This is a genomic window from Neobacillus soli NBRC 102451, assembly GCF_001591665.1.
Taxonomy (GTDB): Bacteria; Bacillota; Bacilli; order Bacillales; family Cytobacillaceae; genus Neobacillus; species Neobacillus soli.
The window spans coordinates 1-57,671 of record NZ_BCVI01000019.1 but is presented as its reverse complement, the minus strand read 5'-3'; the positions used below and the strand labels follow the sequence as shown (position 1 = coordinate 57,671).

58 protein-coding genes and 1 other annotated feature (1 of these 59 running past the window's edge) are annotated in these 57,671 nt (G+C 39.7%); of the genes, 37 read left to right on the top strand and 21 right to left on the bottom strand.

Annotated features, from left to right (window positions below; genetic code table 11):
- Both BSO02S_RS07895 and BSO02S_RS07890 read left to right on the top strand, forming a co-directional pair.
- Positions 1-149, top strand: the 3' portion of a protein-coding gene (locus BSO02S_RS07895; RefSeq protein ID WP_066065014.1) for an ABC transporter permease subunit. Its footprint begins 727 nt before the window's first position; only the last 149 of its 876 coding nucleotides appear in the window; the start codon falls outside the window, past its left edge; its stop codon occupies positions 147-149.
- Positions 146-1,141, top strand: coding sequence for a hypothetical protein (locus BSO02S_RS07890; RefSeq protein ID WP_066065011.1), 996 nt, complete (start codon positions 146-148; stop codon positions 1,139-1,141). Before BSO02S_RS07895 ends, BSO02S_RS07890 begins: the two co-directional genes overlap by 4 nt.
- Before the next feature lie 95 nt (positions 1,142-1,236).
- Here BSO02S_RS07890 and BSO02S_RS07885 read toward each other — a convergent pair whose 3' ends face one another.
- A complete protein-coding gene (locus BSO02S_RS07885) occupies positions 1,237-2,031 on the bottom strand; it encodes a TIGR00266 family protein (RefSeq protein ID WP_066065006.1) in 795 nt (264 codons plus the stop codon).
- Between the two features lie 335 nt (positions 2,032-2,366).
- Between BSO02S_RS07885 and BSO02S_RS07880 the strand changes: the two genes are divergently transcribed.
- The 5 genes from BSO02S_RS07880 (at position 2,367) to BSO02S_RS07860 (ending at position 9,605) form a co-directional block, all read left to right on the top strand.
- Entirely contained in the window at positions 2,367-4,115 is a 1,749-nt protein-coding gene (locus tag BSO02S_RS07880; protein WP_066065003.1) for a SulP family inorganic anion transporter, read from the top strand.
- Positions 4,116-4,137: 22 nt separating this feature from the next.
- Positions 4,138-4,488 carry an ArsR/SmtB family transcription factor gene (locus BSO02S_RS07875; protein WP_066065000.1) on the top strand — a complete coding sequence of 117 codons (351 nt, stop codon included), beginning with the start codon at positions 4,138-4,140 and terminating at the stop codon, positions 4,486-4,488.
- 472 nt (positions 4,489-4,960) lie between these two features.
- Entirely contained in the window at positions 4,961-5,161 is a 201-nt protein-coding gene (locus tag BSO02S_RS07870) for a cold-shock protein (protein ID WP_007083969.1), read from the top strand.
- A 167-nt stretch (positions 5,162-5,328) separates the two neighbouring features.
- Positions 5,329-6,474 carry an exonuclease SbcCD subunit D gene (locus BSO02S_RS07865; protein WP_066064996.1) on the top strand — a complete coding sequence of 382 codons (1,146 nt, stop codon included), beginning with the start codon at positions 5,329-5,331 and terminating at the stop codon, positions 6,472-6,474.
- The gene (locus BSO02S_RS07860; protein ID WP_066064993.1) at positions 6,471-9,605 is read left to right on the top strand and encodes an AAA family ATPase; all 3,135 of its coding nucleotides are present in this window, start codon (positions 6,471-6,473) and stop codon (positions 9,603-9,605) included. The genes BSO02S_RS07865 and BSO02S_RS07860 overlap by 4 nt, the downstream gene beginning before the upstream one ends.
- Positions 9,606-10,161: 556 nt before the next feature.
- Here BSO02S_RS07860 and BSO02S_RS07855 read toward each other — a convergent pair.
- Positions 10,162-11,814: an FAD-binding dehydrogenase gene (locus BSO02S_RS07855; protein ID WP_066064991.1), complete on the bottom strand. Its 1,653-nt coding sequence runs from the start codon at positions 11,812-11,814 to the stop codon at positions 10,162-10,164.
- 274 nt (positions 11,815-12,088) lie between these two features.
- Here BSO02S_RS07855 and BSO02S_RS07850 point away from each other — a divergent pair, with 274 nt between their 5' ends.
- The 5 genes from BSO02S_RS07850 (at position 12,089) to BSO02S_RS07830 (ending at position 15,474) form a co-directional block, all read left to right on the top strand.
- A complete protein-coding gene (locus BSO02S_RS07850; RefSeq protein ID WP_174524232.1) occupies positions 12,089-12,418 on the top strand; it encodes a PadR family transcriptional regulator in 330 nt (109 codons plus the stop codon).
- Positions 12,415-13,623 carry a DUF2812 domain-containing protein gene (locus tag BSO02S_RS07845; RefSeq protein ID WP_066064986.1) on the top strand — a complete coding sequence of 403 codons (1,209 nt, stop codon included), beginning with the start codon at positions 12,415-12,417 and terminating at the stop codon, positions 13,621-13,623. The genes BSO02S_RS07850 and BSO02S_RS07845 overlap by 4 nt, the downstream gene beginning before the upstream one ends.
- Before the next feature lie 127 nt (positions 13,624-13,750).
- Complete coding sequence (locus BSO02S_RS07840) at positions 13,751-14,323, top strand: nucleotidyltransferase family protein (protein WP_066065245.1); 573 nt, start codon at positions 13,751-13,753, stop codon at positions 14,321-14,323.
- A 59-nt stretch (positions 14,324-14,382) separates the two neighbouring features.
- Positions 14,383-14,967 (top strand): uracil-DNA glycosylase, encoded by a 585-nt coding sequence (locus BSO02S_RS07835; RefSeq protein ID WP_066065242.1) that lies wholly within the window; start codon positions 14,383-14,385, stop codon positions 14,965-14,967.
- A gap of 96 nt (positions 14,968-15,063) precedes the next feature.
- Positions 15,064-15,474, top strand: coding sequence for a vWA domain-containing protein (locus BSO02S_RS07830; protein ID WP_066064982.1), 411 nt, complete (start codon positions 15,064-15,066; stop codon positions 15,472-15,474).
- A 59-nt stretch (positions 15,475-15,533) separates the two neighbouring features.
- Here BSO02S_RS07830 and BSO02S_RS07825 read toward each other — a convergent pair whose 3' ends face one another.
- Positions 15,534-16,211, bottom strand: a complete 678-nt coding sequence (locus tag BSO02S_RS07825) for a hypothetical protein (protein WP_066064978.1) — start codon at positions 16,209-16,211, stop codon at positions 15,534-15,536.
- Between the two features lie 132 nt (positions 16,212-16,343).
- Here BSO02S_RS07825 and BSO02S_RS07820 point away from each other — a divergent pair, with 132 nt between their 5' ends.
- Complete coding sequence (locus BSO02S_RS07820; RefSeq protein ID WP_066064975.1) at positions 16,344-16,808, top strand: GNAT family N-acetyltransferase; 465 nt, start codon at positions 16,344-16,346, stop codon at positions 16,806-16,808.
- Positions 16,805-17,263: a hypothetical protein gene (locus BSO02S_RS07815; protein ID WP_066064971.1), complete on the top strand. Its 459-nt coding sequence runs from the start codon at positions 16,805-16,807 to the stop codon at positions 17,261-17,263. The genes BSO02S_RS07820 and BSO02S_RS07815 overlap by 4 nt, the downstream gene beginning before the upstream one ends.
- A gap of 43 nt (positions 17,264-17,306) precedes the next feature.
- On the opposite strand, the gene BSO02S_RS07810 is transcribed toward BSO02S_RS07815, so the two are convergent.
- On the bottom strand, positions 17,307-17,789 hold the full coding sequence (locus tag BSO02S_RS07810; protein ID WP_066064968.1) for a GNAT family N-acetyltransferase: 483 nt from the start codon (positions 17,787-17,789) through the stop codon (positions 17,307-17,309).
- A gap of 146 nt (positions 17,790-17,935) precedes the next feature.
- Here BSO02S_RS07810 and BSO02S_RS07805 point away from each other — a divergent pair, with 146 nt between their 5' ends.
- Positions 17,936-18,919, top strand: coding sequence for a hypothetical protein (locus tag BSO02S_RS07805; RefSeq protein ID WP_066064965.1), 984 nt, complete (start codon positions 17,936-17,938; stop codon positions 18,917-18,919).
- Between the two features lie 534 nt (positions 18,920-19,453).
- Here BSO02S_RS07805 and BSO02S_RS07800 read toward each other — a convergent pair.
- The gene (locus tag BSO02S_RS07800) at positions 19,454-19,873 is read right to left on the bottom strand and encodes a hypothetical protein (RefSeq protein WP_066064962.1); all 420 of its coding nucleotides are present in this window, start codon (positions 19,871-19,873) and stop codon (positions 19,454-19,456) included.
- Between the two features lie 175 nt (positions 19,874-20,048).
- On the opposite strand from BSO02S_RS07800, the gene selB reads away from it, so the two are divergent.
- The gene (gene selB, locus BSO02S_RS07795; protein WP_084374940.1) at positions 20,049-21,932 is read left to right on the top strand and encodes a selenocysteine-specific translation elongation factor; all 1,884 of its coding nucleotides are present in this window, start codon (positions 20,049-20,051) and stop codon (positions 21,930-21,932) included.
- A 55-nt stretch (positions 21,933-21,987) separates the two neighbouring features.
- Here the strand turns inward: selB and BSO02S_RS07790 are convergent, their stop codons facing one another.
- Positions 21,988-23,505 carry a TerD family protein gene (locus BSO02S_RS07790; protein ID WP_066064961.1) on the bottom strand — a complete coding sequence of 506 codons (1,518 nt, stop codon included), beginning with the start codon at positions 23,503-23,505 and terminating at the stop codon, positions 21,988-21,990.
- 301 nt (positions 23,506-23,806) lie between these two features.
- Here BSO02S_RS07790 and BSO02S_RS07785 point away from each other — a divergent pair, with 301 nt between their 5' ends.
- Positions 23,807-24,250 carry a hypothetical protein gene (locus BSO02S_RS07785; RefSeq protein ID WP_142303732.1) on the top strand — a complete coding sequence of 148 codons (444 nt, stop codon included), beginning with the start codon at positions 23,807-23,809 and terminating at the stop codon, positions 24,248-24,250.
- A 71-nt stretch (positions 24,251-24,321) separates the two neighbouring features.
- On the opposite strand, the gene BSO02S_RS07780 is transcribed toward BSO02S_RS07785, so the two are convergent.
- Positions 24,322-25,785 (bottom strand): alanine/glycine:cation symporter family protein, encoded by a 1,464-nt coding sequence (locus BSO02S_RS07780; protein ID WP_066064955.1) that lies wholly within the window; start codon positions 25,783-25,785, stop codon positions 24,322-24,324.
- A 325-nt stretch (positions 25,786-26,110) separates the two neighbouring features.
- Between BSO02S_RS07780 and BSO02S_RS07775 the strand changes: the two genes are divergently transcribed.
- From BSO02S_RS07775 to BSO02S_RS07750, 6 genes are all read left to right on the top strand, one after another.
- Positions 26,111-27,091, top strand: a complete 981-nt coding sequence (locus tag BSO02S_RS07775) for an efflux RND transporter periplasmic adaptor subunit (RefSeq protein ID WP_066064952.1) — start codon at positions 26,111-26,113, stop codon at positions 27,089-27,091.
- On the top strand, positions 27,091-27,801 hold the full coding sequence (locus BSO02S_RS07770; protein WP_066064947.1) for an ABC transporter ATP-binding protein: 711 nt from the start codon (positions 27,091-27,093) through the stop codon (positions 27,799-27,801). Before BSO02S_RS07775 ends, BSO02S_RS07770 begins: the two co-directional genes overlap by 1 nt.
- On the top strand, positions 27,779-28,945 hold the full coding sequence (locus BSO02S_RS07765) for an ABC transporter permease (protein WP_084374939.1): 1,167 nt from the start codon (positions 27,779-27,781) through the stop codon (positions 28,943-28,945). Before BSO02S_RS07770 ends, BSO02S_RS07765 begins: the two co-directional genes overlap by 23 nt.
- Positions 28,946-29,034: 89 nt before the next feature.
- Complete coding sequence (locus BSO02S_RS07760) at positions 29,035-29,706, top strand: response regulator transcription factor (RefSeq protein ID WP_066064944.1); 672 nt, start codon at positions 29,035-29,037, stop codon at positions 29,704-29,706.
- 9 nt (positions 29,707-29,715) lie between these two features.
- Positions 29,716-30,978 carry a sensor histidine kinase gene (locus BSO02S_RS07755; protein ID WP_066064943.1) on the top strand — a complete coding sequence of 421 codons (1,263 nt, stop codon included), beginning with the start codon at positions 29,716-29,718 and terminating at the stop codon, positions 30,976-30,978.
- A 114-nt stretch (positions 30,979-31,092) separates the two neighbouring features.
- Complete coding sequence (locus BSO02S_RS07750; RefSeq protein WP_066064940.1) at positions 31,093-31,653, top strand: PepSY-associated TM helix domain-containing protein; 561 nt, start codon at positions 31,093-31,095, stop codon at positions 31,651-31,653.
- A 79-nt stretch (positions 31,654-31,732) separates the two neighbouring features.
- Here the strand turns inward: BSO02S_RS07750 and BSO02S_RS07745 are convergent, their stop codons facing one another.
- Positions 31,733-32,626 (bottom strand): cupredoxin domain-containing protein, encoded by an 894-nt coding sequence (locus BSO02S_RS07745; protein WP_066064938.1) that lies wholly within the window; start codon positions 32,624-32,626, stop codon positions 31,733-31,735.
- Between the two features lie 160 nt (positions 32,627-32,786).
- Positions 32,787-32,918, bottom strand: coding sequence for a hypothetical protein (locus BSO02S_RS28260; RefSeq protein ID WP_268875991.1), 132 nt, complete (start codon positions 32,916-32,918; stop codon positions 32,787-32,789).
- A gap of 157 nt (positions 32,919-33,075) precedes the next feature.
- Positions 33,076-33,290: a binding site (T-box leader), on the top strand.
- Positions 33,291-33,516: 226 nt separating this feature from the next.
- Between BSO02S_RS28260 and proS the strand changes: the two genes are divergently transcribed.
- Entirely contained in the window at positions 33,517-34,947 is a 1,431-nt protein-coding gene (gene proS / locus BSO02S_RS07740) for a proline--tRNA ligase (protein ID WP_066064935.1), read from the top strand.
- 472 nt (positions 34,948-35,419) lie between these two features.
- Here the strand turns inward: proS and BSO02S_RS07735 are convergent, their stop codons facing one another.
- Positions 35,420-36,004 (bottom strand): YdcF family protein, encoded by a 585-nt coding sequence (locus tag BSO02S_RS07735; RefSeq protein WP_066064931.1) that lies wholly within the window; start codon positions 36,002-36,004, stop codon positions 35,420-35,422.
- Between the two features lie 182 nt (positions 36,005-36,186).
- On the bottom strand, positions 36,187-37,038 hold the full coding sequence (locus BSO02S_RS07730) for a DegV family protein (protein WP_066064929.1): 852 nt from the start codon (positions 37,036-37,038) through the stop codon (positions 36,187-36,189).
- 269 nt (positions 37,039-37,307) lie between these two features.
- Between BSO02S_RS07730 and hmpA the strand changes: the two genes are divergently transcribed.
- The 6 genes from hmpA to BSO02S_RS07700 all read left to right on the top strand — a co-directional run bounded on the left by hmpA (position 37,308) and on the right by BSO02S_RS07700 (position 42,670).
- Entirely contained in the window at positions 37,308-38,522 is a 1,215-nt protein-coding gene (hmpA, locus tag BSO02S_RS07725; RefSeq protein ID WP_066064926.1) for an NO-inducible flavohemoprotein, read from the top strand.
- 131 nt (positions 38,523-38,653) lie between these two features.
- Positions 38,654-39,343, top strand: coding sequence for a DedA family protein (locus BSO02S_RS07720; RefSeq protein WP_084374938.1), 690 nt, complete (start codon positions 38,654-38,656; stop codon positions 39,341-39,343).
- A gap of 151 nt (positions 39,344-39,494) precedes the next feature.
- Positions 39,495-40,271 (top strand): SGNH/GDSL hydrolase family protein, encoded by a 777-nt coding sequence (locus tag BSO02S_RS07715; protein WP_066064921.1) that lies wholly within the window; start codon positions 39,495-39,497, stop codon positions 40,269-40,271.
- Between the two features lie 12 nt (positions 40,272-40,283).
- Positions 40,284-41,198: an ABC transporter ATP-binding protein gene (locus BSO02S_RS07710; protein WP_066064918.1), complete on the top strand. Its 915-nt coding sequence runs from the start codon at positions 40,284-40,286 to the stop codon at positions 41,196-41,198.
- Positions 41,191-42,171, top strand: coding sequence for an ABC transporter permease (locus BSO02S_RS07705; RefSeq protein WP_066064915.1), 981 nt, complete (start codon positions 41,191-41,193; stop codon positions 42,169-42,171). The genes BSO02S_RS07710 and BSO02S_RS07705 overlap by 8 nt, the downstream gene beginning before the upstream one ends.
- Before the next feature lie 130 nt (positions 42,172-42,301).
- Positions 42,302-42,670 (top strand): VOC family protein, encoded by a 369-nt coding sequence (locus tag BSO02S_RS07700; RefSeq protein ID WP_066064913.1) that lies wholly within the window; start codon positions 42,302-42,304, stop codon positions 42,668-42,670.
- A 112-nt stretch (positions 42,671-42,782) separates the two neighbouring features.
- On the opposite strand, the gene BSO02S_RS07695 is transcribed toward BSO02S_RS07700, so the two are convergent.
- Positions 42,783-44,006, bottom strand: a complete 1,224-nt coding sequence (locus BSO02S_RS07695; RefSeq protein ID WP_066064910.1) for an NAD(P)/FAD-dependent oxidoreductase — start codon at positions 44,004-44,006, stop codon at positions 42,783-42,785.
- Positions 44,007-44,291: 285 nt separating this feature from the next.
- Here BSO02S_RS07695 and BSO02S_RS07690 point away from each other — a divergent pair, with 285 nt between their 5' ends.
- Entirely contained in the window at positions 44,292-44,849 is a 558-nt protein-coding gene (locus BSO02S_RS07690) for a hypothetical protein (RefSeq protein ID WP_066064907.1), read from the top strand.
- 42 nt (positions 44,850-44,891) lie between these two features.
- Entirely contained in the window at positions 44,892-45,017 is a 126-nt protein-coding gene (locus BSO02S_RS28255; RefSeq protein WP_268875990.1) for a hypothetical protein, read from the top strand.
- Between the two features lie 48 nt (positions 45,018-45,065).
- On the opposite strand, the gene BSO02S_RS07685 is transcribed toward BSO02S_RS28255, so the two are convergent.
- The 8 genes from BSO02S_RS07685 to BSO02S_RS07650 all read right to left on the bottom strand — a co-directional run bounded on the left by BSO02S_RS07685 (position 45,066) and on the right by BSO02S_RS07650 (position 51,539).
- The gene (locus BSO02S_RS07685; protein ID WP_066064905.1) at positions 45,066-45,281 is read right to left on the bottom strand and encodes a twin-arginine translocase TatA/TatE family subunit; all 216 of its coding nucleotides are present in this window, start codon (positions 45,279-45,281) and stop codon (positions 45,066-45,068) included.
- A gap of 79 nt (positions 45,282-45,360) precedes the next feature.
- On the bottom strand, positions 45,361-45,954 hold the full coding sequence (locus tag BSO02S_RS07680) for a hypothetical protein (protein ID WP_066064900.1): 594 nt from the start codon (positions 45,952-45,954) through the stop codon (positions 45,361-45,363).
- A 96-nt stretch (positions 45,955-46,050) separates the two neighbouring features.
- A complete protein-coding gene (gene dltD / locus BSO02S_RS07675) occupies positions 46,051-47,253 on the bottom strand; it encodes a D-alanyl-lipoteichoic acid biosynthesis protein DltD (protein ID WP_066064897.1) in 1,203 nt (400 codons plus the stop codon).
- Complete coding sequence (gene dltC / locus BSO02S_RS07670; RefSeq protein ID WP_066064894.1) at positions 47,250-47,486, bottom strand: D-alanine--poly(phosphoribitol) ligase subunit 2; 237 nt, start codon at positions 47,484-47,486, stop codon at positions 47,250-47,252. Before dltC ends, dltD begins: the two co-directional genes overlap by 4 nt.
- A gap of 5 nt (positions 47,487-47,491) precedes the next feature.
- Positions 47,492-48,658: a D-alanyl-lipoteichoic acid biosynthesis protein DltB gene (gene dltB / locus BSO02S_RS07665; RefSeq protein WP_066064891.1), complete on the bottom strand. Its 1,167-nt coding sequence runs from the start codon at positions 48,656-48,658 to the stop codon at positions 47,492-47,494.
- The gene (dltA, locus tag BSO02S_RS07660; RefSeq protein ID WP_066064888.1) at positions 48,655-50,172 is read right to left on the bottom strand and encodes a D-alanine--poly(phosphoribitol) ligase subunit DltA; all 1,518 of its coding nucleotides are present in this window, start codon (positions 50,170-50,172) and stop codon (positions 48,655-48,657) included. The genes dltB and dltA overlap by 4 nt, the downstream gene beginning before the upstream one ends.
- Positions 50,173-50,190: 18 nt before the next feature.
- On the bottom strand, positions 50,191-50,340 hold the full coding sequence (gene dltX, locus BSO02S_RS07655; protein WP_066064885.1) for a teichoic acid D-Ala incorporation-associated protein DltX: 150 nt from the start codon (positions 50,338-50,340) through the stop codon (positions 50,191-50,193).
- A gap of 149 nt (positions 50,341-50,489) precedes the next feature.
- Positions 50,490-51,539, bottom strand: a complete 1,050-nt coding sequence (locus BSO02S_RS07650; RefSeq protein ID WP_066064882.1) for a M42 family metallopeptidase — start codon at positions 51,537-51,539, stop codon at positions 50,490-50,492.
- Between the two features lie 242 nt (positions 51,540-51,781).
- Between BSO02S_RS07650 and BSO02S_RS07645 the strand changes: the two genes are divergently transcribed.
- Entirely contained in the window at positions 51,782-52,090 is a 309-nt protein-coding gene (locus BSO02S_RS07645; protein WP_066064879.1) for a hypothetical protein, read from the top strand.
- A gap of 109 nt (positions 52,091-52,199) precedes the next feature.
- Here BSO02S_RS07645 and corA read toward each other — a convergent pair whose 3' ends face one another.
- Entirely contained in the window at positions 52,200-53,150 is a 951-nt protein-coding gene (gene corA / locus BSO02S_RS07640; RefSeq protein WP_066064876.1) for a magnesium/cobalt transporter CorA, read from the bottom strand.
- A 179-nt stretch (positions 53,151-53,329) separates the two neighbouring features.
- On the opposite strand from corA, the gene BSO02S_RS07635 reads away from it, so the two are divergent.
- From BSO02S_RS07635 to BSO02S_RS07620, 4 genes are read left to right on the top strand one after another with little or no spacing between them, the layout of a single operon-like run.
- Positions 53,330-54,673 (top strand): spore germination protein, encoded by a 1,344-nt coding sequence (locus BSO02S_RS07635; protein ID WP_066064872.1) that lies wholly within the window; start codon positions 53,330-53,332, stop codon positions 54,671-54,673.
- A 14-nt stretch (positions 54,674-54,687) separates the two neighbouring features.
- On the top strand, positions 54,688-55,761 hold the full coding sequence (locus BSO02S_RS07630; protein ID WP_066064869.1) for a GerAB/ArcD/ProY family transporter: 1,074 nt from the start codon (positions 54,688-54,690) through the stop codon (positions 55,759-55,761).
- Positions 55,758-56,858 (top strand): Ger(x)C family spore germination protein, encoded by a 1,101-nt coding sequence (locus BSO02S_RS07625; RefSeq protein WP_066064866.1) that lies wholly within the window; start codon positions 55,758-55,760, stop codon positions 56,856-56,858. The genes BSO02S_RS07630 and BSO02S_RS07625 overlap by 4 nt, the downstream gene beginning before the upstream one ends.
- 11 nt (positions 56,859-56,869) lie before the next feature.
- On the top strand, positions 56,870-57,571 hold the full coding sequence (locus BSO02S_RS07620; RefSeq protein ID WP_235846885.1) for a DUF421 domain-containing protein: 702 nt from the start codon (positions 56,870-56,872) through the stop codon (positions 57,569-57,571).
- Positions 57,572-57,671: the final 100 nt, after the last annotated feature.

Below are 57,671 nucleotides of genomic sequence, written 5' to 3'. Positions count from 1 at the left end.
AGCAATTTCTAAAAATCATTTTTATGGGAGAAGATTTCGCTTCGCTTACTGTATGTTTACTTATGTTAACCCTCCCATTATTAATGATTGAAACCGTAGGATGGCTGATTTCTAAGCTTATAAAAGGGAAAGAGGAAGTGAGTATATGAGAAAGTATAAAAAAACCATCATAGGGTCCAGTTTACTTCTTTTCCTCTTATTGTTGAGTATTTTTTATCCCTATTTCGGACCGAAAGATTATAATCATCAGGTACTACTTAAAAATGAACAAGGTGATATCCTTGGCAGGGCTCCGTTTCCTCCTTCAGGAAATCATTGGCTGGGAACCAATAGAAACGGGGAGGATATGCACTGGCTATTACTATACGGAGCAAAGTTTACGTTAATAACGGCATTTGGAGTTGCCTTATTAAGAGTCCTTTTTGGAGGCATCTTTGGGGTCTTTCTATCGCTATGGGCGCCATTTTTAAAAAGTTATGTTAAAGACTTTTTTCTACCCTTTCGATACATCCCGTCCATCCTGATTGGTTTTATATTAATGCTGCCAATCGTTGGAGGTTTTAGTGATGCTTCCATTTCTTCAATCGTATTCTATCAAATTTTCATTCTTGTTTTTATCGGCTTTCCTTCGGTTACACTATTTGCTTCAGATGTAACAGATGAATTATTAAAAACATCCTTTGTGCAAAGCTCTTACTTGATGGGTGCGAGCAAATTCCATATTGCAAGAAAACAATTGATGCCCTATTTCCGTTCTTACGGTATTTTATTTACCGTCCAGCAGATTATTAGTACGCTCCACATTACGATGCAGCTTGGCCTGTTTGGAATGTTTCTTGGCGGGCGCAATCGGGCAGGGGTGTTTGGATATGATGATCCACCACCTAAGCCGGCAACCTTATCCAATGAATGGGCAGGTTTAATTGGGCAGAATTTTAGCGAATTTACCCTTGCCCCCTGGTCGATCTTGAGTCCCGTGGTAGGGTTTTTTGTGGTAATTGTAATTGTGAATATGATCAAGAAAGAATTAGAAGATAATTTACATGGATTTGTAGTCGGAAAAAAGAGGAACGAGGATTCGGTAGTTAAATCCAATTCTTATGTTAATCGGGGGTTATTTGAATTTGTCCATAAGCTTTAGTTTGTTGAATGAATTTCATTCTGACATCACAATAAAAAGCAGGAGCCTAAAACAGCTTCTGCTTCTTAATTGTTCAACTATAAAAGATAACCCGATTAGTCCCCACTAAACATATCAAAAATTCCTCTAGCAACGCTGCCTTCGTCCTTTGCTCCGCCCCGCGATGGTGCAGCAGCAAAGACCCGGCTCGCCAGCCTGCTGAATGGAAGCGATTGGATCCACACAGACCCAGGGCCTCGCAACGTAGCGAAAAACAAGCCTTCTCCTCCGAACATGGCTGTTTTTATCCCTTTGACAAACTCAATATTATAATTAACATTGCTTGTCATGGCGACCAAACAGCCTGTATCAACAAGTAAGGTTTGACCTGGAAGGAGTTCTTTCCTCGTAATGGTTCCCCCGGCGTGAACGAAGCACATCCCGTCTCCTTCAAGCTTTTGCATGATAAATCCTTCGCCGCCGAAGAAGCCGACCCCGAGTTTCTTTTGGAATTCAATGCCAATGGAAACCCCTTTTGCCGCAGCTAAGAAGGCATCTTTTTGACAGATGATTTTTCCGCCAACTTGGGTTAAATCCATCGGAATAATTTTTCCAGGGTAAGGAGAGGCAAACGAAACACGTTTCTTACCGATTCCGTTATTCGTAAATGTGGTCATGAATAAGCTTTCACCAGTAATAACCCGCTTACCGGCACTTAACAATTTGCCCATTATTCCGCTGCCAGCACTATTACCACTGCCATCACCAAAAATGGTCTCCATATGTATGTCGTAGTCCATCATCATGAAACTTCCTGCTTCGGCAATAACTGTCTCTTTCGGATCTAGTTCGACTTCAACAAACTGCATGTCGTCTCCATAAATTTTAAAATCGATTTCGTGGTTATTCATCGCAATCCCTCCACTTTATAAAAAATTTCCGCCTATCCTTATTATAAAAAATTCAGGGAAAAGGTGCTATTTTTAATAAAATAAAAATAAAAAAGACGTCTGTATATATACAGACGTCTCCTGCGTATTGAGGCGAAAAACCACCATCCACATAGTGCTCCAATAAAGGAATGTTTCTCGACTTACACAACTCAGCTCATCGCTTGGTTATTATAACACGATAATAGAAGAAAAAACAAGTGAATTTTTTTGAATAAAACCCTTGATTATTATTCATAATTATCCTATATTCAAATAATCAGATATAGAAAAATAAATAGATAAGAAGGGTGTATATGTTTATTGATAAAAGATTCCATAATTATTCCTTAAGGAGCGTACCTAAGGACCTCCTGTCAGGATTGATTGTCGGTGTAATCGCGATTCCGCTTGGGATGGCGTTTGCGATTGCTTCAGGAGTGAAGCCAGAGTATGGAATCTATACGACCATTGTTGCCGGGATTCTCATTTCTTTATTCGGTGGATCAAAGTACCAAATTGGCGGTCCAACCGGAGCGTTTATTCCGATTTTGTTCGGGATTGTGATAACGTACGGCTATGAAAATCTCTTGATCGCTGGATTTCTGGCGGGAATTATTTTGACACTTATGGGTATTTTTAAACTTGGTTCGCTCATTAAATGGATTCCAAGACCGGTAACCATTGGGTTTACTGCGGGGATTGCTGTGACCATCTTTGCGGGGCAAATAGCTAGTTTCCTAGGTTTGACGGGAATTAAAAAGCACGAGGAATTTATTCTTAATATCAAGGAAATTATTGTGAATCTCAATTCGACTAATATTTATAGTCTCATTACCGCTGGAATTTGTTTCATCACAGTGATCTTAACTCCGAAGGTGGCTCCAAAAGTCCCAGGCCCACTTATCGGATTAATGTTATCAACACTTGCTGCCACCATATTTTACCCAGGTCATGTGGCAACAATCGGCACGGCTTATGGGGAAATTTCGAGCACTTTACCACAGCTTTATATACCAAATATAAACCTGGATATCATTATTAAACTTTTGAAACCAGCCTTCGTTATTGCCATGCTCGGTGGAATTGAATCTCTTCTTTCTGCAGTAGTGGCAGATGGGATGACAAATAGTCGACACAACAGTAATAAGGAGCTGATTGGTCAAGGAATTGCCAACATGATTACCCCATTATTTGGCGGGATTCCGGCGACAGGTGCATTAGCCCGTACAGCAACGAATATAAAAAATGGAGCAGTTTCACCTTTTTCTGGTATCATTCATGGCGTAGTTGTCCTGCTTGTCCTGCTCTTCTTTGCTCCAAAAGCTTCGTATATACCGCTGGCAAGTATGGCACCAATCTTGATGGTCGTTGCCTGGAATATGAGCGAACGAAAGGTATTTGCTCATATTTTAAAAACCAGATCGACGGATTCTCTCGTATTAGCAGTTACGTTCTTTTTAACGGTTTTTATCAACTTAACAACGGCAGTTGAAGTTGGTTTAGTCCTGTCAGCCATCTTGTTTGTAAAACGGATGAGTGATGTGACGAAGACCTCGAAGGCCTTGCCTAATCCGGAACACCGGCAGGGAAAAGTGGAGACGGGGATGGTCACGGATACACATGATTGTCCGCAAATTAGTATTTTTAATGTGGAAGGTCCGTTGTTTTTCGGTGCCGCGCAAACATTTGAAAAGACAATTATGAGCACGATTAACTATCGTCCAAGGATTCTATTATTGCGGATGAGTAAGGTACCGCTAATGGATATGACCGGCGAAGCGATTCTTACGAGCATTGTGAACCATTTTTCAAAAAATGGTATAGTAATGATATCAGGATTGAATGTGCAACCCGAAAGTGTTCTTAAAAAGACAGGTTTATATGAAACCATCGGTCGGGAACATTTTTTTGAACATACAGGAGACGCCATACACTATGGACTTACACAGATTAACAAAAATAAATGCCTTGGTTGTAAGCATTTTGCCTTTAGGGAATGTAAAAAACTGTCTGCCGCTGAGGCGGTGGATGGAGGCAAGGCAAAATTAACTGCAACCTTTTAGATAAAACAAGGAAGTGAACGATTTGAATTTAGAAATGCAGCAATTTAAGGCGGATTTCTTCAAAGCATTAGCACATCCATTGAGAATCCGCATTTTGGAGCTGCTGGCAGAAGGGGATAAGAATGTTAACGAAATTCAAACCCTTGTCGGCAGTGAAGGGTCGGCAGTGTCACAGCAATTAACCATTTTACGAGCGAAAAATATTGTCTCAGGAACGAAGGAGGGAAATAAGGTTATTTACACTTTGAAGGACCAGATGATTATTGAACTATTGGCCGTAGCACGGCAAATTTTTAATAATCATCTGGTTGATACAATAACGATACTGGATAAGTTCAAAGAGGACGAGGAACCAGCCATGCCGAAGAATTAAATTCTTCGGTTTTTTCTATATTTACGATGAAATACAAGTTATTTCCAAACTTTGGAATTTATCATTTTTTTGTAATAATTATGACGGTTTTTCACTAAAAAATAGATTAATATGAATGTAGAAATTACTAGATATAGATTAGTGAAAGACATCCGTAAAGGAGTAAAATGCCGGTTTGGAAAAATCGGTCGGAATATCGCTTTGCCTTCGAATTCCCAAGGTAATAATATTGAAAAATAGGTTAGGGGAATGTAGAAATTTGTAGGTTTATGTCATTCGTTCATATATTGACATTTTGGCTAAAAATATGGTAAATTTTAATTAGCCGTTGCACGAGATAAGGTTTTATGCTTGAAGCTTGTTCAAAGTTTTAACCGATGTTTGGATAAGGAAATGAAGGTATATCTATCACGTTGTAATTTGGTGAATTTACACATGGCTTGTCTGTAAGCCAATAGGAGGATTTTTTTACATGAAAAACGGTAAAGTAAAATGGTTTAACTCAGAAAAAGGTTTTGGATTCATCGAAGCTGAGGACGGTAACGACGTATTCGTTCATTATTCTGCCATCCAAACAGAAGGTTTCAAAACTTTAGAAGAAGGTCAAGAAGTATCTTTCGAAGTAGTTGAAGGAGCTCGTGGACCACAAGCTGCTAACGTAACTAAAAAATAATCTTGTAATCTACTATAACAGCCCGGACATTTGTGCCGGGCTGTTTTTTGTTGTTTTAAAATGGATAAAATACCCGTTGTTCCAGTAATCTGCTATCATTTCCAAGCTCATTATCAATGATATTTTGCTATAATGGTAGTAATGAACAAAAAAACAGGGGTGAGCAGATGAAATTTATCCATACCGCCGATTGGCATTTAGGAAAACTGGTCCATGGGGTTTATATGACGGAAAATCAGCGCGAGGCACTTGAGCAATTTGTGGCCATCGTCGCTGAAGAGAGGCCCGATGCGGTAGTCATTGCCGGAGATCTCTATGACCGTTCGGTGCCGCCAACCGATGCCGTTGAGTTACTTGATGAAATGCTATTTAAAATCAATGTTGAGCTAAAAACGCCAGTTGTCGCAATTGCCGGAAATCATGATAGTGCCGAACGCCTTTCATTCGGCAGTTCATGGTACAAGCATAGCCAATTCTATCTATCGGGAAAACTGACAAACAGCTTCAAGCCTGTTCCTATTAATGGTGTGAATTTCTATCTCGTTCCTTATGCAGAACCGGGGGTTGTCCGTCAGCTTCTTGGGGATGACTCGATTCATTCACATCAAGAGGCGATGAAGGCGCTGATTGGAAAAATGGAAGAAACCTTAAATCCGAATGAGCCGAATGTCTTAGTTGGACATGCCTTCGTTTTGGGAGGTCAGACATCCGATTCAGAACGTGTGTTATCTGTTGGAGGATCTGGATGTGTAGGCGCCGAATTGTTCGAACCGTTTTCCTACACGGCCCTTGGCCATTTGCATAGTCCTGACGCCATCAACCACAACAAAGTGAAATATTCAGGTTCTCTTCTAAAATATTCCTTTTCCGAAGCCAAACAAAGAAAGTCCATCTCCATCATTGAAATGGACGAAAAAGGCCAGTTTACGCACCGTTATCGCTCACTGATACCGACCCATGATATGCGCGAGCTTGAGGGACATTTGGAGGAATTACTTGATCCTCACTTTTACGAAAAACAACGGCTCCATGATTATTTAAAAATTACCTTGCTTGATGAAGGGGCGTTAATCGATCCAATCAATAAATTGCGGCAGGTGTATCCAAATGTCCTCCATCTTGAGCGAAAAATTGATCTAACGGATTTGAAGAAAAAACAATCGTTCAGTGCGATCCGTAGTGAGAAAAAGTCAGAAATTGAGCTATTTGAGCAATTTTACGCAGAAATGACCACTTCTGAATTTTCAGTAGATAAAAAAGAGGTTATGGCTGATATTATTGGAAAAGTGCTAAGGGAGGAAAGCGCAAGATGAAACCTTTAAAACTGACAATGCAGGCGTTTGGTCCTTATGCAGGCAGTGAAACCATTGACTTTTCTAAGCTTGGCAATCGCACCATGTTTGTGATTTCCGGGAAAACCGGTGCAGGTAAAACAACGATTTTTGATGCGATTAGTTATGCCATTTATGGGAAAGCAAGCGGGGAGGACCGCAATGGTCCCGAACTTCGAAGCCAGTTTGCCTCCGATGACCTGTTAACTGAGGTTTCCCTTGACTTTTCTCTACGAAACAAGGTGTATTCCATTACACGGTCACCACAGCAGCCTAAAAAGAAAAAAGGCGAGGGATTTACCCAGCTTGGAGCGAAAGCTGAATTATATATGTGGGATGAAGACGGTGAGAAAAAGCTGCTTGCCTCTAAAATCAATGATGTCGAGGAAAAAATAAAGGAAATCATGCTGATTGATGCCAACCAATTCCGGCAAATCTTAATGATTCCACAGGGGGAATTCCGCAAGCTGTTGACCTCTGACAGTAAGGACAAGGAATTGATTCTACAGCGCTTATTCCATACCCAGCTTTACAAAATGGTCGAAGATAAGTTGAAGGTGGAAGCAACCGAGCTGAAAAGGTCTGTTGAGGATCAGGTTCAAACACGAAGCGAAGCGATTCGCCGCATTCAAGCGGTAACAAATGAAGAACTCCGTCAATACCTGGATGGGGATAGTGTGAATGACACGATTATCATGCCGCTTTTACAAGCAGAAATTAGTGGTATGGGTGAAAAGCTGGAAGATCTGAATAGCAAATTGAAAGATAAAGTCCAAGAGCAGGATCGACTAAAAGGACAGCTTTTTGAAGCAGAAGCGATTTTGAAACAGCTGCAAACGAAAAAGGAATTGCGGGTACAAAAAGCGGCACTTGTCTCTCAAGAGCAGCTTTTTGTTGAAAAAGAAAAGCAGGTGCAAAGAGCGCAAAAGGCGGCTGTTTTGGTAAAACAAGAAGAGCTTTGTCACCGCATTAAGCGAGAAGTGGACAAGCTGGAAATAAACGTGAATTTATTGAAAGCAGAAATGGAAAAATTGGGCGGCCTTTTAATACAGCATGAGCAACAGCTTCAGAGCGAGCTTGAGCGTGAAGGGGACCGCCAGGCTGCACTCGAAGAGGTTAATCGTCTTGCAAATATGAAAGCCGATGTATATTCGTTGACAGCATTAGCAAAAGATGCGGCTGGATTGAAATCCTCTTTAAAAAATGCTAAAGAGAAGCATCATAATTCAGAAGCCAATCTTGAACAATTGGAGGACCGACTAAAATCCCTTCAACTGCAAAAGGATGAGATTGAAAAGGGAAAGCTAAGCTATTTAGAAAATGAAGCAAAAATTGACAAACTGCAGACTGAAATAGTTCGCTTTGAAAAATATGAAACACTGCTAAGAAGGCATCAAACAGCAGTGCAAAATCTTAAGGTAGTAACGGGGCGTTATGAAAATACAGCTGGGAGATTATTGGATGCAAAGGCACTTGTTGATGAAATGGAGAAAAAGTGGCTCCATGGTCAGGCTGCAATTCTAGCGGCTAAGCTTCACACCGGAGAAGCATGTCCGGTTTGTGGCTCGTTGGATCATCCTTCACCGGCATTAAAACAGGACGAAAGTGTTCCGAATGAAAGGGATATGAAAGCAGCTAAGGAGCAAGTGACCAAATGGGAAAAAGAAAAGTCTTCAGTGGAAGCGGAATTTTACCAAAGTCAATCGGTTGAGAGAACACAAAAGGAAGCAGTAGGGGAAATTTTTCAAGAAATACGTACTTACCGGGCGGATGTTGTTGAAAAAGATATACCATATGCAAAAGTAGAGGTTGCTACTGCTAAAAATAGTCTTTCGCAAATTCAGGGGAATCTTGCTGAGCAGATCAAGCATTTTGATAAGGTAAGGCTGGAAATAGAGAAAAGAGAAACTGAGAAAGCGGCATTACAAAATGCGATTCAGCAGTTTGCAGCTGAGGTGAATGATTTCACCGTCCAATTTACCGAAAAGAACACGAATCTTACTAGAATGATGAACATCATTCCAGAACAACTTCGTTCTGAAACAACTTACGAAAAGGCACTTGCAGCTGCTCGAAACCGTCATGAAAAGTTAGTGAAACAGCTCGAAGAAGCCCAGCAGCGACTTCAAACAGTTAACTTACAACTTTCCAATGAAACGGTTCGATTACAAGATGCCGAAAAGCACAAGGTTAGCAAACAACAGGAACTCGAAACGGAACGTGAAATTTTTAAAAATAGACTTTCTGAACAAGGCTTTGAAAACTTTACTATTTACAACGCTTCGAAGCAAACGGAAGGTGAGATTCGCCGCATAGAGGCTGAAATCCGCAGCTATCGCGAAGAATTACGCTCGGTGTCAGACCGTTTAGAGGAATTAACGGAGCGGTTAATGGACGTGAAAACGCCTGATGTGGAGGGAATAAAGCTCGCGCTTGCGAAACTATCCAGCGAAATCGAGGCACTTACTCAGCAACACACCAATCTATTTGTTAAAAAGCGGGACAATGAAGAAATTTATCAGCGTGTTGAGCAATTGAATGAAAATATGAAGGTACTTGAAGAGCGTTATAAGTTAATTGGTCACCTCTACGAAATTGCCAAGGGTCAAAATAACTTCAAAATTACCTTTGAACGGTATGTTCTGGCTGCCTTTTTAGATGATATTTTGCGAGAGGCCAATGGACGCTTAAGAAAAATGACTTCAGGGCGTTTTGAATTGCTGCGCAAAACAGATCGTTCAAAAGGAAATGCCCAAAGCGGTTTGGAATTACTTGTCTATGACCAATATACAGGGCAGGAACGCCATGTGAAAACCTTATCGGGCGGAGAAAGCTTCAAGGCCTCTTTATCGTTAGCATTGGGCTTGGCGGATGTCGTGCAAAATTATGCGGGCGGTGTTTCGCTGGAAACGATGTTTATCGATGAAGGTTTCGGTACTTTGGACCCCGAGTCACTTGACCAGGCAATTGAAGCGTTAATGGATATCCAAAGCAGTGGTCGTTTGGTTGGAATCATTTCACATGTTCCGGAATTAAAAGAACGGATCGATGTTAGACTTGAGGTGATTGCCGATCAGACGGGGAGTAGGACCGAATTTATGTTTACGAATTAGATCTTTTGTTAGAAATGCCCTAATAGGTAACTGAGAAGAGTCTAGAGTGCTCATCGAGGTGAAAAAAAGCCTCACATGGGCACTGTGAAGAGTTCAGAGTGCCCATCGTGACCAAAAAAGGCTTCGTACGGGCACTGTGGAGAGTTCAGAGTGCCCGTCGTGACCAAAAAAAGCCTCGCATGGGCACTGTAAAGAGCTCAGAGTGCCCATCGTGACCAAAAAAGGCTTCGTACGGGCACTGTGAAGAGTTCAGAGTGCCCGTCGAGGTGAAAAAAAGCCTTGCATGGGCACTGTGAAGAGTTCAGAGTGCCCGTCGTGACCAAAAAAAGCCTCGCATGGGCACTGTGAAGAGCTCAGAGTGCTCATCGAGGTGAAAAAAAGCCTTGCATGGGCACTGTGAAGAGTTCAGAAATAATCTATAAAAATTAGTGATGCCTACATGAAGCCTCACTGCTCTTTTGCATTTTAAATGATTAATTGTGCTCGTGAGCCAAAAAAATCGCCCTATCGGTAACAAAAAACTCATTTTGTTATTTAAAGTTTAAAAATAGTAACTTTATTTTAATTCGGCAGCCAATGCACGCCCCGCCTGCCTGCCTGTAAACAGACACCCTCCGACAAACGTGCCTTCAAGTGAGCGATAACCGTGAATTCCACCGCCCCCAAACCCGGAAACCTCGCCAGCAGCGTAAAGACCTGGAACGGCACCCCCAGACGAATCCAAGACCCTTCCAGATAAATCCGTTTGCAGCCCGCCCAGCGTCTTTCGGCTGACGATATTTAAACGAACAGCGATTAAAGGCCCCATTTTTGGATCAAGAATTTTATGCGGAGATGCAACTCTTATTAGTTTGTCTCCAAGATAATGACGAGCGCCACGCATCGCGGTAATCTGGAGATCCTTCGTAAATTTGTTTTCCATTTCCCGGTCTCTAGAAAGAATTTGCCGTTCAATCTCGGCAAGATTAAGCAAGTTTTCACCAGTAAGCTTGTTCATTCCGGCAACGAGTTCAGGAAGTGTTCCCGCGATAACGAAATCTTCGCCTTTATCCATGAATGCCTGCACTGGGTCAGTTGGCCCAGGAAGAATCCGAGCTAATACCTTTTTAATACTCTTTCCCGTCAAATCAGGATTTTGTTCTGAGCCTGATAAGGCAAACTCTTTCTCAATTATTTTCTGTGTTAAAATGAACCAGGAATAATCATAGCCAGTCTTCATAATCGCATCAAGGGTTCCCAGTGTATCAAATCCCGGGAAGTTTGGCGCAGGGAAACGTCGGCCTTTTGCATCCAGCCAAAGGGAGGATGGACCTGGGAGGATACGGATACCGTGCATTGGCCAAACGGGGTCCCAGTTTTTAATGCCTTCGGTATAGTGCCACATCCGGTCCCTATTAACGATTCGCCCTCCGGCTTGCTCTGTAATCGCCAGCATTCTCCCGTCTACATGTTCTGGCACGCCGGAAATCATATTCTTGGGTGCTGTGCCGAGCCGCGCAGGCCAATTTTTTCTAATCAGGTCATGGTTCCCGCCAATCCCGCCGCTGGTCACCATGACCGCTTGCGCATAGGACTCAAAATCTCCAATGATCTCACGAGAGCTAGCTTCCCCGCGTGCAACGGAGCTTGGAACAAGTATATCCCCCCGGACTCCAATCACAGCACCATTCTTTTTAAGTAATTCATTCACCCGGTGTCGCGGCCGGGAATCAACAATACCTTTTTTCATCGCCTCGCGCACTCTTTCCTCAAATGGTTTTACAAGACCCGGACCGGTCCCCCAGACAATGTGAAATCGCGGTACAGAGTTGCCATGTCCTTCAGCCGTATATCCACCACGCTCAGCCCAGCCCACCACCGGGAAAAAACGTACACCCATATCGTATAACCATTTACGTTTTTCACCAGCAGCGAATTCAACATAAGCCTCTGCCCACTTTTTACCCCAATAATCCTCATCTTCTCTGTCAAACCCCGCGGATCCTAACCAGTCCTGCCAGGCAAGCGCGTGGGAATCCTTTATTCCCATTCTCCTTTGTTCGGGTGAATCGACAAGAAACAAACCGCCAAACGACCACCATGCCTGTCCACCGAGTGAGGCTTCGGGCTCTTGATCTAATAGAAGCACTTTCTTTCCGGCATCTGCAAGCTCCGCTGTTGCCACTAAACCCGCAAGGCCGGCACCAACCACAATCGCGTCATACTTCAAATTGTGTTCCTCCTCATTTTGTAATAACCTATCGTATGAATATGATGATGGATACCATTTTCTGAAAAATTAGTATTTTTATTATAACATAACTTATTTTACTGTTATAAGTATATTAAGCACTTGTTCACCCTTATTAAGACAATTACAATGTTTGGTAAAAATCAGCTTGAATAATATGTCGCGTCGTGATATAGTCACGATAAGACATATTTACTTACGACATAGTTAGATGATTTATTAATGAGGAAATAGGTACTGAGAGGTGAGGATTTTGGATATTGATAAAGTCTTGAAAAAGTATGTACCGATGACAGAAACCGCGTTTTACATTCTCCTGTCCTTAACTGAACCGCGCCATGGGTACGGTATTGTTAAACACGTCGAGGAAATTACCCGCTCAAGAATTCAATTAGGGTCAGGAACAGTATATGGAACGTTGACGAAAATGCAGAAGGATGGGATTATCACCGTCTTTGCTGATGAAGAAAGAAAGACTGTTTATGAGGTGACAGAGATTGGGAAAAAATTAATTACCTTTGAGATAACTAGACTTAAGGAACTGCATAGGAATGCATTGAATTACGAGGGGGATTTCTTATGATTAAAAAGGTATTTAGACCATTCTGGAGCTACGATGTACAAAAAACAGAAGAATGGCTCTCGTCTATGGCTGAAAAAGGGTACTTTTTAATACGAATTAATCGCGGAACTCGATGCTTTTTCTTTCAACAAGGTGAGCCGAAGAAACTGACCTACCGAATCGGGTACGACAAGATGCAGGGGGAGGCGTTGTCCAAAGGCTTATTATCTGAGGGATGGACGAAGGTTTTACAGAGTGGAAACTGGTTTGTCACAGCGAATGAAAAACCTCTTGATCAGATAAAAACATCCTCTGTTCGTGAAGGCATCATCAAACATAATCGGGTGATTATGTATATTTTCGGAGGTATATTAAGCTATTTTGCCATTACTGCCATGATTTTTCTTAGTATATTAAGCGTTGCTATTTTTTCACCAGATTCACAAGTGGAAGTTGTCGAAAGTCCTTATTGGATTTTCACCTATATATATTTTGGCGCTGTACTAGCGATATTGACCGTAGCGATTTATTCCGTTATTAAAATTCATAAGAATAACAAGAATTTGATTCGGGAAAAAACAAATCAAAATATAGATCACAGTAAAAGTCTGTTAGAAGGACGACTGCCGAAAGAGGAAGAAAAGCAGTTGAAACGGTCAGGGCAGATGATTGTCAAAAGAAAGCTTGGCTGGATGTATGCACCGGACAGGCTTGAAACGTGGCTAGAAACAATGGAGTTAAAAGGACTTAATCTTTACCGTGTAAGTAAAGCAGGAACTTTCTATTTTGTTATTGGTCACCCACGTCATGTAAGTTATTGTGCAGATTATCAAAATATTGCCGAAGAAAGCTATTTCGATATCCACAGAGAAGCAGGTTGGAAGATGGTTTTTAATTCTTTAGGTTCGTTACAAAAATGGTCTATCTGGAGCCGTGAATATGCAGAGAATGAAGCAAGGCCGCAAATTTACAGTGACAAATCACATCAATTAAAACATGCGAAACGGATAGCAATCACCTATTCGTGTCTATTTCTACCTTTAATTATCGCTTATATTTTTAATATAGGATTTAGAATTGAGATAATGAGTCTTAGGGGACTAGGAAAAATAGACATTATCGGTATGATTATCATGTTACTGGCAATTCTCTCCTTCGGCTCATACTCAGTCAGGACGTGGTTGTATTATTGGAGACTAAAAAAACGGTTAGACATTAATTTTTAAAAATTGATTGGGATTTTAAGCGAGGTTATCACCGAATCCTTTTTGATGACACTTATAAAGAAAAGGAAATGTCGAACATTTAAAGAATTGGTAAGGACTACATTTCATTAAGGAGAAGTTTGATTTGATGGAAACCGAAAAAGATATACTGGATTTAATAAAAAACGATAAATGGATGATGGATATATTAAAGGCAGCCAGGTCATTGAATTTGCCAGATTGGTGGGTTTGTGCCGGTTTTGTTCGTTCAAAAATCTGGGATGTTTTACACGAAATGAAAGAAAGAACCCCCATACCAGATATTGATGTAATTTATTTTGATCCAAAAAATCTTGATGAATCCACCGAGAAAGAGCTTGAGTTAAAACTAAAATTGATTTTTCCAGATCTACCATGGTCGGTAAAGAATGAAGCAAGGATGCACATCGCAAATAATATATCACCTTATTCATCGGCTGAAGATGCTATTTCGAAATTTCCCGAAACAGCAACAGCTCTGGGAGTAAAATTAGATGAAACCGATAATCTTATTTTAAAAGCCCCTCACGGAATACATGATGTAATCAATTTGGTAGTTAAACCAACGCCCTATTTTATCAAAAACAAGAAGCTATCAGGTATCTATGAAAACCGTATTGTTAAGAAAAACTGGAAGTCTAATTGGAAAAGGTTAAAGGTAATTCATCTTCAGTATTATTAATAATTTTTTGTTTGGATACCCTAATGATTGTGTTAAAAACCAATCTAGGAGTGAATTCATTGTCTGATTTTTGTCCAGCCCTCTGGCCGGAAGAACCTACCCCTGAGGACCTTAAGAATTGCTGTGAATGCGGTCTTGATAAGCAGGGATCACGGATGATCTGGGGGGAAGGTAACCCGCATGCACCGATTATGATTATTCTCGATAACCCAGGAGCCCGAGAGGACCGTGAAGGAAATTCAATCGTCTGCGGGACAAGGCAAACATTGCAGCAAGCAGCTGGTGAAGTTGGTCTGACTAGGGAAGATTTGTACGTGACATTTATTTTAAAAAGAAAACCCGTGCGCGCTTATGATAAGGAACAAGTCCGCCAAACTTGTATGAATCATCTTGACCAGCAGCTTCAGGAGAAAAAACCGAAGCTTATTCTTTGCTTAGGAAATGTTGCTGTCCAATCCTTTTTCCAAAACCCGGAGGCTGAAGTTAAAAAACTGCGCGGTGCGATGCATGATGTACAAGGATTTCCGACAGCCGTTGCATACCATCCATTAGCGGTTAGACGCCGTCCCAACCTATGGTCATTATTTATTGAGGATTGGAAGCACGTTGCCAAGCACTATCAGGAAATAGTTTCTCCACACTAATAGGCTTTTATTTTCCCGCATTTATCCAATCATAAACCCTTTCTTTGTAGCCCAAAATAAGATGGTTCACTCATTCAAACAAAGGGGTTGATGGAGTTGAGATGGCATAAAACAATACTCTCAATGATACAGGAGCGGCAGGACAAAAAAGTCGGCTTAGCTGTAGATACTTCCACGAATGAAGCACCAGGGGATCTGATTAATAACATAGTTAAACTGTTTGAGCAATTGAAGCCAGATACGATATTGGTTCAAGCAGATTTTAAAATTAGAAGTATTTCCCCTGTAAAAAGTGATACGATTAAATACTACACACATGGGAAATCTTCCTATACATTGGTGTTGGAGTGGGCAAAAGAGGAGAACCTGGATACGCTTTTTTATATAACAGATGTAACCGGCTTTTTTTCAGAAGAAATGGAAAAAGTCGATTATGAATTGTTTTGGCTCGTCCCTGGTGCATTCTTACCGAGGGTGCCATTTGGAAAGGCAATAAAGGTAGCATGAATTGAAGAATATCCCTCACTTTTTTGTGTGGGATATTCTTTGCAATTTCAATGTTGTTTTTATTTGGTGTTTTTTAAAATGCTCCGAATTTTATCGGTATAAATCTTATCCAGATTTCTGGTCGTATACTTAAAATTGTCCATACTTGCTTTTTTAGGAATCCCCATGTTAACTAATTTTTTATCCAACTTTTCAAGGATAAATCGAGGATCTTCTTCGTTTTTTGCTCCCATAAAATCTACATCAGCTAAGTCTATTTTGCTGCCATCATTCAGCTCGATGATGTAAAAAAAATCACCTTTTGAATGCCCAAAGAATTGTCTTTCTCCGTACACGCCTGCATTTATCTTGCTAATATCACTGTAGCCATATCCCTTTCCATTAGGGGATAGAAATGAATGGTCAATTATCGTCTTTTGCGTTAATACTGTAATATTTGTGAGTATGGTATATAGCAAAATGATATTTAGAAGTCCAAAAATAGTAATAAAGGATTTTTTATGTCTTTTAAAAAGCCTGGAAATCCATTTTCTAAAATCTCTATAAACTAGGAGGAAAAATCCAAGGTAAATAAGTACCAATCTTGAAGCGGGGGATTTACTAACCCACATAATATACTTTCCCGGCACAAAAAGCTTTTCTTGCATGAATTGTATCAAAATAAAAATTACTACTGCAAAGATTACCATAGCAATTAACGAAAGTACCCAATAAATAATTGATTTTAATGCCTTCAAATTAAGTTCTCCTTATTATACCGATGGAATGCCATTCAATTTGATTTTAACATTTTTTTTAATAGAGGAGTGATTATTCAATGTATTTGGTAAAATGGAAATAAGATAATTTTCAATTCAAAGGATGGTTGAATGATAAAACAGCTTGATTTACAAAATGAAGGTATCGTTAAGGAATTGTTTGAGCTGCAAAGAGTCTCATATCTTGTTGAGGCAAAGTTAATCAACTTTTTCGAAATCCCCCCTTTACTAGAATCGATGGAAGATTTAATAGAATGCGGGGAAACATTTTTAGGATATTTTGATGAAAATAAATTCGCGGGTGCTCTTTCCTATACGATAGAAGGAAAGGAGCTGACGATTTGCCGCATGGTCGTCCATCCCAATCATTTTCGTAAAGGAATTGCCCAAAGGTTGTTGAACTTTGTGGAGGAATTTAATAAGGAATGGGCAGTGTTAAAAGTATCAACAGGCAAAGAGAATCCTCCTGCTAAAAACTTATATCTGAAAAATGGCTATAAGCGGGTTTGTGACCTTGAGGTTGTACCGGGGTTATTTATAAGTAATTTTGAAAAAAGAAGGGTTGAGGAAAGATGAATGCAACGTTTTCACACAAGCAATTGGCCGTAAATTGTTTTAATGCCGTCTGGGACCTGCTAGATTTAAATGAAAGAACTAAAGAAGAGGAAGCTAAAATGATTCATCTTGCCCATACATCCTTTTGGCATTGGACACAGGTAGAGGATCACACGCCTAAAAATCTATCAATCGGATATTGGCAGTTATCTAGAGTATATGCAATTGCTGGTCTTGGGGAGAGAGCGCTTTTTTATGCAAAACGTTGCTTGGATGTAAGCATGGAGAATAAGATTGAACCATTTTATATTGGATATGGCTATGAAGCGATGAGTCGGGCAAATGTTCTTTTGGGTCAACAAAATCTATCGAAAAAGCACCAACAATTAGCAATGGAATACGCACAAAAAGTAGAAAACGAAAATGAGAAAGAGATGTTAGAAAAGGATTTACTAACGATAGATGTTGGCAAATAAAATAAATAAAGGGAAGATTCCAATCAATCTTCCTTTATTGTTTTTAACCTATTAAATTCGTATCAAACTCCTGTATAGACTTTCTATTTTCATCGTATCTTTCGCTATACTTTCCGGCCGTGAATTTTGAAATTGTACTTCTCCAAAACGCTTGGGCAGGATAGTTCTTTTCTATTTGTGTGATGTGCCACTTACCAGGGAATAAAGTAAATAGTTCTATTGCGGCTATTTTACCGTAGCCTTTACCAACATATTTCCGAATGATAAAGAATTCTAATATCGCGTTCGGCTCGGATTCTGTCGCACTTTCGACAAGAGCAAACCCAATCAATTCATCTTCCTTTTTTATGAAAAAGGGATGATAATCGGGGCTGCTCCAGAAGGGAGTTAAATCAAACGGCTCGTATGAACCATCTCCTTCTAACGTTATAGTTGGCATAAACTGGCTAAATTCATAAATGTAAAATTGCATTAGATTATGTAAAATGGTCTCTTCTTCCGGCAAAACCTTCACTATTTTGATCATAATAATCCTCCAAATTTCGATATCTTCTATTAGAAATTTGACAACGAGTCGTCATTTCCCTTTATCAGAAGAACTTTTTAAAGGAATTTCTTGAAAAAGAGCTAATATAGTCATTATAGAAAACTTCAGAATAAGAGGGGAACACGATGGACGAGTCAAAATTTTATGCTTATTGCCTTCAAGGGGATGTCACAGCTGCCTATGAGTACCTACGTTCTATACCTGATAAAAGTAAAAAATATCAGGAATTAGAATCAAGGTATTATCACCGGTTTTTTGGAGAAAAGCCGATGTACCGTTTTAAAACCGAGGATCCATGGATTAGAAAGGTACTATTGATTTATTATCAGTATTTTACCTTGGTATTAACAGGAAAAGATGTCGAGGAAGCGGAAAGTCTATTAGCACTGTCGTTAGAAGCATTGCTTCCCGATGCCCATTCTCCTACCGACCTAGACTATTTGGAAGATAAATTAGAAGTGATATATAGGGAGAAAGGCTACTCCTTTTTAGGCGGGGTGACAGCCCCATTCAGAGGGCCATATATCTGGAAAACGACGGAGAGGAAGAAATTTACGGTTGAACTTCCACACCAAACACAGGAGGTAACAGTTTACTTCCTATCCAATTTTATAATGCAAAGCTGGATTCATTTTTCCACCTTTGGGGAAAAATTTGCCGGTGGCTGGGCGAAATCAGAGGGACTCTATTATGTAAATGATCGACCACGGAACAAGAAAACTACCTTTGAAAGCAGTGAGTTCCAGGTTAGTTATTTAAAGCATGAGGCCCAGCATCTAAGCGATTATTCTCGTTTTCCTAACTTATCATCAAAGGACTTAGAATACAGAGCAAAGCTAGTGGAGCTCATTTATGAATCTAAATCGATTAGATTGCTAGAGAAATTTTTTTATGAAAGCAAAAATGATCCAACATTCCCACATCCTTATTCATCTTTTGTGATTATGAAAAGATTAACCCAATTAGCGTTTGGAACTGATGTGATTCAAGAAATAGATCAGTGGAAAACTGTGGACCCTGACAGCATCCACGAATGGGCTTGGAATTTATATGACGAGCATACGGAGCGGCTTGAGGCAAGCGGGGATGGAATCGAGGGATTTATATAGGTTGAGCATTCGTTTCATTTATCAAAAAAACACCATCTTCATGAATGGGCTCTGAAAAGCTCTCTGAGTGCCCGTGGGCATCTACTTTCCCCCTCCACGGGTACTGAAAACTTCTCTGAGTGCCCGTGGGCATTCATTTTCCCCCTCCATGGGCACTGAAAACCTTTCTGAGTGCCCGTGGGCACCCATTTTCCCCCTCCATGGGCACTGAAAACCTTTCTGAGTGCCAGGTGGGCATTCATTTCCCCCCCCATGGGCACTGAAAACCTTTCTGAGTGCCAGTGGGCTCCATTTTCCCCCTCCACGGGACTGAAAACTTCTCTGAGTGCCCGTGGGCATTCATTCCCCCCCCATGGGCACTGAAAACCTTTCTGAGTGCCAGTGGGCATCAACACGGCGAAGGCTACAATAAATTTTTCAAATGGCCGAAATCCATACTAACATTAAAATAAAGGTAAGTAACTATTTCGGTAATAATGGGTAGGCAAACAGCATCGGAATGCCGGCGAGACCAGAATTTTTTCTGTTTTTTTGCTAGTGGGCCGGATTTTCCTGGAGGAAGCTAGTCAGTTCCTTTAAGTTCTTCGATTGAAGAACAACTTCGCTCTTATCAAAAAGAATGTATGCCGCGTTACTTTTCATGTGCAGTTCAGGGTATACTTTCTGGACCATTTCACGTGAGGGTAAACTCAAAATCGTCTTTACATCCTTGACAACCTTTTGGTTATCCTCAATCGGTGATTGGTCATCCTGCTCCCCGATGACTAGAAGAGAATAGGCTTCACCCTTCCCAGCCAATAAATTCGGATATGGGAAGGTGGAGTCTGTTTTCTTCTCAACGGTTTGCGCAGACTTTTCAGCCGTTTGCTTCACTTCGCTTGCTTTTGGTTCACTATTCTGGCAAGCAGCTAATAGCATGACACCTGCAACCATGGGCCAAACAAATCTTTTCATTTGCAATCTTCCTTTGTTGTTTAAATGTTCTTTTTATCAACATAGCATAAGAATGAAAGCTGTGGACGCCATGAATGTGGAGGAATCGTGAAAAAAAGGTCTAAAAAAGTTCTCTTGAACAATAGTGATATTAAAGCTACAGTAGAAGGGAAGATCGATAAAGTAGGTGGCAATCTTGGAAAAAAGATATTTTACGATTGGTATGGCGGGACATATCGATCATGGAAAAACATCGTTAACAAAAGCGTTAACCAATGTAGATACAGACCGCTTAAAAGAAGAGAAAGAGCGCCAAATCTCGATTGAACTCGGTTTTGCGCCATTATATGAAGACAATGAGATACAAATCTCTGTCATTGATGTTCCGGGACACGAACGGTTTATTCGGCAAATGATTGCCGGTGTGGCTGGTATTGACTTGGTGGTGCTTGTCGTTGCCGCAGATGAGGGTGTAATGCCGCAGACAAGAGAACATCTTGATATTTTAAAATTCTTAGGTGTAAAAAAAGGCCTTGTCGCCATTTCCAAAATTGACAGGGTGGATGAAGAATTTATCGAGCTTGTCAAGGATGATATTTTAGCAGAGCTTACCGGAACCGTTTTTGAGGATGCTCCATTTGTTTTAGTCGATAGCCTTTCTAAAAAGGGGATTGATGAAATCAAAGAATTAATCATTCAAACGCTTAAGGAACAAGAGATGCGTGATGCGAAAGGGGCATTCCGTCTGCCTATTGACCAAGTCTTTACGGTAAAGGGGCAAGGGACAGTTGTTCGCGGCACTGTTTATGAAGGTACGGTCGAGGAAGGACAAATGCTGAAAATAATGCCGAAAGGGCTGGAGGTTAGAGCCAGGCAAATCCAGGTTCACCATCAATCAGCGCAAAAGGCTTATGCTGGTCAGCGTACCGCCATAAACCTTTCGGGAGTATCCAAAGAAGATCTGGAGCGTGGAGAAGTCCTAGTTTCATCGGAGCATTTCATTGTGACGAAGACAGTAGATGTAGCGATACGTGTGGTCGATGATCTTGAACATATGGTCAAACAGCGCATGCCAATTAAACTTCATATCGGAACGACTGAAGTAATGGGACGGATTGTTTTTTTTGACCGTAACGAACTGACCGAGGAAAATGGAGAAATCCTTTGTCAGCTCAGGCTTGAGGAGGAAATTCTCACAAAACGAGGTGATCGCTTTATTTTACGCAGGCCAAGCCCGCAAGAGACGATTGGCGGCGGCTGGGTCATTGACCCGCGTGGAAATAAGTATCGTTTTGGTAACCAAACCATTGAAGAACTGGAAAAGAAAAAAGTAGGCTCACCTAAAGAACGGATAAATGCCGCTTTAATTGAGGCCAAAAGTCTGCCGTTACATGAGTTGATTAAACGGACCTCTCTTGATGAGGCTGCATTAACGGCGCACTTAGCCGCAGAAGAATTTGTTTTATATAATGGAAAAGAATATACACTTCAATTATTGATTAATTCGATTGAGGAGGATATTTTCGATCGATTACAGGAATTCCATCATGCCCATTCGATGAAAGCAGGAATAAATAAAGCCGAACTTTTGCAAACAATTAAAAAAGGATTTCCTAAATCCTTGCTTGATTTTGTCGTCGAAAAAGGGATTACGAATGGAGTCTTTAAACGAAAAGAGCAATTTGTTTCTCTGGCATCTTTTGGTCCCCATGTTCCGAAAAACTGGGCGAAGCGGACTGAAAATATGCTGGAAGAATTGAGGATGGACGGATTAAAGGTGCGTAACATGAAGGACTATTTTTTAAATGCGGGCATTCCCGACAATCTTGGGGCCGACTTAAAACGCTTTCTTGAGGACCAAAGGTTGATTGTTCAATTAGATGAACAGTTTGCCTATCATGGTGACGTGTTTACAGCTGCCGTTGATAAACTACGAAATCAAACGGATTCAGGGTTTGAAGTCGGTGCTGCAAAAGAAGTCCTTGAGCTTTCAAGGAAATACATGATTCCATTTTTGGAAAGATTGGATGCGTTGGGCTTTACAAAACGGGTGGAAAATAAACGGATCTGGAAAGATTAGATAGCAATGAAACAAAAAACCTCAATCCCTGCTCGGGTTTGAGGTTTTTTATCTATTATGAAAGAAACTCAGCTGGGTTTAGGCCAAGTTCGCGGCAGATATCTGCGACCATTTGTTGTTCTTGGGGATCGAAGTTTCCGTCTGCATAGCCGATTGCGATGCAATAACGTGCGACTAGTCGAGCAACCTCGGGCTTCGTTCTTATTTTTCCAAGTGCACGAAATGCCTCGGCACGGCCGAGCATGCGGTCATTTTCCAATCTAGAAACGAAAAGGTTGAATTTTTGGATGACTTTATTCGTGTCAAAAACCCGTAGCTCTTCGCTTTGATTAACAAACTCCATCATTTTCTGACGTTCAGAAGCGTCTAAGTACCCGTCGGCCATCGCGACTAATGCACAGGCAGCAACGACAGCTTCGAGTACATCCTGGCTTTTAAAGCGGCTAAATACATCTTGCGCTTTTCTTTTTTGGTTGTTTGCCCACTCCGCATAATCGGTTTGATTAGGGGACCAGGAGCTTCCACAGCTATTACAGGTTAGCTTTAGTTGATTGTTTCCAATAAAGCCTCCAAGTAACCCGACCGGACCAAGAATTAATCCGCCAATCGCGGCCTTCCCAAGCCCAAAGCCCTTCTTTCCAGTCCGGACATTTGTGGAATGGCAGCGTGGACAAACGATATCATCTCCGCCATATGAGCTGCGCGAGCTAGGCGTCGATGGATAGGTAGACTGAGACGGATACCCATAAGCAGGCTGCTGATGGGACGGCTGACCTTGAAACAGGTTTGGCTGCGATGTTTGATTTTGCTGGTAAGGACTAGGGTTATTTTGGCTTTGCTGATATGGATTATAAGTGGTTTGGTTTTGTTGATATGGCATATTATTATTCGTTTTTTGCTGATACGGCTGACCTTGTTGTATCGATTGATGATTACTTTGACTTTGTTGGTAATTAGGCTGAGCGGCTGGTGGTGTTGACGGCATGTTTACGGGAGGATCATCAACAGTGACACCAAAGTTACGGCATAATGCAGATAATCCACCTTGGAAGCCGCTGGCAATCGCATTGAATTTCCATTCTCCGTTATGGCGATACAGTTCCGCCGCCACGATAGCTGTTTCAACCGTAAAATCTCTTCCTAAGTTAAATCTCAAGAGTTCCTCATTCGTCTGTTCATTAAAAATGCGCACATAGGAATCAGAAATCTGTCCGAAGTTTTGCCGTTTCACTTGTGCATCATGAATCGTAATGGTAAAGGCAATCCGATGGATATGGGCAGGGACGCTTTTTAAATCGATCCTGATTTGTTCATCATCCCTTACCCCTGAACCAATCCGATTATCACCGCTGTAAATGATTGAGCCATTTCCACCGGAAGGGTTATTGTAAAAAACAAAATCTTGATCACTGTTTACCTTTCCGGTTTCGCCTAATAAAAATGACGAAGCATCCAAATCAAAATTTGAACCTTGATTGCTAATATTCCAGCCTAACCCAACAACAACGTTTTGCAGACCGGGGTGAGATTTCGTTAAATCTACCTTTTGCCCCTTACTAAGAGTTACACCCACATTTTTCACTCCTAATCATTATTTGTTCATATGTACCATTATAAATCTATTTTTGATAAAGGGAAAAAATTCACGCTCAATATAGTTACGTAAATATTCGTCCACTCTTAATTCTACGGAAAAAGAGGAGAAAAGTTTCAAACTTTAGCTATAGGTATAGGCGGCATTTTTTGTGGGACGATAAATAAGAGGTGAAAGGGCCGTGAGAAGATTCTTATTTTCGCTATTTACTATCATTATAATCTTTCTTTTCAACAACAGTAGCGCGCGTGCTGAACACCCTCAATTGTCGGATGACTGCATGAATGAATTCAGAGAGAAATATGTGGAATTTACCAACAACATTTTTGCAGATATTTTTGCAACATTTGAGGACTTAGCTAAACAACAAACTAATAGGGATATAAAATATTTTACCTTTGATAACATCCGGGATACCACCCTGCTGCTTGGAAAAGAAGAAAAACTGTTAAATAGCCTGTCTAAATTTTTTGGAGGAGTGAGCAAAGGAGATAGAAGGCTTTATTTCTTTAATGGAGATCCAAACAAGGGGTATTTGTTATATAAAGAAAGCTCAAATCAAAACGTAATGGTTCAACTGAAGCGGACCAAAAATGAATGGGTAGAAGTAAAAAGGGATGTGAAGAAGGGGAGGGACATTGAACTAAAAAAGCCCAAGTGCTTAGATGAATATCTCCTTAGAAGATGGTTCTATGAAAGCTTTGGTGAGTATAAGATATTCTAAGGGCATTATATAAAAGTAAGGGACTAACTTAAGAATAAAGTCAGCCCCTTATCTATTTCAATCATAAGACATCAACCTGTCTTTTCTTTCTTTTCGATAGGCTTAGAATATTCATGCTCCCAGAAGTCAGCATCTTTAAATCCTATTTTTACCGGATCAAATACTGGGTCCTTTCCATCTTTAAGCTGTGCTTCGTAATCTTTTAGCACTTTTAAGGCTGGTTTTGTAAGAAGGAGAATGGCAATAATATTTAACCAGGCCATACTTCCAACACCAATATCCCCTAATGTCCAGGCAAGACCAGCTGTTTTCACGCAGCCATAGAATACCATTCCTAAGATAGCGATTTTGAGAACGTATTCAGACCAGACTCGTTTTACATTTTTATTAATATAGGCTAGATTCGTTTCCGCCATATAATAATAGGCCATGATCGTAGTAAAGGCGAAGAATAATAAGGCAATCGCAACAAATGGGGCTCCAAATCCCGGTAACACCGATTCAACAGCGGATTGTGTATACCCTGGTCCTGGTTCCATATCACCAAGTTTTTTCACAATTGCTTTTCCACCTTCTGGAACAACATTGTACATACCAGTAATCAGAATCATAAAAGCTGTTGCAGAACAGACAAATAATGTATCAACATAAACTGAAAATGCTTGAACAATTCCTTGTTTGGCAGGGTGGGAAACCTCTGCTGCTGCAGCAGCGTGCGGTGCTGTTCCTTGGCCTGCTTCATTGGAATAAATTCCACGTTTCACTCCCCATGAAATGGCGGCTCCTAAGATTCCTCCAAAGGCGGCATTTGAACCAAATGCACTGGAAAAGATAAGTTTTAAGACTGCTGGCAACTCAGAAATATTCATAAAGGTAATAAGAAGGGCAACAATGATATATCCTGAAGCCATGAATGGAACAACGAATTCAGCAACGCGGGCAATCCGTTTTACACCGCCAAAGATGATGATCGCAAGGAAAACCACTAATGCGCCGCCTGTAATGGCCGGGCTAATTCCGAAAGCGTTATCAATTCCAGCAGCAATACTATTTGCTTGTACACCTGGTAAAAGCACCCCTGTTGCTATAACAGTTACAATGGCAAATAAAACCGCATACCATTTCATTTTCAAGCCTTTTTCTATGTAATAGGCTGGGCCGCCACGGAATTGGCCATCTTGCTTTACCTTATACACTTGACCTAAAGTTGCTTCAATAAATGCTGAACCTGCTCCTAAGAATGCAATCAGCCACATCCAGAAAACCGCGCCTGGCCCGCCAAATGCGATGGCAGTAGCGACCCCAGCGATATTTCCTGTTCCAACTCTTCCAGACAATGCTAGATTTAACGCTTGGAATGATGAAATACCTGCTTCTGATTTTTCACCTTTGAATGTAAGTTTAATAATGTCCTTCATATGCCTTACTTGAAGAAATCTTGTTGCAAGTGAATAAAACAAACCTACCCCTAAGCATAAATAAATAAGTGCTGGACTCCAAATAATTCCACTAAGCCAATTAACAAACGTCTCCATAAATTTCCCCCTTTATCGCTTTCTGTTTTTTATTATATAACAGAATATTATATAAATAAAAGAATTTTTTTAATAATTTTATTATTCAAATATATTAACGCGTTAACTTATTAATGTAATGTAAAAAAACCGCTGATTCTTTTTACGTGATCCGACAGTCCCAATCGGCGGATAATCTGGCCTAATCGGCGCATCTTATCGGCGGATTTTAAGAAGTAACTTTTAACTTTAAGGAAAAGTTAAGGAACGAAGATAATAATAGGCTTATTCCAAATTAGAGTGTGCCTTGGGGAGATGGCCAGGGCCAGAAAAGGAGTAAGTATATATGAAAAAATGGATTTTAATAGTAGTAAGTGTACTGGTAGTTGGTTTTGTTGGCTATCAATGGTTTTCATCAAAAACAAGTACGCAAACAGCGTCAGCGCAGGTTCGAACGGCGGTTGTTCAAAAAGGTAAGCTAGAAGTCAAAATCAGCGGGTCTGGGACGGTACAGCCGGTTACGAGTGAAGATATAAAATCAACAATCGATAACAATGAAGTGGACGAAGTGTTGGCAGCCGCAGGAGAGAATGTAAAAAAAGGCGATGAATTGATTACTTTTACAGATGGCAGCGACCCGATTACAGCGCCTGCTGCGGGGATGATTTCAACAATTTCTGTTGCAGCGGGGGAAAGGGTTACAAGCGGACAAGTTGTTGCTCATGTAACAAATTACAAGGATTTACAAACCGTCGTCCAAATTGACGAGCTGGATATTCCGAAAATTAAAAATGGCCAAACGGTAAGCTTAAAGGTAAATGCGTATCCAGATCAAAACTACACCGGAAAAGTAACAGCAGTTGCAGAAGAGGGTACTGCATCAAATGGCGTTTCCACCTTTGATGTGACTGTCCATATCGACAAGCCTGATAACTTAAAGGTAGGCATGAGTACAGAAGCAAGTATTCTTACAGCAAGTAAGGAAAACGCCCTTTATGTACCGCTAGATGCCATTTACAGTGCTAACAATCAGAAATATGTCATTGTTTCATCCGCAAGCACAGAAAATCAATCTTCAGGGACAGAGCAAAAAACAGTGAAAACGGGGTTAGCAAATGAGGATAATGTGGAGATTACCGAGGGTGCTACCAAAGGAGATACTGTCCAATTACCTCAATTAGCTACTGGAAGCTCTTCGTCAAGTTACACAAAAGGAATGATGCAAGGCGGCGGGTTTGGCGGCGGCATGAGTGAAATGGGCGGTATGAATCGAACGAACCGAAACTGGGGAGGACAAGGACAGACTGGCGGAAGGAGTGGAAACTAATGGGTGAACCGATTATTGAAATTAGTCATCTCATGAAGACCTATAAGCTCGGCGGTGAAACCGTCCACGCCTTAAATAATGTTTCGATTGAGATTAAGAAAGGGGAATTTTTAGCAATTATCGGCCCCTCTGGTTCAGGAAAATCGACGTTAATGAACATGATTGGCTGCCTTGATCGACCACAATCGGGAAAGTACTTGCTTGATGGTAAGGACATTGGAAAAATGAATGATAATCAATTAGCGATGATTCGGAATCAGAAAATCGGCTTTATTTTTCAAAACTTTAATCTGTTAACAAAATTAACGGCCCTTGAGAATGTAGAGCTGCCCTTGTTATATGCTGGATTACCTGCAAAACAGCGTCGTGAGAAGGCGTTAGAAGGATTAACTAAGGTCGGACTCATAGAGAGGGCCGGTCATTTGCCAACCCAGCTATCTGGGGGGCAGCAGCAACGGGTGGCGATTGCAAGGGCACTAGCCGGCAATCCGGCTATCCTCCTGGCTGATGAACCAACCGGTGCGCTAGACAGTAAAACGAGTATAGAAATCCTCGAAGTCATGAAAGAATTGAATGAATTAGGGCATACGATTATTTTAATTACTCACGATTTAGCGATTGCCAAACAAGCAAGGCGAATGGTTAGCATCCAAGACGGGGAACTGCTAGAGAATGGGGGTGAACCGATTGGGAATATTGCAATCTATTAAAATGGCACTCCGCAGTATAAAAAGTAATAAACTCAGGTCCGCATTAACGATGCTTGGGATGATTATTGGAGTTTCATCCGTCATCATTCTGGTGTCGATTGCCCAGGGGTCAGCTCAAAATGTCACCAGCCGGATTAATCAGCTTGGGACCAACCTATTAACCATCAATACCTTTGGCAACGATTTAGCTTTAACGGAAGATAAAATTAATGAGCTTAGTAAATTGAATGGGGTAAAGGCGGTATCGCCGGTTGTTTCCGGAAGAGTCAATGTGAAAAAGGAGAAAACAACCTCGCAGGTAACATTAACGGGGACAAATGCCGCTTATTCAAGTGTAAAGGATACAAAGGTTAGTAACGGGCGATTCATCACCGACCTAGATATCGAATATAGGCAAAAGATTGCCGTAATTGGGGCAGATACGGCTTCCACCTTATTTGGGACGACAAACCCTGTAGGCCAATATCTCCAAATTGAAGGTACATCTTTTAAAATAGTAGGTGTCTTGGTCTCTAAAGGTAGTTCCATGGGACAAAGCGGCGATAATGTCGTCATCGTCCCGCTCAGCACAGGACAGCGTTTAGTGAAAAATACAACGATTAACCAAGTATATTTGCAAGGGAAAAGTGAAGACCAAATGGATCTTGTCATGAATGAGGTCGAAATGAAAATGGCGTCCTTGTATCCCAATAAAAGCGATTCATATAGCGTGACGAATCAACAGGATTTAATGGATACGATGAGTTCAGTAACGAATACAATGACGATGATGTTAGGCGGGATTGCTAGTATTTCCTTGCTTGTTGGCGGAATCGGCATTATGAATATCATGCTTGTATCTGTTTCAGAACGCACGAAAGAAATTGGGATTCGAAAAGCAATTGGGGCAAAAAGGCGTGATGTCCTTCTTCAATTCCTCATAGAGGCGGTTGTGTTAAGCGGGGTAGGGGGACTGATTGGTATTTTAACAGGAGTAGGAATTGGCAAAGCGTTATCTTCGCTTTTAAGCTTAACTGTTTCGTTTACCTCATCCGTGATGGTAATGTCCTTCTTATTCTCATTGGCCGTCGGCGTCATTTTTGGCGTTTTTCCGGCGAATAAAGCCTCGAAATTAAATCCAATTCAGGCATTAAGATACGAATAAAAAAGTTTAGTTAGCGATCGCAGATGTTGCGGTCGCTTTGATTGCTATATAATAAATTTATAAAAATTCCTTTTTGAGGAGAGAATGAAATGCGTTTATTAGTTGTGGAAGATAATCTTCCACTATTGGAGTCAATCGTGCAGCTTTTATCGGATGAGTTTGAAGTGGACCAAGCAGCGAATGGCGAGGATGCCCTGTTTTTAGCGATGCAAAATATACATGATGTGATTGTTTTAGACGTGATGATCCCTGAAATTGATGGCTTTGAAGTCTTGCAGACGATACGGAATGATGGTTTAAAGGTACCCGTGCTTTTTCTTACAGCAAGGGATTCCTTAGAAGACCGGGTCAAGGGATTAGACAGCGGCGGGGATGATTATTTAGTCAAACCGTTTCAAGCGGCCGAGTTAAAGGCAAGGATTCGAGCCTTATTACGAAGGAGCGGCAGTTTAACGACGAATCAAACGATTCAATATCGGGGGATAGAATTATTAGGTAAGGAAAGAGATGTTACGGTTGGCGGGGAACGTATTAAACTGACTGCCAAGCAATATGAGCTATTGGAATTTCTGATTCAAAATAAAGGAACCATTTTAACAAAGGAACAAATTTATGACCGTGTATGGGGCTTCGACTCGGATACAACCATCGCCATTGTTGAGGTATTTATGCATCATCTTCGTAAAAAACTAGAACCTTCAGGCTATCATTCTGACATTAAAACCATCCGCGGCGTTGGCTATATGCTGAACGAAGAATAGGAGTAACAAATGTTCCGGCAAACACATATCAAGCTGACATTTTTGAATTCATTAGTCTTTATTGTGCTTATTAGTATTCTAGGGAGCATCGTTTATTTTTACGCGGAAAATAAATTATATATGGATGTCAATCAGTCATTACTCGAATCCATCAATCATGTTCAGCAGCAGCCGTTAGGGCCTGGTGAAAATCATGTAGATGAAAGGGGGCTAGGTCCTAAATTCATAAGAAGAGACCCGCGGATTATGACGTTAATATGGGACAAAAATAATCAGCTCTTGGGAGAAAAAAACCGTAATTCCGAGATCTTTCAAGATAACGAAAAGCTCATTCGTCCCAAAAAAATAGATACATTGCAGGATGTTGATGTGGAAGACTTTTCGTTTAGGTACGTGGCCTTCGAGGTGGAAAATCCTGTATTAGGAAAAATAACCGTACAATTCATCCGCAATGTGAATTCGGAAAAAGAATTATTGAATAGGCTTTTGTTAATTATGGTGATTGGCATTGGGGTTGGAATTATTTGTGCTGTTGCTTCAGGGTATTTCCTAGCGGGGAGGGCACTCGTCCCGATTAAAAAAGCTTGGCAAAAACAGACGGAGTTTGTTTCCGACGCCTCACACGAATTAAGAACGCCCTTAGCAGTCATCCAGGCTAAAACTGATTTGCTTTTCCGGTCGCCATCTGCAACGATAAAAGATAAAATTCTTGACGTTTCAACGATTTCCAATGAATCAAGAAGACTTTCCAAATTAGTTACAAACCTATTGACACTGGCGAGGTCTGACTCTGATCAAATTGAAATGAAGAAACAGGCCTTCCAACTTGATGAGCTTTTAAAGGAAATCATTTTGCATTACGAGGAAATCGTCATGTACCAAGAAAAGACACTTCGCTTAGATGCAGTGGAACCTGTTAAATTTTTCGCGGATAAGGAAAGGATTCACCAGCTAATCGTCATCTTATTAGACAATGCGATGAAATACACAAAAGAAGGCGGCGAAATTCTGCTTTCCTGCAAGCAGAGTCACTCGACCATTTCCCTGCAAATTAAAGATAACGGGATTGGGATGTCCGAACAGGATATTCCGAAAATCTTTGACCGTTTCTATCAAAGCGATCAAGCACGGACGGCTGTTGAAGGAACGGGGCTGGGTTTGTCGATTGCCAAGTGGATAATTGAGAAACACCATGGAAAAACAAAGGTTCAGAGCACCCTAGGGATAGGTACAACAATTGAAATAAACTTTCCAAGGGCCCAAAAAAGTTAATTTTGGGTTCTTTTTTTTAAGAAAATCTTAAGGAACTCCCTTCATAATAAGTTTATCGAATGATACAAGCACATTCAGTAAACTATGTAGATTTGAAGGGAGAAATTTTTAACGATGAAGAAGACAAGAAGATTACATTTATGGATTGGCTTAATTGCTTCGGTATTTATCTTTATGGAGTCACTAACAGGATTGTTAATGAATGAACCATGGTTAATCGGTCAATCACAAATTGAGGGTGGCAGAGGTAATTTCCAACCAGGCCAATTTAATCAAGGTCAATTCCTACAAGGAAATATAGGTGGGTGGGGTCAAGGAACTGGTCAAAATCAAGGACAAGCAGTTAATCCACAACAGGGACAATCTAGTGGTCAGACGCAAGGACAGACTGGAACGGACGGAAACGGAAAATACCAAAGGCGTTCCGGATTTGGCGGGAATGGAAACTTAGCTGGTAGAACACGGGGAGAAGGGATAGGCAAAGGATCCTTAATAAGCACAATCAGGGGGCTTCATGAAGGAAGAATCGGCAATACGGAAGTGAAATGGTTCCTTGATTTAGTCGCTATTGCCATGATGTTCTTAACTGGGACGGGTATCTATTTATCTATCAAGGTTCTTGGTGCCGAAAGAAAAAGGAAGAAACGCCAAGAAGAAAATCTTGAAGTAATGTGAAAATATAATAATTGCAAGTTGGCGCGGTCTATCATCAAAAAAAAGGCACACGATTAGCTCGTGTGCTTACTTGTATTACCTATTCAACAATAACCGTTCCCTTAAACATTTTCATACCACAGCTAAACGTATATTCACCTGTTTTGTCAGAGGTGAATGAGAGATTCGTGGTGCCCACCTTCAGGTTAACATTGTTAATATTAAAATCTGGGATCATAAAGGTGGATAAGCAACTATTATTTTTGAGTGGATTCTCTATTTCAAGTTCTACCGTCACCCCTTTTTTGACCCTAATTACATTAGGAGTGTAGCCTTTTTCCGTTACTAGCATCTTCACTTTTGGTTTGCTTTCATTTGTAACATCGACCTCCGTTTTGGAGGTGGATTGAGGACTTGAATCTCGTTTAACTTGCGTTTGAGATGGGGCACTTTGAGTTGGGAGTTTGACCATATCCGTGCTATATATAAATAAAAACAATGATACGAGTACAACCCCGCCGGCGATAATGGCAAAAGGCGAGAGTTCCTGTGTATCGATAGAAAAATTATTGTTTGATTCTACGAAAATATAGACATTAACGAATCCGATGATAACAATATAAAAACCTAACAAAATACCAAGTAAAATTGTAGGGTTAATAAATTGTAGAAAGACACCAAGGATGGCGCCAATAATCCCACCCATTAAACCGGATATAGATCCCATCAGGATAGCTAATATTCCTACAGGGTGGCCAGCTAAGAAACCAATCACGAAACCAATAATCATACTGACACCAATGACAAGAAACGTCTCACCGGAAGTAATTCCAATGATACTGCCTGTAAGCAGCCCGGTTATCACGGCAATGACCATGCTAATCATAATACCCGGCACGTTGGAAAGTTTATTCTTATTGCGGTAAACAAGATAAATGGAAACGCCGGTGCCAATCGCAACAAAAGCAGCTGAAATAATTGAAAAAATAGTCATGTTTCGTCTCCTCTTATGTAGCCTAATTCAAATAAATAGAAATTAACACCATAAGAGTATTATAAATGCAAATAACGAAATGAAATTTGTATTTTCCGTGATTAATATGAACGTTTTATGAATCTTGCAGGAGGAAAAAATATATGGAGAATTTCTTGAGTTACTCCTTTTTTTCTTTAGCAAGCGCATTTTTATAGATACGCTTTAGGGCCTCATTTTGCATTTTGATGTATTCAAGTAGAAATTCTTTTTCCTCTTCCTCTTGTTTGAAATCATCCTTTCGCTTTTCCATTATGCCCCGTCACCTCAATTTTATCTATTAATTGCATTTTAACCGATTTGTAAAGTAGTTGAAAGAGAATCCCACAGCATCTGGTTTTCCTGAGGAAAATATGCCATAATAGGAATTGACTTTTATTATAATGAAATATATAATTTTCAAAAATACTATTGAAACAATGACGGGGATTAGTAAATTGAAGTTGTCTTACCAAGAGAGGAAACCATTGGTGTGAGGTTTCTTAAGACGGTCAATTGAACCTGCCTCCGAGTTCTGTATCGGATCATTTGAAGATACAAGCGGATAAAATCCGTTATCATGGAAAGAGCATAAAGCATTCGCTTTATGAAGTTAGGGTGGTATCGCCAGGTCTTGGTCCCTTTTTGGGAACAAGGCCTTTTTATATGGAAAAGCGGGAGTGCCCGATTAGCGGAGTATGGACTGGAGCGCTTCGACTGAGATAAAGGAAACACGGAGAGCGGAGCGCATCCGTGCTTGACTTATCGTAGGGAAAAGAGCGAAGTCCACTAGCCGCTGGGCGCTGGAGCTGGACAATTCTCAAAGAAGAAAACTTTATACTCTTTAGAAAAAAAATAATGAGGTGTCTTAAATGGCTAAGGAATTTGTTAAAGATGTTACTGCAATGGACGAGGATTTCGCCCAGTGGTATACCGATGTTGTCACAAAAGCTGATTTGATTGATTATTCAAGTGTTCGCGGTTCGATGATTATTCGCCCATATGGATATGCCCTATGGGATAATATTAAAAATGAACTCGATCACCGTATTAAAGAAACAGGCCATGAAAATGTGTATATGCCGTTATTTATTCCTGAAAGCTTGCTGCAAAAAGAAAAAGATCATGTTGAAGGGTTTGCTCCTGAAGTGGCATGGGTGACACATGGCGGATCTGAGGAATTGGCTGAAAGATTGGTTGTTCGCCCTACCTCTGAGGTTCTTTTTTGCGAGCACTATAGTCATATCATTCATTCCTACAGGGATTTACCAAAACTCTATAATCAATGGGCAAATGTGGTCCGCTGGGAAAAAACAACTCGTCCATTCCTACGCACATTAGAGTTTTTATGGCAGGAAGGCCATACAGCACATGCGACGGATGAAGACGCGATGGAAGAAACCATCAAAATGCTGAATGTTTATGCGGAACTTTGTGAAACAGTCTTGGCAATTCCAGTTGTAAAAGGACAAAAGACGGAGAAGGAAAAGTTTGCTGGTGCAAAAGCTACTTTTACAATTGAAAGTTTAATGCATGATGGAAAAGCCTTGCAGTCAGGAACTTCACACCATTTTGGCACCGGATTTGCTGAAGCATTCGGGATTCAATACACCGACAAAGAAGGAAAGCTGCAGTATGTGCATCAAACATCATGGGGCTTCACGACAAGAATCATCGGTGCCTTGATTATGGTGCATGGGGATGACCGTGGGCTTGTCATTCCGCCAAAAGCGGCACCAACCCAAGTGATGATTGTGCCGATTGCGCAGCATAAAGAGGGTGTTCTGGATTTTGCTTACGATTTGAAAAAGTCGCTATCACAGGTGGCGCGGGTTGGTATTGATGCCAGCGATAAAAAGCCAGGCTGGAAATTCAATGAATACGAAATGAAAGGAATTCCAGTTCGCCTAGAAGTTGGACCGAAAGACATTGAAAATAAACAGGTTGTTTTGGTTCGTCGTGATACTTTGGAAAAAGTAATCGTGCCATTGGATCAACTAGAACAAAAACTTGTTGAATTACTGGATGATGTTCAAACAAATTTATTTAACAAAGCCTTAAAACATCGTGAAGAGAGAACATCGATTGCATTAACTCTTCCAGAATTAAAGGAAACACTAGAAGCAAAGCCTGGATTTATCAAGGCTATGTGGTGCGGAGAATTGGAATGTGAAGAAAAAATCAAAGAAGACACTGGGGCAACTTCTAGATGTATGCCATTTGAGCAAGAACAAGTGGCTGACAAATGTGTTTGCTGCGGAAATGACGCTAGTAAGATGGTTTATTGGGCAAAAGCATACTAAAAATCGCAAATTGATGGGCTCTTCCTTAATGGGAAGGGTCTTTTTTTTGTAAATTCGTCTTTGAATAGTTTTTTTACGTTCAATTTTGATTAAAATATAAGTTTTACTGGAAAATGACACATATTTTATCCTAGCTACTTACCAATTTTAAAAATATTATTCCCAATTTGATTAGAACTGTTTACTATCCCACTTTTACTGTCCAGTTTTTGCGTTTTACTATCCACTTATTCTGTTTTACTGTCCAATTCTCTTATTTTACTGTCCACATTTTATATTTTACTGTCCGCTTTAACAATTTAGTCACAAACACAATCCTTTTCCTACCAAATTCTAAAAAGCCAGGCTACCTAGCTCTGGTAATAAACATTCCTCAAAAATGGAATGTTGGATTATAGACATGTATTTATGCAAAAATAATCTAATCAATAAAAGAAAAACTCGACCCCAATTAGTCGAGTTTTTCTGTCTATCAATCAAGAATATATCTTTTCAAATAAAATTTAGTAATCGCCAAATATTCACGGGTATACGACTTGATAACGGCACTCCGCGGCGTCTTAGCTGGGAGGCCCTGCACATCTAAATTCTGGTTACGGGCGATTGATATGGCCCGGTACAGATGGAAAGTATTCGTAACAACCAGTCCAAGCTTTGCATTTTGAGGGATCAGCTTTTTAGAAAAATCAATATTTTCATATGTATCAGTTGATTGATCTTCTAGAATAATCCGATTTTCGCTAATACCATTTTTCATTAGTTCACTCTTAACGGATTCCGCTTCGGAAATATCTTCACCAGGACCTTTTCCTCCAGAGGCAATGACGACTGTATTTTTGTTTTTCTTTAAATAATCCGCAGCCGCATTAATTCTGCTGGCAAATGCCAATGAAGGAACGGTTCCCTTTACCCTTGCGCCAAGGACGATGATATAGTCTGCATTCTTGGGCGCTTCCTTAATAAACTGGCTAATCTTAAATTGCAAGAGGCCAACATAAATCAGTCCTAAGAACACTAGAATCCCAAGTATGGTTATAATTCTCTTCTTTTTTTTCATCTTTTCAAATCCATTTCCATATTTTTGTCTATATAAATATCAGCAATACATGTTGTTTCATCAATATTTTGATAATACCATATTATAACAGTCTTTGATATTTTTATTTTTCCAACGATAAAAGACGCATGAAAAATCATGCGCCTTGCTGACCCAAGCCATCGAGCAGGGCAAATCAACGATTACTCACAAACCCATGAAAGTCCAAGTGTCCCAACACCTGTATGAACACCTGCAACCGTTATGAGCATCATTAATTCCGTTTTGATATCAGGGAATGTTTCGTTTACCAATTGTTCAAGCCCTGCCGCTCTTTCTATGTCATTAGCATGAACAATAGCGACCTTACTTACCGCTTTTGTCTCAAGGTCTTCTTTTAATCGATTAACCAGCCAGGTTTGGGCCTTCTTTTCGGTGCGGACCTTATCTTTAATTTTGGCCGCGCCGCCATCTTCAATCGATAAAATCGGCTTGATATTAAATAGAGAAGCCAATATTTTTTGCCCGCCGGATACTCTGCCGCTTTTGTGAAGCTGATCCAGATTGGACGGGACTAAATATAACCGTGTGTGCTCACGTAAAGCGTTTAATTGCCCAACCACTTCATCAGGACCAAGCCCTTGTTCCACAAGTTCAATGCCTTTCTTAACTAAAAAGGAGAGTGGATAGGAGCCCGTTTGTGAATCTATAGCGAATAGTTTAAAGTCTTCCATTTCCGCTGCCATGACCGATGACTGATAGGTACCGGTTAATAAACTGGATGCATGAATGGCAATGCCAAAATCATACTCTTCCTTTAATATTTTATAAAGGTCTACAAAGTCAGAAATGGCTGTTTGGGAGGTTTGGAATTTTCCGTCGTCATTTTTCATCCGTTCATAAAATTCCTGTTGACTAATATCTATCGTTTCTTTGTAGAATTCGTCGTTAATGACAACGTGCAGAGGGATGACGTGTATTTGATGCTGCTCAATAAAATCTTTGCTGAGCGAAGCCGTTGTGTCGGTAATCCACGCAATTTTTGGTTTGTTCATTGAATCTTTTCCTCCAGTGGGTAGCAATAATAACTAACATAAACATTACAAGAATGAATCCTATCCTACTAGTTATATTTGTCATGTTAAAAAGTGAAAACTTTGTGACGTTTTAAAGCCCTACATCGGCTTGTTAGGAATTAAAAAGGAATAACGACCTAGTTCTAATTATTCAAAAATAGCAATGTGTGATTTAAATCACTTACTTCCTATGTTTCTTTTCATATAATCACTATGGATGTAGTGAAAACATATAGGGAGTGTTTAGTTTGTTAGATCAAAATACAATTGAAATTATAAAATCAACCGTACCTGTCCTAGAAAAACACGGAGAAACAATTACCACACGCTTTTATCAACTCATGTTTGGTAATCATCCTGAATTATTAAACATTTTTAATCATGCAAACCAAAAACAGGGCAGGCAGCAAAAGGCACTAGCGGGCACAGTTTATGCTGCGGCAATGTATATTGATAATCTTGAAGCCATTCTACCAGTAGTAAAACAAATTGCCCATAAACATAGAAGCCTTGGAATAAAGCCTGAACATTATCCAATCGTCGGAAAACATCTTTTATTAGCGATTAAGGATGTGTTAGGTGAAGCAGCAACCGACGAAATCAACGATGCCTGGGCTCAAGCCTATAGCCTGATTGCCGATGCCTTTATCAGCGTCGAGGCAGAAATGTATGACGAAACGGCTAACCAAGAAGGCGGCTGGGACGGATTCCGCCATTTTATTGTTGACCGAAAAGTGGTTGAGAGTGATGTTATAACTTCTTTTTATCTAAAACCAGAAGATAACAAAGAAATTGCATCATTTATCCCTGGTCAATATATTAGTATTAAACTAGAAATCAAGAGTGAAGAGTATACACATATTCGTCAGTACAGCCTCTCAGATGCTCCTGGAAAAGACTACTACCGAATTAGTGTGAAACGCGAGGCTGGGGCCGCAAATCCAGACGGAAGGGTGTCCAATTTCCTGCATGATGGTGTGGTTGAAGGGGATATACTTAAAGTGAGTGCACCAGCAGGTGATTTTGTTCTCGATACCGAAAAACATACACCTCTTGTGTTACTTAGCGGTGGCGTTGGTTTAACACCAATGATGAGTATGTTAAAAACAGTGGTTGAAATCCAGCCGGAACGTAAAGTTACATTTGTTCACGCGGCTGCAAACGGAAATGTTCATGCCTTGAGGGATGAAGTGGAAGAACTCGCAGCTCTCGACAACTTGAATGCCTATGTCTTCTATGATTCACCGACAGAAGAGGATCGCAAAAACAATCGCTTCGATGTTGAAGGCTATATTACACGTGATTGGTTAAAAGAAAAAGTCTCCATCACGGACGCAGAATTTTATTTCTGCGGACCTGTTCCCTTTATGAAAGCGATAAACCGCTCGTTAAAAGAATTAGGTGTGAATGAAGAAAGAATTCACTTTGAATTCTTCGGCCCAATGGGCAATTTAGAAGAATAGAATCAAGCCGATTTCCAAAATGATGGAAGTCGGCTTTTTTCATTCTTTCATGTAAAACGATTACTATATTAGCGAAGTATGGATAAAATACCAATATAAAAAAGTTCACATGATGGAGAGGAGGGAGCCCCATGCATTATTTAACTGCCTTTATGAATGAGTTCGGGTATCTAGTCTTATTCCTCTCCTTAACACTTGGTATTATGGCACTTCCAATTCCAATCGAAGCAATGATGGGATACGCCGGCTTCCTCTCGTTTCAGGGGCAGCTAAACTGGTTCGGATGCGTGCTTGCCGCTGCAACTGGCTGTACATTAGGAATGGTTCTCTCCTATTGGATAGGACAAAAGCTTGGAATGCCCTTTTTTGAAAAATATGGACGCCGTATTCATTTGGGACCGGAACGGCTCCATGCTACCTCCACTTGGTTTAAAAAATACGGTAACAAGCTGCTGATCATTGCGTTATTTATTCCGGGTGTAAGGCACCTTACTGGTTATTTCGCGGGGATTACTCGCCTGCCTTTTTTGATTTTTACTGTTTACTCTTGTCTTGGATCGATGATATGGGTTTCTACTTTTATATTTTTGGGGAAAATGCTTGGTCCAAATTGGGAGACCTTCCATCAGATTATTAAAAAATATATGATCGCAACTTTTATCATCCTCGCGATTATTACCATCCTTGTTTATTTAGTGAAAAAATATAGGTTTGAACTTATGCATACTGGAATTAGGCTTGGAAAAAACATACTAAAGGTCTTTCATTCTCGTGGAAGGGCAGAGATACTAACCAAGAATAAGATTGAGGAACGGGATTAACAGCGTTTCATTGGGAATCCAACATTTGGGTTCCTTTTGTTAAGAATTAATGAACCTTTCCATATTTAACATGATATATCCGTGTTCCAAAGTTTGATTCGGACCTCAACTATGATTAAATTAGAGAAAAGGCCAGAAAGGATGTTTTTTTATGAATAAGAATGTCATACGGTCCATTACTGTCATAGCGGTATTATTTTGCCTTCTCTGGCTTATTGGGCTGGGATCTGCAGTAGGTGAATATTATGCTGGAAAGCCAGCGAAAGTTCCGGAAACAAACACTGTTTCCAAGAAAGTGGAAAACAAAAAAGGCTTAACAATCGTCGCACTAGGTGATTCGTTAACGAGGGGTACAGGTGATGAAACCGGAAAAGGCTATGTCGGTATGTTATTGGATGAAATAAAGGAGAAGTCAAAGCGTCCGGCCCAACTGACCAACCTTGGCATCAATGGCCAAACTTCAAATCAGCTCCGTAAGCAAGTACAACAAACAGAAGTCGGACGGCAAATTCAAAAGGCTGATATAGTATTGGTGACGATTGGCGGTAACGATTTATTTCGCGGGGGCCAGGGTCTAACGGATTTTAAAACGAAAGAAATAGCTGCAATCGAAAAGAAATACCTTGATAATCTGAAGTTTACTTTTGAACAGATTCGCAAAAACAATCGTGAGGCCAATGTGTTTTTCATTGGTTTGTATAATCCATTCATTGATTTAGATCAGGGGAAAGAAATGTCCAAAGTGGTTCGCCATTGGAATTATGACAGTGCCGAGGTCAGTGCTGCTTTTCCCAAAATTATCTTTGTACCAACCTTCGACTTATTTGAGTTGAAAGTAAGTGACTATCTATATGCAGACAAGTTTCATCCAAATACAAAAGGGTACCGTTTAATTGCCGAACGAGTGGCCTCATTGCTTACCTGGTAAGGAGAAGAAATAATGGAGAAAAAAATCACATTAGCTGTAAAGAATTTAAAAAAGGTGATTGGGAAAAAAGAAATCATCAAGGGGTTAACCTTCGATTTACGTGAAGGAGAGGTATTTGGATTCTTGGGACCAAATGGTGCCGGAAAAACGACAACGATTCGGATGCTTGTAGGACTAATCAAACCAACATCAGGCAGTATCCACATTTGTGGTTACAATTTAGACGAGCATTTTCAGGAAGCGATGATGAGCCTCGGCTGTATTGTTGAAAATCCTGAGTTATATCCCTATCTTTCAGGCTATAATAACCTCCTGCATTTTGCCCGGATGCTTGACGGGATTAGCGGGGAACGAATTAAAGAAGTTACCGAGCTCGTTGGACTAACTGAAAGAATCCATGATAAAGTAAAAACTTATTCATTAGGGATGAGGCAGCGATTAGGAATAGCTCAGGCCCTTTTAGGCAGGCCTAAAGTGCTGATTCTCGATGAACCAACAAATGGGTTAGACCCAGCCGGAATCCGCGAAATGCGGGAATTTATTCGTTTTCTTGCGGAAGATGAAGGCCTAAGCGTCCTTGTTTCCAGTCATTTATTAAGCGAAATTCAACTCTTATGCGACCGTGTCGCCATCATTTCAAAAGGGACAATTATTCGAACGGATACAGTCCAGCAGCTACTCGCAAATCGGGAACGAGTGGTATGGCGTATTTCTCCCTTTGAAAAAGGAAAACAAGTGTTAAGTTCATTAACACCAATGGAGGAGAAAGAGGACGGCACCATCCTGACAGAATTTGATGAAGAGAAGATACCAGAATGGAATAAACAGCTGGTTGAAGCAGGCGTTTCTGTCATCGAAATGAATCGAAAAATGCCAGTGCTTGAAGATTTATTCCTCGAACTTACCGGGGGTGATTCGATTGAATAAATTGATTCAAAATGAAATGATGAAGCTAATTGCCAAGAAACGACTTATCGTGATTGCGCTAATCATTGGCGTTCTCGTGATGTTATTTACCTATGCACAATATAAGCAAGTCCAAACACAACGAGAGAAATTAGGAACAAGCGATTGGCGCACGATTTTACAGCAGCAGATAGTCGATACGACCAACCGCTTAAGTAGCAGTCGAATGCAAGACGAATGGAAGAAGCAGCTGCAAATTTCCTTGAAGCAGCAACAATATTATCTTGATCATGATATCAACCCCGCCGAGCCGGGTGCACCAACGTTTATGAGAGTATTTCTGGAAAGCTCTATCGACCTATTTATACCCTTAATGGTCATGGTCATTGCCAGTGATTTGGTTTCCTCCGAGCATAGTCTTGGCTCTATCAAGCTATTGTTAACAAGGCCGGTGAAAAGATGGAAAGTACTTTTGAGCAAATATATAACCCTTTGTTTAGCGATTTCTTTAATCATCGCTATCTCTGGAATCCTTTCCTATTTAATATCCGGAGCGGTATTTGGGTTTAAAGGCTGGGGTGCACCCATCTTAACAGGGTTTAATGTGACGGAATCAGGATTAAACACCTCTGCTGTAAAACTGATGAGTATGTGGAGATTTTTGTTGATGGATTTTGGGCTTGTTTGGTTTGTTGCGATTGTGGTCGGTTCCTTATCCTTCATGCTTTCCGTTTTAATCCGCAGTACGGCGGCGGGGATGGGTGTGATGCTTGCTGCCTTAATCTCAGGAGCGATCTTAACGAATATGGTATCCTCATGGGAATCGGCCAAATACCTTTTTATGGTCAATTTACGGTTAACCGACTATATGAAAGGAACGGCACCGCCGATAGAAGGAATGAATCTCTCCTTCTCGATTATAGTCTTATTCGTTTGGTGGGCAGCCGCCTTGTTCGTTTCGTTTTTTGTCTTTACTAAAAAAGATGTCTATTAATGAAAAAGGGCTATTTCTAAAAATGAGGAATGGCCCTTTTTCATACGCTATAAGTCCGTTTTAATTTGAAAGAAAATTAGAAATTTTGTAAAATGGAAAGTAGAAATTTGAAAAATACGGAGGGGTCAATATGGGTTTTTTATTAAAAAAAATCGACCATATCCAACTTGCTGCTCCCAAAGGCTGTGAGGAAGCAGCTAGAGAATTTTTTAGCGGAATTCTAGGGCTGACCGAAGTCGAAAAGCCTGAGGAATTAAAGAAACGCGGTGGGGTGTGGTTTGAATTCGGGACGTTTCAACTTCACATTGGCGTAGAAGAACCATTTTCACCAGCAAAAAAAGCGCATCCCGCCTTTGCGATTGAAAATATTGAAGCGTTAAAAAAGCACCTAAGTAAGAAGGATGTTCCCTATACAGAAGACAACAATCTTCCAGGTGCGAGCCGAATCCATGTCAATGACCCGTTTGGCAATCGGCTTGAGTTTTTAGAATGGGACTAAATTTGGGGGAAGTTAAGGCCTGTCATTATAAGGGATTATTTTATATCAAATCTGCCGGTAAGTGGAGGGAAGTCCAGCCGGCAGAGATAATAATTAAAATAAATAGTTAAGGCTATTGCTTCGCCGTCATTTTTACTGGTTCACGGCTTACGCCAACGTGCTGCTTGATTATAAGTGCAGGGCCGCCTAGATTAAACAGGTAGCGGGCTTCAATAACTTGCTTCATAAAGGCCCCAAATAAGCCGGATAAGCGGAAATCACCTACTTTACCAACAGCGGCCATAAGTCCCAATGATGCAACCGATCCTTTGTGATGATATTCAAAGGTCATTAGTGATTCGCCTCGCAAGCTGTCAACGATGTTTTTCGCACAAATAGGTGCCTGCTGCAGGGCTACTTGTGCTGTCGGTGGGAGGGAAGATTGCTCATCCTTCATGAATAATGAGCAATCTCCGATACTAAAAACGTTTTTCATGTTTTTAACACGAAGATAAGAATCCACCGGGATTTTGCCTTTTTCAATCGGTAATCCCCATTTTTGAACAATCGTGTTTCCTTTTACACCACAAGACCAGATTAATGTCTGAGTCGGAACATTGATATTGTTTTCAAGTACAACTTTTTCAGGTGTACATTCAAGTATTTTAGTTGAAGTGATTAATTCAATATGACGCTTTTCTAAGACTTCAGTCGTATATTCGATGCATTGCTTAGGGAAAAATGGGATAACGGATGGTGACGCTTCAATGGCGACAATTCTTACTTTTTCAAATGGAATATCATGTTCCTTACAAAGTTTTGGAAGGCCATCAGCCAATTCCCCTAGCATCTCAATACCTGTAAAACCGCCGCCGGCTACAACGAAGGTTAAACGAGATGGATTTTGGTCCTCTTTATAAAGAGTAAATTGTTTTTTGATGTGATGGTAAATCGCTTTGGAGCTTCTAAAGCTGCGAATTTCAAATGCATGCTCCTTAATACCAGGAATACCAAACGTTTCAACTTCAAATCCCAAGGCTATTAATAAATAGTCATATTTGACCATTTCTCCGTCTTCAAGATGTACTTCTTGGTTATCGATATCAACAGTTGATACCGCTGCTTTTAAAAAACGAGTTTTGTTAACATTGATTAATTCTGGGATGGACAGAGCAATTTGACGATCCGTCGCAGTCCCCACGCCTGTTTTATGAAGCTGTGTTGTCAGGTAATGATATTCATGTTTATTAATTAGCGTAACATCTGCTTCACCAGATTTTAATAATTTCTCTAGGGTTTTATTTGTGATGAGTCCCCCATAGCCTGCTCCTAGGATGACAATTTTTGGTTTATCCATAACTTCCCACTCCCCATATATTTTTATAAGGTTTCTCTATGATTATATTGTGAAGCATTTCACAATATAATTTTAAAAAAATAGAACAATCGCTCTTATATTTGTGAAACATTTCACATATTCACTATAATCTTAGATTACGATACTACGAAGTAAATCGCAAGTGGTTTATAACTAAATATTTGTCAAATTGGTAAATTTTTATTTGAAAAAGGGGAATGATAAATTCGTGCTGATTTAAAATCTGCTAATTTCCAAATATTAAATGGATGGAAGGAGATATTTATGAAATTGAAAATGTTATGTTTGTCGTTGGGATTGCTATTATCGATCCCAGGGTTAGCTGCAGCAAATACAAATAATCCTGAGCCTAGAGACCATGAGGGGAAAACACCTTGTAATTGTCAAGAAGAAAGAAATCATCACATGATGCATAAAGATTGGCAGGCAAAGATGGCGGAAAGGGAGCAATTGCTGCTTTCATGGGTGGACCAATATACTCCCGCTAAAAAAGGAGAATGGACGAAAGCTCTGGAAGAAAAGAAGGCCCTTCGTAACCAATGGATGAGTTCTGAATACGCTCAAAAACGTGAGCAGTGGAAAAAAGATAAACAGGCCAAAATAGAGGAACTGAAAAAACAATTCAAAGAAGGTAAGTTAACGAAAGAGGAATTTATTAAAAAGGCACATGGCGGTAAAGATATGGCGCATTGGAAAACGTTCCATGACCTAAGGATCGCAGTTGATAAAAAAGATAAAAAGCAGGCCGAAACACTTCTAAATCAACTGTTAGAGCAATTTAAACAGCATAATCAAAGAATCAAAGAAATGATGAAAAAGTAATCAAAGCATTTAGGAAGCAGGGAAGTTAAAAGGAGGATTTCGATGGACAGAAAAAAGTTAATGATGACTACTGTTGCCTTAGGAGCAGCGTACCTGCTTCGTAATCCAAAGTCCCGCAAAAAATTAAAGAATCAGTTCCAAGCTTTCGCCGAAAAATCAAAAAGATAGGGAAGAAAAAAATCCTCTGACAAAAATGTCAGAGGATTTTAACAATCATTATTTTTTTAAGTCAATTTTCTCTTGGTTTACTTCTTTAATATCCTCTTTTATTTCTGCTTTAATATCGTCAGCAATACCCTCGGTTGCTTTCTTAAATTCGCGGAGTGACTTACCAAATGCGCGGCCAACTTCAGGAAGTTTGTTTGGGCCAAAGATAACTAAGGCGACAATGAGGATTAAAATTAATCCCGGAAAACCAATATTAGAAAACATTTTTTCATCTCCTAGTGATGAGTGCTTTTTTTCAATCTCTATTATACCTTTTTCTCTGAAAATGTACTAATATAATCCGTTATGAAAAGGTGGCATGAATCATAAATAAAATAAAAAAAGCGATGGCGAGTTTGAAATGCCATTGTTTATCAGTTCTTTTAAAGCGTTTTAAACCCAAAAACATAAGAAATATCAAAACGACCATTGATGCGATTCCCGTTAAGTAAGTAAAGTCCACTTTAAATCCTCTTAAAATGGCTAAAATACTGTGGAGGACAATGAGTCCAGTTGAAAGAAGGGCAGCTGGCACATGCCATTTTCTCACAAGCTTAGCTAAGAGCTGCAAAAGACCTTTTAACTGAAAGTTTCCCCATTGAAAATTCTTAACCTTTTTTAACTTTAATAAGAAATAAATAGGATAAATTGAAATAACAACAAAATAACCGATTCTTGAAATCGAACCCAATTGTTTAAATGTCCCTTTATAGTGACGGAAGTCTTGCGTAAATAATTGTTGGTGATTAGCAATGATCAAAAGTATTCCAGATAGAATTAAAATGGCCGAAACAAGGAAAGAAAGAATAATGATTTTTCTTTCCTTGCGATTAGGAATAAACTTAGATAAAAAACTAGATTTTTTAGTTGGTTGGGAGGAATAAATAATTTTAACCACACACCTTTATAGTAATTTAAAGGTATTATAACCAATAAAGATTAAATTTTTATAAAAAGGCAGTTAAATCATTCTTAATTAAGATTGAAAAAGCGGTTAGTTTAACCTGCCGAGATCTTCTTCAACCTTCTTCCCTTCGTAAAAATTCTTTATAGCTTTATCCGTATATACCCAGCCTTTCCAGCCAATATGGATGGTGTCCTTCATAAAATATGGATCATATTCATGATTAGAGAAATCGGCAATTTGAAAGCCTTGTGACTGAATTTGTTTCTTTATTCGTTCGTAATACGCTGTTCGGCCTTCCTTAGGGAAGCCGGTATAATCGTACCATTTCCCGTTCACTGGAACGGAAATAAACAACGGCTGTGCACCAGATTCCTTTAAAACATCAAGCAACAGCTGAAAGTCATCATATTCAGGGGATTTTCCATAGGAAGCCCCTTTTTTTGAATCCTTTAATGAAGGAACCATTTTTTTAATTTTATTAAATTGGCCATTCGTAATACAAAATTGATTGTTTTTGGATTTTCTAGACCCCATTTTTTCAGCTTGAATTGCCAATTTACCCCACGACTTATCTCTTACCTTGTGGCTAATTTCCCGCTTATGCGGCTTACCGCCAACTAAAGAATAATAAAGATCCTTTTTCACAAGTAAATTACGATAGGCATAGGCAAAAGGCCGAACTAGCGAAGCTTTACGCTTCATCCAAGGATCATTCGTTATCTCAGCTTGATAAATAGTTGAAAGAAACGGATCGTCTTTGACCGGTGAAAATTTTAACAGACGTTTTATCGCTTCTTTCTTAATAGTTGGATTAACCTTTTGGTTAAAAGCAAAATCATATCCTTGTAAGGAGGAATAATTAGGAACAAAATGGGACTCATCTGTCCCTTGCGGTTGGAACCATTGCGGGGACAGGACGAAAACCATTTTCTTACCCTTAAGTTGATTGGTATGCTCGGAAAAATTCAATAAATGGATCAACGATTCCGTTCCACCGCGGCCTATGAGGAAAGGAGTAAATTCTTCCCCTGTCACTTTAAAATAATTGGACGGATGGAAACGATCGAGCCGTGCCAGCTCCGATGAACCATAAATAGGCAAAAAATGCTTATTTTCAAGCATTTTTTGCTGAACATACTTACCTTGAAACATGAATGGATTTAACTCCGTAGCTGCCTGATTGATTCTTTCCTTTGGAATCATGCCCTCAATCCATTTGTTCGGTATCAACACCACGATCAGGAGAACAAGTAAGGCTAGGATGATCGGTGAGAATAACGGCTTTTTCATTTCCAATCAGCCAGCTGAAGGGCGATTGAATTTGGCGTGTTCCATAGGTCGCGGTCAAATTCAGAAATCGGAACCATGATGCCAAAGCGTTCTTCCACTTGAACGAGAAGTTCAATCGTTCCGAATGAATCCAATAAACCCGCATCAAATAAATCAATATCTGGATTTTCCTTTACAATATCATCCTGGCAAATTTCTGCTAATAATGTAATGATTTCATTTATAAATTCCATCGTAATCAAACTCCCTTGTGAAATAATTGTCCTGAGAAAATATAAAATCCAAAGCAAACGAAATGGAAGGTAATGATAATCGCCACAGCATGTGTAAATTTATTTTGCGGCCACCATTTATGCTTTTTATTAAAACGTTCGAAAGAATTGTAGATTACCATAAGCAAAGCATGATAGATTCCGTAAAGAATGTATTGGATTTCAAGACCATGCCAGATACCCATGAGTAAAAATAGCAATATATAGCCAAGATTTGAAACAAGGTTACGGTTTTTGATCCACTTTTTCTTCATTATCCAAAAGACAAAGCGCATATAGACAAAGTCCCTAAACCAGAAGGAAAGGCTCATATGCCATCGATTCCAGAAGTCTTTAATATTTCGGCTTATGAAAGGCAGATTGAAGTTTTCTGGAGATTTGATGCCCATAATATAACTAACACCAATCGCAAAAGCACTATAACCAGCAAAGTCAAAAAAGAGATAGAGGCTGTAAGAATACATATAATAGAGCTGATGTTCAAATTGGCTATGGGCATAAAATCTTAATTTAGCAATAAAAAAGTGATTAATAGAGTAACCAATAATATATTTATATAAAAATCCTTGAAAAATTTTGTTGATCCCTTGATATAAAAGTAATTTATATTGGTCTGCTGTTACCTCTGCTTGAAAGTTTTTTTCAAAGCGGCGGTAACGGTCAATCGGACCCGATGAGATGGTCGGAAAGAACAAGATAAAATAAAGTAAGCGGGAGAGCGGTATGTCCTTTTTAATAAGACCATCCCTTGTCTCCATAATTAATTGGATGCCTTTAAAGGTTAAATAAGAAATTCCTAGGAAACCAATCAAATTCACTTGTGAAAAATAAGGCATAAGTTTTGACAGGGCCAATGGAAGAATCGAAAGAATAACAGCAAGATAAAAAATGCTGTTCCCATTGGCTTTTTTTCGATAAGCAATGTATGACTTTATTAAAAGAACCTGCCAAATGGTAAATAGTATTAATGCAATCGCCCCACGAAGAGTGGAAGAGAAAATTAAACCGAGCGCCAAAATGGTAACGAACATGTTATAGGTTTGAAATCTCTTTCCCTGCAACCCAAGAATAATCGTTGGTGCAAGTAGGATGGCAACGATGAAAAAGAATGTAAAAGAACCATATGGTGTCATGATAGTACCAATTCCCTAATTTGTTTTCGGTCAATCTTACCGTTCGGTGTCATCGGAAGTTCATCCCGATAGGTGAACTTTCTAGGAATCATATAAGCTGGAATGACCTCACTCAGTTCCTTTTTAATCGCACTTGTTAATTGATATTCCTTTTCAAAGTCATTCTCCGCAGGTGTAATCGCCGCCAATAAATAGTCAATTTTTTCTTTTTGATAAACCGGAACGACTACAACCGATTTCACGTATTTTGAATGAGTTATATGATATTCAATTTCTTCCAATTCCATCCGGTAGCCGTGCAGTTTAATCTGAAAATCAATCCGGCCTTTATAAAACAGAAGCCCGTCTTGATCACAGTAGCCGGCATCACCCGTTCTGTATGCCTGTACTCCTGAAATTTTATAAAATGCTTTATCAGTTAGTTCTTGCTCCCCTAAATAGCTCTTGCTTACACTAGGGCCGACGATAATCAGTTCACCTATCTCTCCAGGCTGGACCTCCAACCCATTTTCACCGAGTAGTAAAATACTAGTATCTGGTTTCGTTTTTCCAATCGGTAAATTCGGATAGAGCTCTAACATGGCAGCTGTAATCTCAATGGAAGTAATCGCAACGGTCGCCTCCGTCGGCCCATACGTATTGAATATTTTTGCCTTTGGGAAGCGCTCCATTAATTGCTTGCAAATCGCTGCTGGCAGGATTTCTCCGCAAAATAAAAAAACGCGTAGGGCGGGAAGTAATTCCTGCGTAAACGACGGGTCCATTAAACACATCTGCACAAATGATGGTGTTGACGTCCAAACCTGTGTTTTTGATTTCAGTAAGGCCTCAAATAAAATTTTTGGTTTGGCAATCATTTCTTTCGTAATCGCAAAAATGGTTCCACCGCTGGCAAGAGCAGGGTAAAGATCCATGACTGATAGATCAAAAGAGTAGGGTGCTTGATTTAAAAAGCGGAGAGAACCACTAATTGGAAAATCAGCAGTCATCCAATCAACAAAGCTCTCCAAATTATTGGCAGAAATTTGTACACCTTTTGGATTTCCGGTACTTCCGGACGTATAAATGATATAAAAATTTTCATCGCCGCGAACCCAGTTTGAAGGATTGCTTGGCTCTTCATAAGCTTGTTTCAACATGATTTCATTGAAATTAAAAATGAATGCAGCAGAATTGTCAATAACCATCTGCTCTCCTGAAACATTAATGATTAACTCTGTTTTGGCACTGTCAATTATTTTATTGACCCTGTCGATAGGGATGGAAGTATCAACAGGAATATACGAATGTCCTGCCTTTACACATCCCAGGAAGGAAGCAATCATTTGCGCTTCCATATGACCGTAAACTAAAACAGAAGAACCCATTTTTAGGTTTTGTTTAGAAATGAAAGCAGCAATGCGCTCTGATTGTGTCCAAAGCTCATCATAAGTGATTTCGGTGTTGGGAGAAATATAGGCCAATGCTGCTGGTTGTGAAAGCGCTAGGGCTCTAATGGTGTCTAACATTTTCATTTTCAAGGCTTCCTCCCGTTAAAAATCATTGTAAATATATGAACCGGCGCTCGCATCATTAAATCCATACATAAAAAATAACAGAAGCAAAATTAGTAAGTAATAGGCAAAGCGGCCTAACCAATTAAGCTTTTGGTTCGTAAAGAACACCTTTAATTTATGAAACATGGCGGTTTACCCCCCAAAAGTAAATTTGTGATAAAATGTAAAATTAATAACAATTCCTTAACAAGACTTAACTATCATAAAGCGGTTTTGTAATGGATGCAATAAAAATTTAGTTAAAATTTAATTAAAAGTTAAGGAAAGCATGGTATTTAAAGGACTAATTCAGATTGAACGTACTTATTCAAGAGCCTTGCTGTATTTTCAATCGATGATTGATGGGTACGTTCAAAAGCATGGGACGAATCGATGCCAGGGCCGATTAAGCCGTGAACAATGTCGTGTCCAGAGCGGATCGCTGCCGAAGCATCTGAACCATAGAACGGATAAATATCAAGTTTATAATCGATTTTATTCTCAAGGGCGAGGCGAACCAAATTTTTTCGCAATTGGTAATGATAAGGACCGCTAGCATCCTTGACGCAAATGGAAACGGTATATTCGTCCGTTGACTGCCCGTCTCCCATTGCGCCCATATCAACAGCTAAATACTCTACCGTTTCTGGGGTAATATTTGAGTTGCCACCGTAGCCGATTTCTTCATTGTTTGAAATCAGAAAATGGGTTGTATATGGCAAGTGAATGTTTTCTGTTTGAATTTGCTTTATTAATTGAAGGAGAATGGCAACACTTGCCTTATCATCCAAATGGCGGGATTTTATATAGCCTCCTGGAGTGACTTCTACCCGCGGGTCAAATGAAACAAAATCGCCGACCTCAATGCCAAGTGCCCTTACTTCCTCTGCAGTATGTACTTTTTCATCAATTCTTACTTCCATGTTATCCTGATTTCTCTCTGCTTTTCCTGCATCCTTATAGACGTGCACAGATGTTTGGTGCATGAGAATGGTGCCTGTAATTTTCTTTCCGCTGCTCGTTTCAATTTGGCAGTATTCACCTTCAATCGAGTTGTACTTAAAGCCGCCAATCAAATCAATCTTTAATCTGCCATTCGATTTTACTTCCTTTACCATCGCCCCAAGTGTATCTACGTGCGCAGTAAGCATTCTGTGTTTGCTTGAATCTTTCCCCTCGATTGTCGCTATAAGTCCGCCTTTACGATTTCTGCTTGTTTTTAACCGTAATTCGGCAAGGAATTTTTCAACAAAGGTAATGACCTCATTCGTATTTCCTGATGGGCTTGGAATGGACACTAAGTCTGTTATTAATTTTAACGTCTCTTCTAAATTGATATTAGCCACCTTAATGACCCCTTTCTGAAATTTAATACTTACCTATTATACATAAAATTGGAAATGTCATGTTGGAAAAAGATTAATTGACAACTTTTTTAATGCTATTGCATAGGTTAACCTGTGCCAGGATTTTATATTTAATGGTTAAATACAGAAAAATTCGGGCATAAATGGAACTATTCTAACTATTTGAAAAATGGTTTAGAGGAGTTAATACAGCCACTTACACAAGCGGGAGGAGAAAAAAGTTGACTAGAGTAGAATTATATAACCACAAGCCGAAGCAATCTTCCTGGAAGGGTCTATTTTTTTTGATAACAGCTTGCCTGATCCTAGCAGTCGGTTTCTATGTTGTTCGCTATTACTACCAAAGCACGATAAAAATTGAAGCACCCTTAGAACATCCAGGAGAAAAGGTTGTTATTCATCTTCCAAATGGGCAAAAAGTTTTTACGTATGAAAATCTCATTTTTGAAAAGGATGGCAAAACTTATTATCAAGGCGAGCGGAATACGATTGATTTAACTGGCGGGACTGTTGATCATGAAGATTGGTAATAGTAACCAAGAAAGACTAGCGTAATTTTTCGCTAGTCTTTTTTAAAAGATAAGAAAGAATAAATTTTGGCTTTGAAAATTGTCCAGCTCCAGCGCCCTTGCGCTTTTCTTATTTAAACCATCCCTTTTTATTAAACCAAATATACATTCCCAGCGCGATTAGAAACATAAGGAATAGTGCGCCAAAATAGCCGTATTTCCAGTTCGTTTCCGGCATATTCCGGAAGTTCATCCCATAAACACCGACGATGAAAGTGAGCGGCATGAAGATGGTGGTGATAACGGTTAATACCTTCATTACATGGTTTGTTTCATTTGAATTAATGGAAATATAGCTATCGCGGATGTCGGTGGTTAGTTCGCGACTGGCCTCAATCATTTCCGTTAATTTCAGCAAATGGTCATAAATATCAGAGAAATAGGCGATTTTTCCGCGAATACTTGTCAGTCGCTGCGAGTTAATAATCCGGTACAAAAGGTCACGCATCGGTGTAATCGTATGCCTTAAGGAGAGGAGGTCGTGTCTCGTCTCAAACAAATCCTTTAACAATGCTTCCATCGATCTTCCTTTCGAATTATCATCAATTTCATTTAAGGTATCATCAATTTGATTAACAAGCGGGAAATAATTATCGACCATTTTATCAAGAACATAGTAAAAGACATGGAAGGGGTCCCACTTATCCACTTCTGTTGATAAATTGAGACGGTTCCAAACATCATCCACCTCGGGAGACAGCTCATGGTGAAAAGTAACCACGTATTTTTCATTCAGAAAAAAGTTAACTTCTTCCCTTGTAATTGTTTTTTGATTTAAGGCCTGGACCACAAAAAAGGTATGATCCTCATAATAATCAAGCTTTGGCCGCTGCAAATGATGGATACAATCCTCAATCGCCAAATGATGGAAGGAAAGTGGGTGCCTGAGAAATTCAACTTCATCTTCGGTTGGTTGGTTAAAATCAATCCAATACCATTTAAACTCTCCCGACACTAATTGCGTTATTTCAATGTCTTTGACTAATTTATTTTCTTTACTGACAGCGACCGTTCGTAACATATAACACCCTACTATCTTCAATTATTTACATTATATAAATAGACAATATCAAAATAATTAAACCATAACTAGCATTAAGCTATTTTCCTCATTAAAAAATAGCGGATTTTTCTTTTTAGAATAAAATACCAATCATTGTGGGAACTTATGAAAAAAGAAGCTCGTAAAGAGGTTAAAAAATGCCATCTAACAACGTCCAAACCATCCGAGATCATCTGTTAAATATGCTGCAGCAACCGGAAGATATGGTTTTTAAGGAGAACCATTCAAAAGAAAAATATATGGAAGCACTTTATATTAAATCGATTTGCGATGAAGCAATCTTACATGATAACATTCTTAAGCCTTTTTTTGAAATAACTGGTCCAGAGGAATTTCTAAATTTTCTGCAATCGAACCCCAAAGTAAGTGAATATGAAGATGAACAAAAAGCACTTGAAGAGTTGTTGCGGGGGGTAGCGATTCTTTTTTATCAGGATTTTGTTTTCTTGTTTGATTGTAAAATGGACCGAAATAATGCTGTTATGGATACAACTGTCGAAACAACGATTCAAGGTCCACAAGCAGGTTTTAGTGAAAGCCTGCCTGTTAATCTTGGATTAATTCGTCAGCGTTATCCTAGTACGGCTTTAATGGTGGAATCAAGTACAGTAGGAAATCTCTCTAAAACCCGGGTAATGATTCTTCATGATACTAGGTTTACCGATCCTGATACGTTAAAAAGAATAAAAAAGTTTTTAGCCAATGTGGATATTGATATGTTCCAATCAGGAGAGCAATTGTTCGATTCGCTCAGGAAATCAAATAAGGCTCTATTTCCATTGATGCTAGTAACGGAAAGGCCTGACCGTGTAGCGGTGAATCTATCAATGGGTAAAGTGATCCTGTTAATTCACGGTTCTTCGTTTGCTGTCATTTTGCCCACTGTCATGAAGGATTTGATGGCCTCGATGGAGGATATTTATCAGGCTTATTGGATCACCAAATTTTTAAAAGTTCTTCGCTATACCGCCTTTAATGTCAGCTTGATTCTTCCTGGTTTATATGTAGCAGTAACAAGCTATAATCCTGAGATATTTCGGATTCAATTAGCGTTGTCCATTGCTGGGAGTCGAACAGCAATACCGTATCCATCCTATATTGAAGTAGTGTTAATGCTTTTCATGGTGGAGCTGTTAACGGAGGCAAGTATCCGGCTGCCAAAAGCCGTTGGCCCGACTGCAACAACAGTGGGTGGTTTGATTTTAGGACAGGCTGCAGCAGAAGCAGGGCTTGTCAGTAATATTATGATTGTAATTGTTTCATTTGTGGCGATTTCAAACTTTGTCGTTCCGATTAATGCGTTCAGTTTTACTATTAGGGTATTAAAGTATTTCGTTTTATTAATTTCTTCACTATTCGGACTGGTTGGAGTCGTCTTAGGCTTCTTTTTGGTCCTGGCCTATATGGTGAAACTTGATAGTTTCGGGGAGCCGTTTTTAACGCTGGTTCAAAGTAAACCAGGAGAGAACAGTAATAAATAGGAGGGGAGGAAGGGATGAACCGTTATTTTTTATATTTAGTTTTATTAAATATGATTGTCAATGTCATCATCTTTGTGCCCAAAATCTTAATTGAATACCGGTACAATGGGGCCGTTATGGGGGTGTTAATTGCCATTCCGATTGGTATAGCGTTAAATTATTTTTATAGTACTGCCATCAACAGGTTTCCTGAGCAGGGCCTCCCTGAAATTTCAGCTAATTCCAAGCATCGCTGGTTAAAAATAATCCACTTTGGCAGTATCCAATTAATCTGGTTTTCGGCTGGACTGATCACGCTAGTTGGGTTTATTGATATATTAGTCAGGTTTATTAACCCAGAAATGCCAAAATTAGCCTTGCTCGTTATCTATTTAGCCGCAATTTTTTTAATCATTCAGCTCCCTACACAAAGAGTTGTGTATTTTATGGAAATTGTCCTATTTTTTAATACGCCCTTAATCGCCTTTATTATTTTTAAGGCATTTGCAAATGATTATCTTAGCTGGGATTCAATGCTAGAGGTCGGTACCCATATTTTTGAAAGACCAAGTATAAAATCAATCGCTGCAGCTACCTATTGTTTTTCCGGTTACTCCAATTTGATAATTTTTAATCGTGTGATTAATGGGAAATTGAAGGTTTTGAATTTTATTGCTATTTTTATATTTGGAGTATTCAATTTATTTACGACCTTTTTTATTCCAATTGGTTTTCACGGTTCAGATGGGGCCAATGAATATCTTTATCCCTGGATTTCAACGGCAGATTCACTTCGGTTAGTGTATAGCCCGATTGAACGAGTCATCTTTTTATTTTTGATGTTTTACATGAGCATCACGCTAATAAGTGTCTCAGTCCATTGGCACGTTGCTTATGAATTAATTAAGGGAACTTTTAAAGAAAAAGTAAGTAAAAAACAGAATTTGCTGATCCTTTCTATTTTTTCCGGTGCTTCGATTGCCGGGGTGATTTTCTTAAATACATTACTGTTAAATAAAGTAACCGTTTATTGGATGATTGTCCGTCTAGGCTTTGAAATTGTTCTAGTCGCAATCTTTTTCATTTGGGCTAGGAGGCGGTCGGTATGAAATCCTTAAGCAATTGGAGACTAGTAGTCATTATTCTCTCTTCTATTATATTGTTAAACGGCTGCGGTTTTAAAGATATTGATAAACGTTTTTTTGTTGTCAGCATCGGTGTGGACCTTGCGAAAAACAGTTCAAAGAAATATCTCGTCAGCCTTAAATTTGCCATCCCAAAAGCTTCTAGGGATAGTCCTACTGAATTCGAAATTGTTTCGGAAAAAGCTGATTCGATTTCTGAAGCCGTAAGAATTATTAAAACAAAAGTAGATAAAGAGGTAGATTTCAGTCATGCAAAGGTCATCGTAGTTGGTGAGGAGGTTGTGAAAGAAAAAGGTAATGCTGGAATCTATTATTGGTTTACAAGAAGGAGAGATATCCAAGCAATTGCCTGGGTCGCTATTGGGAAACCAACCGCATTAGAGGTATTAAAAGTAAAGCCAAAATCAGAGTTTATCCCATCAAATGCCTTGTTTCTCTCATTAGGGAAAGATGGATCAGAGACTCCATATGTCATATCAGAGTTCCTGTTTGACTTTAAGTATCGCTTGATTGAACGTGGCATTGATCCGATGCTCCCAATCATTGAAGCGAAAAAGGATATTTTAGAAATTAATAAAGTTGGACTTTTTAATAAAAGCTATCAAAAGTTGGCCCTTAACCCGGAAGAGACAAAAATAGTTAGTTTCTTAAGAAAGAGGGAGGAGAAAAGCGCAAATAAAATAACCAAAGGAAAAATAGTGGTCGTTATTGATACACATAAAGTGAAGACGAAATATAAAATCCATACTCCTAAAGGAAAAACTCCATATATAAAGGTAAATGTTTCGCTTGAGGGGACATTGGAAGAGGCTACAAGACGTGTACCAAACGAAAAATTATCATCCTATGAGAAAGCCGCCGAAAAAACATTAAACAAGGAAATTAGAAATGTGCTTGTGAAAATCCAAAAAGCTAATCTTGACCCAATTGGGTTTGGTCTGCGATATCGCTCACGCCATTTCAATAATGATGATTGGGAGGAGTGGAAACGGATTTACCCTGAGATTAAATTTAAGGTCCAAACTAAAATGCAAATTGAAGATACTGGATTAATTGAATAAGGAGAGGAAGAATGCAGATGAATTTGATTGAAGTTTTCTGCAGGGCAGTCGGCGCTTTTTTCGTCCTTTTTCTGTTGACAAGGATTATGGGGAGAAAACAGATTTCCCAGTTGACTTTTTTTAACTATATTACCGGAATCTCAATCGGGACGATTGCCGGGTCCTTAACTGTCGACCCAAGTTTGAAAGTGTCTGCAGGTATTGTCAGCCTTTTGACATGGTCTGGGTTAACATTGCTGGTTGCTTTCCTAGATTTAAAATCGCGAAAGGCACGGCAGCTTATTGATGGCGAGCCCGTCATTGTTATTAAACAAGGGAAAGTATTAGAACAGAAATTACAAAATTTACGCTTAGATATGGATGAATTGCTGAAGCTCCTACGCGGCAAGGATGTATTTTCTATCGCTGAAGTCGAATATGCCATTTTTGAAACAAATGGCGAATTATCCGTTCTATTAAAAGCTGGAAAGCAACCACTGAAACAAGAAGTTATACCGATTACAAAGCAGCCGCAGCAAACCCCAATCCCGGTTCAGCTCATTGCTGATGGTAAAATAATCGATGAAAACCTGAAGCAGTTTAACATAAATCGAAGCTGGGTTGAACAGAAATTAATGGTGTCAGGCATCAAGCTTTCTGAAGTTTTTTATGCGGAACTGCAACAGGATGGTTCCTTGTATGTGGATAAACGTTCGGACCATTTATTCCATTAAAAGAGGCATTCCGTTAAATAGGAATGCCTTTCATTTTAAAAGATAAGAAAGTATATAATTTTCGACTTTGAGAATTGTCTAGCTTCAGCGTCCTAGCAGC

Bases quoted from the DNA above. Each gene is read 5' to 3' on its own strand.
- BSO02S_RS07710 (WP_066064918.1), top strand. From the start codon at position 40,284: ATGGAGAAAAAAATCACATTAGCTGTAAAGAATTTAAAAAAGGTGATT.
- BSO02S_RS07760 (WP_066064944.1), top strand. From the start codon at position 29,035: ATGCGTTTATTAGTTGTGGAAGATAATCTTCCACTATTGGAGTCAATC.
- BSO02S_RS07865 (WP_066064996.1), top strand. From the start codon at position 5,329: ATGAAATTTATCCATACCGCCGATTGGCATTTAGGAAAACTGGTCCAT.
- BSO02S_RS07880 (WP_066065003.1), top strand. From the start codon at position 2,367: ATGTTTATTGATAAAAGATTCCATAATTATTCCTTAAGGAGCGTACCT.
- BSO02S_RS07745 (WP_066064938.1), bottom strand. From the start codon at position 32,626: ATGACTATTTTTTCAATTATTTCAGCTGCTTTTGTTGCGATTGGCACC.
- dltD (WP_066064897.1), bottom strand. From the start codon at position 47,253: ATGAAAAAGCCGTTATTCTCACCGATCATCCTAGCCTTACTTGTTCTC.
- BSO02S_RS07750 (WP_066064940.1), top strand. From the start codon at position 31,093: ATGAAGAAGACAAGAAGATTACATTTATGGATTGGCTTAATTGCTTCG.
- BSO02S_RS07620 (WP_235846885.1), top strand. From the start codon at position 56,870: ATGCAGATGAATTTGATTGAAGTTTTCTGCAGGGCAGTCGGCGCTTTT.
- BSO02S_RS07870 (WP_007083969.1), top strand. From the start codon at position 4,961: ATGAAAAACGGTAAAGTAAAATGGTTTAACTCAGAAAAAGGTTTTGGA.
- BSO02S_RS07780 (WP_066064955.1), bottom strand. From the start codon at position 25,785: ATGGAGACGTTTGTTAATTGGCTTAGTGGAATTATTTGGAGTCCAGCA.
- proS (WP_066064935.1), top strand. From the start codon at position 33,517: ATGGCTAAGGAATTTGTTAAAGATGTTACTGCAATGGACGAGGATTTC.
- BSO02S_RS07820 (WP_066064975.1), top strand. From the start codon at position 16,344: ATGATAAAACAGCTTGATTTACAAAATGAAGGTATCGTTAAGGAATTG.
- BSO02S_RS07770 (WP_066064947.1), top strand. From the start codon at position 27,091: ATGGGTGAACCGATTATTGAAATTAGTCATCTCATGAAGACCTATAAG.
- BSO02S_RS07635 (WP_066064872.1), top strand. From the start codon at position 53,330: ATGCCATCTAACAACGTCCAAACCATCCGAGATCATCTGTTAAATATG.
- BSO02S_RS07690 (WP_066064907.1), top strand. From the start codon at position 44,292: ATGAAATTGAAAATGTTATGTTTGTCGTTGGGATTGCTATTATCGATC.
- BSO02S_RS07810 (WP_066064968.1), bottom strand. From the start codon at position 17,789: ATGATCAAAATAGTGAAGGTTTTGCCGGAAGAAGAGACCATTTTACAT.
- BSO02S_RS07860 (WP_066064993.1), top strand. From the start codon at position 6,471: ATGAAACCTTTAAAACTGACAATGCAGGCGTTTGGTCCTTATGCAGGC.
- BSO02S_RS07730 (WP_066064929.1), bottom strand. From the start codon at position 37,038: ATGAACAAACCAAAAATTGCGTGGATTACCGACACAACGGCTTCGCTC.
- BSO02S_RS28260 (WP_268875991.1), bottom strand. From the start codon at position 32,918: ATGGAAAAGCGAAAGGATGATTTCAAACAAGAGGAAGAGGAAAAAGAA.
- BSO02S_RS07885 (WP_066065006.1), bottom strand. From the start codon at position 2,031: ATGAATAACCACGAAATCGATTTTAAAATTTATGGAGACGACATGCAG.
- BSO02S_RS28255 (WP_268875990.1), top strand. From the start codon at position 44,892: ATGGACAGAAAAAAGTTAATGATGACTACTGTTGCCTTAGGAGCAGCG.
- dltB (WP_066064891.1), bottom strand. From the start codon at position 48,658: ATGACACCATATGGTTCTTTTACATTCTTTTTCATCGTTGCCATCCTA.
- BSO02S_RS07805 (WP_066064965.1), top strand. From the start codon at position 17,936: ATGGACGAGTCAAAATTTTATGCTTATTGCCTTCAAGGGGATGTCACA.
- BSO02S_RS07700 (WP_066064913.1), top strand. From the start codon at position 42,302: ATGGGTTTTTTATTAAAAAAAATCGACCATATCCAACTTGCTGCTCCC.
- corA (WP_066064876.1), bottom strand. From the start codon at position 53,150: ATGTTACGAACGGTCGCTGTCAGTAAAGAAAATAAATTAGTCAAAGAC.
- BSO02S_RS07720 (WP_084374938.1), top strand. From the start codon at position 38,654: ATGCATTATTTAACTGCCTTTATGAATGAGTTCGGGTATCTAGTCTTA.
- BSO02S_RS07800 (WP_066064962.1), bottom strand. From the start codon at position 19,873: ATGAAAAGATTTGTTTGGCCCATGGTTGCAGGTGTCATGCTATTAGCT.
- BSO02S_RS07840 (WP_066065245.1), top strand. From the start codon at position 13,751: ATGGAAACCGAAAAAGATATACTGGATTTAATAAAAAACGATAAATGG.
- BSO02S_RS07735 (WP_066064931.1), bottom strand. From the start codon at position 36,004: ATGAAAAAAAAGAAGAGAATTATAACCATACTTGGGATTCTAGTGTTC.
- dltX (WP_066064885.1), bottom strand. From the start codon at position 50,340: ATGTTTCATAAATTAAAGGTGTTCTTTACGAACCAAAAGCTTAATTGG.
- BSO02S_RS07685 (WP_066064905.1), bottom strand. From the start codon at position 45,281: ATGTTTTCTAATATTGGTTTTCCGGGATTAATTTTAATCCTCATTGTC.
- BSO02S_RS07630 (WP_066064869.1), top strand. From the start codon at position 54,688: ATGAACCGTTATTTTTTATATTTAGTTTTATTAAATATGATTGTCAAT.
- dltA (WP_066064888.1), bottom strand. From the start codon at position 50,172: ATGAAAATGTTAGACACCATTAGAGCCCTAGCGCTTTCACAACCAGCA.
- BSO02S_RS07695 (WP_066064910.1), bottom strand. From the start codon at position 44,006: ATGGATAAACCAAAAATTGTCATCCTAGGAGCAGGCTATGGGGGACTC.
- dltC (WP_066064894.1), bottom strand. From the start codon at position 47,486: ATGGAATTTATAAATGAAATCATTACATTATTAGCAGAAATTTGCCAG.
- BSO02S_RS07625 (WP_066064866.1), top strand. From the start codon at position 55,758: ATGAAATCCTTAAGCAATTGGAGACTAGTAGTCATTATTCTCTCTTCT.
- BSO02S_RS07785 (WP_142303732.1), top strand. From the start codon at position 23,807: ATGAATGAATTCAGAGAGAAATATGTGGAATTTACCAACAACATTTTT.
- BSO02S_RS07890 (WP_066065011.1), top strand. From the start codon at position 146: ATGAGAAAGTATAAAAAAACCATCATAGGGTCCAGTTTACTTCTTTTC.
- BSO02S_RS07815 (WP_066064971.1), top strand. From the start codon at position 16,805: ATGAATGCAACGTTTTCACACAAGCAATTGGCCGTAAATTGTTTTAAT.
- BSO02S_RS07845 (WP_066064986.1), top strand. From the start codon at position 12,415: ATGATTAAAAAGGTATTTAGACCATTCTGGAGCTACGATGTACAAAAA.
- BSO02S_RS07755 (WP_066064943.1), top strand. From the start codon at position 29,716: ATGTTCCGGCAAACACATATCAAGCTGACATTTTTGAATTCATTAGTC.
- BSO02S_RS07775 (WP_066064952.1), top strand. From the start codon at position 26,111: ATGAAAAAATGGATTTTAATAGTAGTAAGTGTACTGGTAGTTGGTTTT.
- BSO02S_RS07715 (WP_066064921.1), top strand. From the start codon at position 39,495: ATGAATAAGAATGTCATACGGTCCATTACTGTCATAGCGGTATTATTT.